The 57,671-nt window shown below is 64.8% G+C and carries 50 protein-coding genes and 1 tRNA gene (2 of these 51 cut by a window edge); 16 read left to right on the top strand and 35 right to left on the bottom strand.

All coding sequences use genetic code 11. The features are described 5' to 3' along the window. Positions 1–279, bottom strand: partial view of a YraN family protein gene (locus tag FHT02_RS07580; protein ID WP_184086116.1) — the 5' portion only. Its footprint begins 96 nt before the window's first position; 279 of the gene's 375 nt are visible here — the first part of the coding sequence; it begins with the start codon at positions 277–279; the stop codon falls past the left edge of the window. Positions 280–377: 98 nt separating this feature from the next. Here FHT02_RS07580 and FHT02_RS07575 point away from each other — a divergent pair, with 98 nt between their 5' ends. Continuing rightward, a complete protein-coding gene (locus tag FHT02_RS07575; protein WP_184086114.1) occupies positions 378–575 on the top strand; it encodes a hypothetical protein in 198 nt (65 codons plus the stop codon). Here FHT02_RS07575 and rsmI read toward each other — a convergent pair. Then, positions 572–1,405, bottom strand: a complete 834-nt coding sequence (gene rsmI, locus FHT02_RS07570) for a 16S rRNA (cytidine(1402)-2'-O)-methyltransferase (RefSeq protein ID WP_184086112.1) — start codon at positions 1,403–1,405, stop codon at positions 572–574. The two genes, FHT02_RS07575 and rsmI, sit on opposite strands and share 4 nt — an antisense overlap. Positions 1,406–1,416: 11 nt before the next feature. On the opposite strand from rsmI, the gene FHT02_RS07565 reads away from it, so the two are divergent. Then, on the top strand, positions 1,417–2,628 hold the full coding sequence (locus tag FHT02_RS07565; RefSeq protein WP_184086110.1) for a penicillin-binding protein activator: 1,212 nt from the start codon (positions 1,417–1,419) through the stop codon (positions 2,626–2,628). Positions 2,629–2,668: 40 nt separating this feature from the next. On the opposite strand, the gene hemW is transcribed toward FHT02_RS07565, so the two are convergent. The 5 genes from hemW to FHT02_RS07540 all read right to left on the bottom strand — a co-directional run bounded on the left by hemW (position 2,669) and on the right by FHT02_RS07540 (position 8,354). After that, positions 2,669–3,811, bottom strand: a complete 1,143-nt coding sequence (gene hemW / locus FHT02_RS07560) for a radical SAM family heme chaperone HemW (RefSeq protein WP_184086108.1) — start codon at positions 3,809–3,811, stop codon at positions 2,669–2,671. A gap of 30 nt (positions 3,812–3,841) precedes the next feature. Then, positions 3,842–3,915 (bottom strand) — tRNA-Gly (locus FHT02_RS07555). Between the two features lie 90 nt (positions 3,916–4,005). Next, positions 4,006–4,398 (bottom strand): YbaN family protein, encoded by a 393-nt coding sequence (locus FHT02_RS07550; RefSeq protein WP_343056860.1) that lies wholly within the window; start codon positions 4,396–4,398, stop codon positions 4,006–4,008. Positions 4,399–4,491: 93 nt separating this feature from the next. Continuing rightward, on the bottom strand, positions 4,492–7,248 hold the full coding sequence (locus FHT02_RS07545) for a TonB-dependent receptor (RefSeq protein WP_184086106.1): 2,757 nt from the start codon (positions 7,246–7,248) through the stop codon (positions 4,492–4,494). 179 nt (positions 7,249–7,427) lie between these two features. Then, entirely contained in the window at positions 7,428–8,354 is a 927-nt protein-coding gene (locus FHT02_RS07540; protein WP_184086307.1) for a Gfo/Idh/MocA family protein, read from the bottom strand. Between the two features lie 293 nt (positions 8,355–8,647). Between FHT02_RS07540 and FHT02_RS07535 the strand changes: the two genes are divergently transcribed. The 3 genes from FHT02_RS07535 to FHT02_RS07525 are packed head-to-tail and all read left to right on the top strand — an operon-like array spanning position 8,648 to position 11,912. Further along, entirely contained in the window at positions 8,648–9,808 is a 1,161-nt protein-coding gene (locus FHT02_RS07535; RefSeq protein ID WP_184086104.1) for an aldose epimerase family protein, read from the top strand. A gap of 26 nt (positions 9,809–9,834) precedes the next feature. Further along, complete coding sequence (locus FHT02_RS07530; protein WP_184086305.1) at positions 9,835–10,980, top strand: cellulase family glycosylhydrolase; 1,146 nt, start codon at positions 9,835–9,837, stop codon at positions 10,978–10,980. Beyond that, positions 10,980–11,912, top strand: coding sequence for a family 43 glycosylhydrolase (locus tag FHT02_RS07525; protein WP_184086102.1), 933 nt, complete (start codon positions 10,980–10,982; stop codon positions 11,910–11,912). Before FHT02_RS07530 ends, FHT02_RS07525 begins: the two co-directional genes overlap by 1 nt. Positions 11,913–11,933: 21 nt before the next feature. Here FHT02_RS07525 and FHT02_RS07520 read toward each other — a convergent pair whose 3' ends face one another. The 3 genes from FHT02_RS07520 to FHT02_RS07510 form a co-directional block, all read right to left on the bottom strand. Next, entirely contained in the window at positions 11,934–13,244 is a 1,311-nt protein-coding gene (locus FHT02_RS07520; protein WP_184086302.1) for a sensor histidine kinase, read from the bottom strand. 289 nt (positions 13,245–13,533) lie between these two features. Next, complete coding sequence (locus tag FHT02_RS07515; protein ID WP_184086100.1) at positions 13,534–14,205, bottom strand: response regulator transcription factor; 672 nt, start codon at positions 14,203–14,205, stop codon at positions 13,534–13,536. Between the two features lie 30 nt (positions 14,206–14,235). Further along, positions 14,236–14,580 carry a hypothetical protein gene (locus FHT02_RS07510; RefSeq protein ID WP_184086099.1) on the bottom strand — a complete coding sequence of 115 codons (345 nt, stop codon included), beginning with the start codon at positions 14,578–14,580 and terminating at the stop codon, positions 14,236–14,238. A gap of 587 nt (positions 14,581–15,167) precedes the next feature. Between FHT02_RS07510 and FHT02_RS07505 the strand changes: the two genes are divergently transcribed. After that, entirely contained in the window at positions 15,168–16,949 is a 1,782-nt protein-coding gene (locus FHT02_RS07505; RefSeq protein WP_184086098.1) for an ABC-F family ATP-binding cassette domain-containing protein, read from the top strand. A 75-nt stretch (positions 16,950–17,024) separates the two neighbouring features. Here the strand turns inward: FHT02_RS07505 and FHT02_RS07500 are convergent, their stop codons facing one another. The 6 genes from FHT02_RS07500 to FHT02_RS07475 all read right to left on the bottom strand — a co-directional run bounded on the left by FHT02_RS07500 (position 17,025) and on the right by FHT02_RS07475 (position 25,725). Next, entirely contained in the window at positions 17,025–17,978 is a 954-nt protein-coding gene (locus FHT02_RS07500) for a histidine kinase dimerization/phosphoacceptor domain -containing protein (RefSeq protein ID WP_184086097.1), read from the bottom strand. Between the two features lie 107 nt (positions 17,979–18,085). Then, positions 18,086–18,898 carry an ATP-binding protein gene (locus FHT02_RS07495; protein ID WP_184086096.1) on the bottom strand — a complete coding sequence of 271 codons (813 nt, stop codon included), beginning with the start codon at positions 18,896–18,898 and terminating at the stop codon, positions 18,086–18,088. Between the two features lie 45 nt (positions 18,899–18,943). After that, positions 18,944–20,920 (bottom strand): tetratricopeptide repeat protein, encoded by a 1,977-nt coding sequence (locus FHT02_RS07490; protein WP_184086095.1) that lies wholly within the window; start codon positions 20,918–20,920, stop codon positions 18,944–18,946. A gap of 19 nt (positions 20,921–20,939) precedes the next feature. After that, a complete protein-coding gene (prsR, locus tag FHT02_RS07485) occupies positions 20,940–22,289 on the bottom strand; it encodes a PEP-CTERM-box response regulator transcription factor (RefSeq protein ID WP_184086094.1) in 1,350 nt (449 codons plus the stop codon). Then, entirely contained in the window at positions 22,286–24,337 is a 2,052-nt protein-coding gene (gene prsK / locus FHT02_RS07480; RefSeq protein WP_184086093.1) for an XrtA/PEP-CTERM system histidine kinase PrsK, read from the bottom strand. Before prsK ends, prsR begins: the two co-directional genes overlap by 4 nt. Then, a complete protein-coding gene (locus tag FHT02_RS07475; RefSeq protein WP_184086092.1) occupies positions 24,337–25,725 on the bottom strand; it encodes a TIGR03013 family XrtA/PEP-CTERM system glycosyltransferase in 1,389 nt (462 codons plus the stop codon). The genes prsK and FHT02_RS07475 overlap by 1 nt, the downstream gene beginning before the upstream one ends. Positions 25,726–25,890: 165 nt before the next feature. Here FHT02_RS07475 and FHT02_RS07470 point away from each other — a divergent pair, with 165 nt between their 5' ends. Beyond that, positions 25,891–26,946 carry a mannose-1-phosphate guanylyltransferase/mannose-6-phosphate isomerase gene (locus tag FHT02_RS07470; RefSeq protein ID WP_184086075.1) on the top strand — a complete coding sequence of 352 codons (1,056 nt, stop codon included), beginning with the start codon at positions 25,891–25,893 and terminating at the stop codon, positions 26,944–26,946. Then, complete coding sequence (locus tag FHT02_RS07465) at positions 26,946–27,284, top strand: HNH endonuclease (RefSeq protein ID WP_246352235.1); 339 nt, start codon at positions 26,946–26,948, stop codon at positions 27,282–27,284. Before FHT02_RS07470 ends, FHT02_RS07465 begins: the two co-directional genes overlap by 1 nt. Before the next feature lie 69 nt (positions 27,285–27,353). Here the strand turns inward: FHT02_RS07465 and groL are convergent, their stop codons facing one another. Beyond that, complete coding sequence (groL, locus tag FHT02_RS07460; RefSeq protein WP_184086073.1) at positions 27,354–28,991, bottom strand: chaperonin GroEL; 1,638 nt, start codon at positions 28,989–28,991, stop codon at positions 27,354–27,356. A gap of 50 nt (positions 28,992–29,041) precedes the next feature. After that, positions 29,042–29,329: a co-chaperone GroES gene (gene groES / locus FHT02_RS07455; RefSeq protein WP_184086071.1), complete on the bottom strand. Its 288-nt coding sequence runs from the start codon at positions 29,327–29,329 to the stop codon at positions 29,042–29,044. A gap of 208 nt (positions 29,330–29,537) precedes the next feature. On the opposite strand from groES, the gene sppA reads away from it, so the two are divergent. Then, the gene (gene sppA, locus FHT02_RS07450; RefSeq protein ID WP_184086069.1) at positions 29,538–31,427 is read left to right on the top strand and encodes a signal peptide peptidase SppA; all 1,890 of its coding nucleotides are present in this window, start codon (positions 29,538–29,540) and stop codon (positions 31,425–31,427) included. Then, the gene (locus FHT02_RS07445) at positions 31,424–31,984 is read left to right on the top strand and encodes a GNAT family N-acetyltransferase (protein WP_184086067.1); all 561 of its coding nucleotides are present in this window, start codon (positions 31,424–31,426) and stop codon (positions 31,982–31,984) included. Before sppA ends, FHT02_RS07445 begins: the two co-directional genes overlap by 4 nt. A 260-nt stretch (positions 31,985–32,244) precedes the next feature. On the opposite strand, the gene FHT02_RS07440 is transcribed toward FHT02_RS07445, so the two are convergent. Further along, positions 32,245–33,246: a sigma factor-like helix-turn-helix DNA-binding protein gene (locus tag FHT02_RS07440; protein WP_184086065.1), complete on the bottom strand. Its 1,002-nt coding sequence runs from the start codon at positions 33,244–33,246 to the stop codon at positions 32,245–32,247. 157 nt (positions 33,247–33,403) lie between these two features. After that, positions 33,404–34,036, bottom strand: coding sequence for a trimeric intracellular cation channel family protein (locus tag FHT02_RS07435; RefSeq protein ID WP_184086063.1), 633 nt, complete (start codon positions 34,034–34,036; stop codon positions 33,404–33,406). Between the two features lie 107 nt (positions 34,037–34,143). On the opposite strand from FHT02_RS07435, the gene FHT02_RS07430 reads away from it, so the two are divergent. Continuing rightward, positions 34,144–34,812 carry a YoaK family protein gene (locus FHT02_RS07430; protein WP_184086061.1) on the top strand — a complete coding sequence of 223 codons (669 nt, stop codon included), beginning with the start codon at positions 34,144–34,146 and terminating at the stop codon, positions 34,810–34,812. 159 nt (positions 34,813–34,971) lie between these two features. On the opposite strand, the gene lpdA is transcribed toward FHT02_RS07430, so the two are convergent. The 9 genes from lpdA to FHT02_RS07385 all read right to left on the bottom strand — a co-directional run bounded on the left by lpdA (position 34,972) and on the right by FHT02_RS07385 (position 47,102). Further along, positions 34,972–36,366 carry a dihydrolipoyl dehydrogenase gene (lpdA, locus tag FHT02_RS07425; RefSeq protein WP_184086059.1) on the bottom strand — a complete coding sequence of 465 codons (1,395 nt, stop codon included), beginning with the start codon at positions 36,364–36,366 and terminating at the stop codon, positions 34,972–34,974. 10 nt (positions 36,367–36,376) lie between these two features. After that, positions 36,377–37,621 (bottom strand): 2-oxoglutarate dehydrogenase complex dihydrolipoyllysine-residue succinyltransferase, encoded by a 1,245-nt coding sequence (gene odhB / locus FHT02_RS07420; protein ID WP_184086057.1) that lies wholly within the window; start codon positions 37,619–37,621, stop codon positions 36,377–36,379. A gap of 23 nt (positions 37,622–37,644) precedes the next feature. After that, positions 37,645–40,578: a 2-oxoglutarate dehydrogenase E1 component gene (locus FHT02_RS07415; RefSeq protein WP_184086298.1), complete on the bottom strand. Its 2,934-nt coding sequence runs from the start codon at positions 40,576–40,578 to the stop codon at positions 37,645–37,647. A 141-nt stretch (positions 40,579–40,719) separates the two neighbouring features. Further along, positions 40,720–41,610 carry a succinate--CoA ligase subunit alpha gene (sucD, locus tag FHT02_RS07410; RefSeq protein WP_184086055.1) on the bottom strand — a complete coding sequence of 297 codons (891 nt, stop codon included), beginning with the start codon at positions 41,608–41,610 and terminating at the stop codon, positions 40,720–40,722. 48 nt (positions 41,611–41,658) lie between these two features. Then, complete coding sequence (gene mdh / locus FHT02_RS07405; protein WP_184086053.1) at positions 41,659–42,621, bottom strand: malate dehydrogenase; 963 nt, start codon at positions 42,619–42,621, stop codon at positions 41,659–41,661. 225 nt (positions 42,622–42,846) lie between these two features. Further along, the gene (locus tag FHT02_RS07400; RefSeq protein WP_184086050.1) at positions 42,847–44,766 is read right to left on the bottom strand and encodes a glycoside hydrolase family 2 protein; all 1,920 of its coding nucleotides are present in this window, start codon (positions 44,764–44,766) and stop codon (positions 42,847–42,849) included. Between the two features lie 34 nt (positions 44,767–44,800). After that, positions 44,801–45,913, bottom strand: coding sequence for a cell division protein ZapE (gene zapE, locus FHT02_RS07395; protein ID WP_184086048.1), 1,113 nt, complete (start codon positions 45,911–45,913; stop codon positions 44,801–44,803). Between the two features lie 15 nt (positions 45,914–45,928). Further along, complete coding sequence (locus tag FHT02_RS07390; RefSeq protein WP_184086046.1) at positions 45,929–46,711, bottom strand: succinate dehydrogenase iron-sulfur subunit; 783 nt, start codon at positions 46,709–46,711, stop codon at positions 45,929–45,931. A gap of 85 nt (positions 46,712–46,796) precedes the next feature. After that, complete coding sequence (locus FHT02_RS07385) at positions 46,797–47,102, bottom strand: ArsR/SmtB family transcription factor (RefSeq protein WP_184086044.1); 306 nt, start codon at positions 47,100–47,102, stop codon at positions 46,797–46,799. 128 nt (positions 47,103–47,230) lie between these two features. Here FHT02_RS07385 and FHT02_RS07380 point away from each other — a divergent pair, with 128 nt between their 5' ends. Beyond that, on the top strand, positions 47,231–47,974 hold the full coding sequence (locus FHT02_RS07380) for an SDR family NAD(P)-dependent oxidoreductase (RefSeq protein WP_184086042.1): 744 nt from the start codon (positions 47,231–47,233) through the stop codon (positions 47,972–47,974). A gap of 139 nt (positions 47,975–48,113) precedes the next feature. Here FHT02_RS07380 and FHT02_RS07375 read toward each other — a convergent pair whose 3' ends face one another. The 5 genes from FHT02_RS07375 to sdhC all read right to left on the bottom strand — a co-directional run bounded on the left by FHT02_RS07375 (position 48,114) and on the right by sdhC (position 52,547). Next, positions 48,114–48,734 (bottom strand): ATP-dependent Clp protease proteolytic subunit, encoded by a 621-nt coding sequence (locus FHT02_RS07375; protein WP_184086040.1) that lies wholly within the window; start codon positions 48,732–48,734, stop codon positions 48,114–48,116. 47 nt (positions 48,735–48,781) lie between these two features. Then, positions 48,782–49,762, bottom strand: coding sequence for a C13 family peptidase (locus FHT02_RS07370; RefSeq protein ID WP_184086038.1), 981 nt, complete (start codon positions 49,760–49,762; stop codon positions 48,782–48,784). 166 nt (positions 49,763–49,928) lie between these two features. Further along, positions 49,929–51,743: a succinate dehydrogenase flavoprotein subunit gene (gene sdhA / locus FHT02_RS07365; protein ID WP_184086036.1), complete on the bottom strand. Its 1,815-nt coding sequence runs from the start codon at positions 51,741–51,743 to the stop codon at positions 49,929–49,931. Next, the gene (gene sdhD, locus FHT02_RS07360; RefSeq protein WP_184086034.1) at positions 51,743–52,132 is read right to left on the bottom strand and encodes a succinate dehydrogenase, hydrophobic membrane anchor protein; all 390 of its coding nucleotides are present in this window, start codon (positions 52,130–52,132) and stop codon (positions 51,743–51,745) included. Before sdhD ends, sdhA begins: the two co-directional genes overlap by 1 nt. Then, complete coding sequence (sdhC, locus tag FHT02_RS07355; protein ID WP_184086032.1) at positions 52,125–52,547, bottom strand: succinate dehydrogenase, cytochrome b556 subunit; 423 nt, start codon at positions 52,545–52,547, stop codon at positions 52,125–52,127. Before sdhC ends, sdhD begins: the two co-directional genes overlap by 8 nt. Positions 52,548–52,715: 168 nt before the next feature. Between sdhC and FHT02_RS07350 the strand changes: the two genes are divergently transcribed. Genes FHT02_RS07350 through FHT02_RS07335 form a run of 4 tightly spaced genes read left to right on the top strand, consistent with a single transcriptional unit; the run spans position 52,716 to position 57,133 of the window. Next, on the top strand, positions 52,716–54,077 hold the full coding sequence (locus FHT02_RS07350) for a methyl-accepting chemotaxis protein (RefSeq protein WP_343056858.1): 1,362 nt from the start codon (positions 52,716–52,718) through the stop codon (positions 54,075–54,077). A gap of 14 nt (positions 54,078–54,091) precedes the next feature. Further along, entirely contained in the window at positions 54,092–55,447 is a 1,356-nt protein-coding gene (locus FHT02_RS07345; protein ID WP_184086030.1) for a methyl-accepting chemotaxis protein, read from the top strand. A 38-nt stretch (positions 55,448–55,485) separates the two neighbouring features. Beyond that, positions 55,486–56,184, top strand: a complete 699-nt coding sequence (locus FHT02_RS07340; RefSeq protein WP_184086028.1) for an SDR family NAD(P)-dependent oxidoreductase — start codon at positions 55,486–55,488, stop codon at positions 56,182–56,184. Beyond that, complete coding sequence (locus FHT02_RS07335; RefSeq protein ID WP_184086026.1) at positions 56,174–57,133, top strand: 50S ribosomal protein L11 methyltransferase; 960 nt, start codon at positions 56,174–56,176, stop codon at positions 57,131–57,133. Before FHT02_RS07340 ends, FHT02_RS07335 begins: the two co-directional genes overlap by 11 nt. A gap of 67 nt (positions 57,134–57,200) precedes the next feature. Here the strand turns inward: FHT02_RS07335 and phhA are convergent, their stop codons facing one another. Then, on the bottom strand, positions 57,201–57,671 hold the 3' portion of the coding sequence (phhA, locus tag FHT02_RS07330; RefSeq protein WP_184086024.1) for a phenylalanine 4-monooxygenase. 402 nt of this gene lie beyond the right edge of the window; only the last 471 of its 873 coding nucleotides appear in the window; its start codon lies off the right edge, out of view; it ends in the stop codon at positions 57,201–57,203.

Raw genomic sequence — 57,671 nt, 5'->3', positions numbered from 1 at the left:
CGGCATCAGATATTCGGCCGCCGCCGCCACCCGAGCCAGCCGCCGCTCGTCGATTGCGAAGTCCAGGTCCAACGCCGCCGCGCGGGTCTTCACCTCGACGAACGCGACCAGGCTGCCTTTCCGCACGACGAGGTCGACTTCGCCGGCCGGCGTGCGGACTCGGCGGTCTAGGATCTTCCACCCCTTGAGCCATAGCCACCACGCGGCGCGCCGTTCACCCTCGCGACCGCGATTTTCCGCCTCTTTCCGGTCCCTTGCCGCAGGTTTCGCTCGTTTCATCTGCAAGGACTCGCCAGCTGTGGATAACCTGGATTAGACATACTCGACCGCACCGAAATGAGTCGGGTCGCTTGTCGCCACCGGGGGGTGTCGAACATATGGAATCGAACGAACGCTATTATCGTCGTCGTGCCATTCAGGAGATGACGGCCGCGCGCCTTGCAGTGACTGAGGGGGCTAAGCAGCGGCGCCGGGAACTGGCCGAGGGCTATGTCCGTCGCCTGGCCGAGCTGACCGGCTCGGATGAGAGCTTCCTGCTCCATTCCGTGACGGCCCACCAGGCTCAGCTCGCCTAAGGCTTCATCGCAAGCGCGCGGGCGTACAGCGCCTTGCGGTCGAGCCCCAGCTTCTTCGCCACTTCGCTCGCAGCCTTGGCAGTGGGAAGCCGCGTCAGCGCTTCGGCCAGCGCGGCGTCGGCATCGTCTTCGCTCGGGCGCGGCGCTTCGCCCGGCGGGGCGACCACCACCACGATCTCACCCTTGGGCGGCGCTTCGGCATAGCGCGCGGCGAGTTGCGACAGCGTGCCGGTCACGCACTCCTCGAACTTCTTGGTGATCTCGCGCGCCACTGCCGCCTCGCGGTCCCCCAGACCGTCCGCAAGAGCGTTCAGCGTCGCCGCCAGCCGCGGCCCGGATTCATACAAAATCAGCGTCGCCCTGATAGTGGCCACTTCGGCGATCGCCTCCGCCTTGGCCTGCATCTTGGGTGGCAGGAAGCCGATGAACAGAAACCGGTCAGTAGGCAGCCCCGCCAGCGTCAGCGCCGCCACCGCCGCGCAGGGTCCGGGGATCGTCGTCACCGCATGCCCCGCCGCCCGCGCGTCCCGCACGAGCTTGAACCCTGGATCGGAGATGAGCGGCGTGCCGGCGTCCGATACCAGCGCCACCGCTTCGGTCGCCATCCGGGCCACCAGTCCCGGGCGAACCGCGTCGGCATTATGGTCGTGATACGGCGTCATTCGCCCTTTCGCGCCCAGGTGCCGGAACAATCCGGCTGTCACGCGCGAGTCCTCGACCGCAACGATATCGGCGCTCAGAAGTATTTCAGACGCGCGCGGCGAAAGGTCGCCGAGATTGCCGATCGGAGTGGCCACGATATAGAGGCCGGGCGCGAGAACAGAATTCATCGGGGAAGTTCATGGCAGACGCCAACGGGGTACCGCAACGGGCGGTTTGGAACATCGTGCGGTCCGCCGCACTCGCAGCGACGATGATGGTGGCGGCCTGCGTCGCGCCGCGCAATGCGCCTGAGCCTGCGCGGGTGCCGCCGCCGGTCGAGCGCCCGCGCCCTGTGGCGCCGCGCCCGATCCAGCCCGGGCTGCCGCAGGACGTCGAGCGGCACCGCATCGCCTTGCTCGTTCCGCTGTCCGGCCCGAATGCCGGCGTGGGCCGCTCGCTCCAGAACGCCACGCAACTCGCGGTCCTCGATGCGCGCAATGACGATCTGCGCATCACCACCTATGACACGGCCGGCCCGGGCGGCGCTGCGAATGCCGCTGCCCAGGCGATCGCCGAGGGCAACCGCCTGATCCTGGGGCCGCTCCTGTCAGAGGATGCGCGCGTGGTCGCGCCCATCGCCCGCCAGGCGCGCGTGCCGGTGCTCAGCTTTTCCAACGACGCGACGGCGGCGGGCAACGGGACCTACATCCTCGGCTACTCGCCTTCGCAGTCGATCGAGCGCGTGGTCGATTACGCCCGGACCAGCGGCATCACCGACTTCGTCGGGCTGATGCCGGCGGGCACCTATGGCAATCGCGCGTCGACTGCCTTCCTGCGCGCAGTGGAGAGTGCGGGGGGCAAGGTGCTGGCGCTGGAAACCTATGAAGCGCGTCCTGGTTCGATGACCAGCGCGGTCGCCAAGATCAGCCGCTCGCCCTTTCAGGCGATCCTGATCGCCGGCGCGGCTGATAGCGCAGTGGCAGCGGTCCCGCTGGTCCGCCGTTCGGCCAGCGGCAAGGCGGCGCGGGTGCTCGGCACCGAGCTTTGGAACACCGACTCCGGCGTCGGCGCCCGGACGGCCCTGAACGGCGCCTGGTTCGCCAGTGTGCCCGACAATTATTATCGCCAATATGCCGGCAAGTATCGCGCCCGCTTTGGCGCCGCGCCGTATCGCCTGTCCACGCTCGGCTATGACGCAGTGCTGCTGACGATCCGCGTCGCGCGCGACTGGCGTCCGGGCTCCGAATTCCCCGAGCGGCGCCTGCTGGACCGCGACGGATTTGCCGGACTGGACGGCGCTTTCCGCTTTGGCCGCGACGGCGTGGCGGAACGGGCGCTCGAAGTGCAGGAGATTCGTGGTGGGACGACGGCAACTGTCTCCGCCGCACCGGCCAACTTCGCGGGAAACTGATCCGCTTGCCTCCCTCGCACCAGCGGGGGAGGCGCGGATTTCAAGCCAGCACCAACTCGCGCAGGATCGCCTCGAGCACTGGCATTCCGGCGCCGGTAACCCGAAGCCGATCGCCATCAAGAGCCAACAGCCCCTGCCGCTCCATCCCTGCCAGCGCTGCTGGGTCTAGCGGTGGCTCGCCGCCTGTAAGCGCGCCGATGCGCTTCAGGTCGACGCCTTCTTCCAGCCGCAGCCCCATCAGCAACGCTTCCACGCCGCGCTCCTGCGGCACCAGCGGGTCTTCGCGCTCCACACCATGGCCGTTGCGTTCCACCGAGCCCAGCCAGTTCTCCGGCTTCTTTCGCCGCAGGCTCGCGACTCCGCAGCGTCGGCCATGGGCGCCGGGACCGACGCCGGCATAGTCGCCATAGCGCCAATAAGTCAGGTTGTGCCGGCTCTCCGCGCCGGGCCGGGCATGGTTGGAAATCTCATAGGCTGGCAGACCCGCCGCGGCGGTCATCGCCCGAGTCGCCTCGAACAGGTCGGCGGCTGAGTCTGGATCAAAGGCGGCAAGCTGGCCCTTCTCGAACAAGGTGGCGAAACGCGTGCCCGGTTCGATGGTCAGCTGATAAAGCGAGAGATGCTCGGTCCCGAAGCTGAGTGCTCTACCGAGCTCGGCTTCCCACCCGGCAAGCGTCTGCTCGGGCCGCGCGTAGATCAAGTCGAAGCTCACCCGGTCGAACACCCGCTGCGCGGTATCCAGCGCCGCCAGCCCCTCGGCGGCGCCATGCGCGCGATCCAGGAAGCGCAAAGCCGCGTCGTCCAGCGCCTGCAACCCCAGCGACACCCGGTTCACGCCGGCTCGGCCGATATCGGCGAAGCGCGATGCTTCCACCGAGGAGGGGTTGGCCTCCAGCGTAATCTCGATGTCCGATTCGAACTGCCAGTGCCCGGCCGCCGCATCGATGATCGCCGCGACGGTCTCGGGCGGCATCAGCGACGGCGTACCGCCCCCGAAAAAGATCGAGCCTAGCCGCCGCCCGGGCAGCAACGCGGCTTCATGCGCCAGGTCGGCCAGCAAAGCCGCGCGCCACGCTTCCTGGTCCACGCTCTCGCGGACATGGCTGTTGAAGTCGCAATAGGGGCATTTCGACACGCAAAACGGCCAATGGACGTAGAGTGCCAGCGGGAGGTCGGCGGTCATGGATTCAGCGCTGTCCAAAGCCGGACCGGCTGGAGCGGGTAACGGGAATCGAACCCGTGTATTCAGCTTGGAAGGCTGCTGTACTACCATTGTACTATACCCGCCCGGTGCCGAGGCTTGCCTGAGCGTGCCCAGCCGCGATGTGCAGCGGAGCGGAGAGCCGCCGAGTGCCACAAGCACCCGGGGCTGGTCAACTATTTCGCTGCAGGGGCAGGGCGGCTGAGCACATAGGTGCCGCAGGCCAGCAGCAGGACCGCGACGCCTGCGGCAAGCCAAGGGGCGGGATGCGCCTGCCACAGGAACAGGGCGTATCCGCCGGCCATGCTGATAACGGCCACTATCTTGGCGACGGTGGGAATGGCGCCCTCGGCGCGCCATGCGCGTAGGGGTGGGCCGAAAAAGCGGTGGTTTAACAACCAGTTCTCCAGCCGCGGCGACGATTTGCCGAAGCTCCATGCAGCCAGGATGATGAAGATCGTGGTGGGCATGACAGGCAGAAACGCGCCGATCACGCCCAGCGCGACGAAGAACAGCCCCAACAGCAGATAACCGGCGCGCACGACGCGTGAGGGTGCAAGCTCGGACACGCGCTTCACTTGCACCCCCGACCGGCGGCGCACAACGAAAGAAAAGGCCGGAGGAACGCGTCCCCCGGCCGTTAGAAGCTGCTCGGCCCTCGCTTAGAAGCGGAAGCGCGCACCCAGCGAATATACCCGCTCGATATAGCGGACCTGGAACGGATAGGTGCTGCCCGCCGCATTGTATTCGCGATAGGTCTTCACCGGCGTGCCCAGGATGTTGAGCATGTCGAACGCGATCGTCACATTCTCGACGGGGGTCACCGTGGCCGAAAAGTCCAGTGTGCCATACGCATCCTGCTTGGTCGGCGACACGAAATCGGACTGGAAGTTGTTGTAGTCGATCACGAAATCCGACCGCCAGTTATAGGCGAGCCGGCTGGAGAAGCCGGGCCGCTCATACATGCCGACCAGGTTGAACGCGTGCTTGGAAACGCCCGGGAAGGCCTGCTGCCCCGGGCGATTGTCGCGGAAGTCGGGCTGAAGCTCGGTTCCGGCGTCGATATAGGTGTAGTTCGCCTGGATGCCGAAGCCGCGCGCCCAGGACGGCAGGCTCTCGATATCGAGGAAGCTGGTGAACGACGCCTCGGCGCCCTGGATGCGGCCCGAGCCCGCATTGGTGGGCTGGTTGGTGATGATATCCGGTGCATTCGCGATCTCCTGGATCGTGTCGTTCCGGAAGATGAAGTTGCTGACGTCCCGGCGGAACACCGACCCGGTGAGTGAGCCGCTGCGCGAGAAATACCATTCCAGGGAAACGTCGTAGTTATCGGACTGGAGCGGGCGCAGATTGGGATTGCCGCTGGTAAAGGTGACGCGGCAATTCACGTCGTCCACGCCGAAATCGGTACACGCCGAAGGGGGCGTGCCGACGGTGGTCGATGGGTTGAGGTCGGCGAAGCTCGGGCGGGTGCGAGTCTGAGTGTAAGCCAGGCGCAGCTGGAGCTTATCGGTCAGCCGTGCGCGTAGCGACGCGTTGGGCAGCCAGTCGGTATATTCGTTCGCCTGCGAAACCGGAGTGTACGCGCCGGTGGCGATGTCAAACGAATTGCCGTTCACCATGGTCTTGGTGCGCACGCCGCGCACGCCGATCAAGCCGTCGATCGGCACGCCTGCTTCAAAGGTGTAGTGCAGCTGAGCGTAGCCAGCATATGCCTTTTCATTGGCCGTGAAGGTCTCGGTCTCATTGAAGGCGGGGTCGTCCAAATTGGTGAACTGCGAACCCGGAAGCCGCTGCGCGATCGCACGCAGGTCGCGGATATTGGCGAATACGCTGTCGAACGTCGCGCCGGGGAACTGCGTCTGGCGCTGATAATCGTCGAAGCGGAAGCCGCGCGGATATTGGCCGATTTCGACCGGCAGCGCACTGAATGGCACGTTGAGCGGTGACAATGCGTCATAGCGCGAACCGTTGCGCCGGCTCGCGTTACGGTCATTGTAGCGCACACCGATGTCGACGCGGTCGATGAAGCTGATGCCGGTCTGATAAGTCGCGTCGAGCCGCGCCTGGACGTCGTCGCCCTGTGCTTCATAGGCGCGGTCGAACAGCCCGCGCAGGCGGTAATTGGCGGGATCGGCAGGGTTGAAGTTCAGATATTCGAACACCCCGCCGCCAGGACCTTCGCCGATGTCGAAATTGACGTTGCGAACCGGTGAACTGGTGAAGGCATAGTCGATATTGGCGTTGCGCTCGGAATAGGTCGAGTCGGTATAAGCGACGTCGCCGGTCACGCGCAGGCTGTCATTCGACCAGATGAACCCGCCGGCGAGCTGGTACGTGTCCGTCTTCGCCTTGGTAAAGGCGTTATACCCGTCCGGCGCGTTGGCGCCGGTGACGGTCATGCTCTGCACCGACGTGCCATCGGGACGCAGCACGACATTGCTGTACTGCGCATTGTCACCGCCGGTGGGCGAGAATTGCCATAGGTTGCGGTCCTCCGCGCGATACCCCTGGAACAGGCCGTCGACATAGATTTCGAGGTTGGCTGCGGGTTTCCACTGGATCGTGCCGTTGACCGACGGACGCCAGCGATGACCGCTGCCATAGAAGATGCCCTGGCCGTTGGGGCGCGTCGCGGAAAGGCCGTTGGGGGTGCCGGTCTGGCCGGGCTCCGGCGTGACGAACCGGTCGACTTCGCGCGTCGAATCGAGGAAGTCGAGCGTGGTCATCGCCGCGTTCACCAGCACGCCGATCTCGCCGATGCCGGTGTCCCAACGGTTGCTGAGCAACAGGTTGCCGTTCCAGCTGAGCTTCTGGCTCTGCTCGAAATGCACGCCGTTCAGCGAGCCCGAAAGCTCGAACCCGTCGAAATCGAACGGACGGCGCGAACGTACATTGACCTGTCCGCCGACGCCGCCTTCGATCAGGTTCGCAGTGCCGGACTTGTACACCTCCAGCGCCTGGACGATGCCGGCGGGGAAATCCTGGATGGCGACGTTGCGGTTTTCGGCAGTGAAGATCTCGCGGCCGTTATAGGTGGTCGAGATATCGGGAAGGCCACGGATCTGCACGCCTGCCGCCTCGCCGGCGCCGCGGGTCACCTGCACGCCGGTCACGCGTGCCAGCGCCGCCGATGCGGTCACGTCGGGCAGCTTGCCTATATCCTCGGCGACGATCCCGTCGACGATCTGATCGGAGTTGCGCTTCAGATTTTGCGCGGACTGCAGGCTGCGGCGCAGCCCAGTGACGACGATCTCTTCGGTCTGCACCGCGTCCGTGGGAGCGGCGGTGTCGGCAGCGGGCTCGGCCGAAGCGGGGGCAGGTGCTGCAGCATCTGCCTGCTGCGCGAGGGCGGGGGTGGCAAGACCGGCAACGAGCGCGATCGAAGACGCATACAGGAACAACGGGGTGGTACGCATGAAACCTCTCGGAACTGACGACCGGGCCCTGAACGAGCCTCTCTCTGATTGTGGATCGCGCGCCTATGGTCGTACGGCACGGCGAAAGCAATAAATCATATCAATATGATGCTGGTATGTGTCTGCGCGGTTTTATTTTGTTAGCGTGACGCGATACCCGGTACCCGCACGCTCTTCTGTCAGAAGCTGAACGCCTCTCCGACCCGCCGTTCTCCCAGCAGGAACGCGTCGGCGACGATTTGAAGCGGCCGCACGTCCACATCGCTATCCCCTGCCGCAACCAGTTGCGCGAACCGGTCGTACAACCGCGCATATTCGCGGTCCGGCGCCTTTTGGGGTGCCTCGCCTGGAAGCTCCAGGACGCTGCCCCCCATGGAGAGCTTCAGCATGCCCTTGTCAGTATCGACTTCGATGTCCCAGGTTTGCGGGCCGGTCTGGAGGAAGTCGAAGTCGGCCGTCACGGCCGCGTCGCCGCTGCGCATCGCCAGTTCGGCCTTGAGCGGCGAGGCGCGTCCTTCGGGCACTTCCATCCATGCCGATTGCAGGAGCAAGGGCTCGCGCAGGATCTTCGTGACGATCGACAGCGCATTGATGCCAGGATCGAACACGCCGAACCCGCCCGGGCCCAGGATCCATTCCTGCCCGGGATGCCATCGGCGGATATCCTCGCGCCAATGAAGGCGCACCGCGTCGATCCGTTTGTCGGCCAGCCAGTCGCGGGCAGGCGCCACGCCGGCGGCCTCGCGCGAATGCCAGCTGGTGAACAGCGTCACGCCCTTCGCCCGCGCCTGTGCTTCCAACGCAGCGATCTCTGACAGCGTCGCAGCCGGCGGCTTTTCCAGCATGACGTGCAGCCCCGCGGCGATCGCGCTCGCCGCCTGCGCGTAGCGGCCGTCGGGCGGAGTGCAGAGCGAGACCGCCTGAAGTTCGGGCGCGCCGGCGATCATGGCGTCGATGTCCGGATAGGCTGCGACTTGGTCGAGCTGCGCGTTCCGGCTGGCTGTCGCACTGAGCACGAAGCGGTCATCTGCCGCCAGGGCGGGAAGGTGCTGGTCGCGGGCGATCTTGCCGATCCCGACCAATCCCAGCCGGATCGCGCCCGCCATTCCCGCCATCACCCTGCTCCCAAATTATCGGATATATATGCTTCCTATTCGCCACCGCGACCGGTATCAACCCTGTCAAAGTGCCGCACGCAACGACGAGGTGGCCTGACCGCGGCGACGCGCTGGAGAGAAGAATGCACGAGGCGCAGAAGGGTTCGATCCCCGCTCGGCCAGAGCTTGGCCTTGCGAGGCATGTGCTTCGCACTCTTGGCAAATTCGCCCACGTCTCTACCCTTTGCACATCCGAGCCGCACAGCGGCCACCGACCAGATCACCGTAACCGGGAGAGAGATATGAAGTCGTTTGGAGCCTTGCTCGGCGTTGCCGCAACGCTGGCACTCGCCAGTCCCGCCGCGCAGGCCGCCACCGCCAAGCGCGGCACCTTCGGCAAGCTGGCCGATGGCCGTCAGGTCGCCTCGGTCACGTTGTCCAACGCGCGCGGGGTGTCCGCGACGGTCATTGCCTATGGCGCCGCGCTCCAGTCGGTCGTCATGCCCGACCGCACCGGCAAGCGCGCCGACATCACGCTGGGCTATGACAATATCGGCCAATATGTCGACAAGGGGCAGTATTTCGGCGGCACGGTCGGGCGCTTCGCCAATCGGCTGGAGGCCGGCCGCTTCAAGATCGATGGTCAGACCTTTCAGACACCGGTCAATGACGGCAAGAATGCGCTGCACGGCGGCACGGTCGGGTTCGACAAGGTGCTGTGGGAAGTGGTGTCGGTGGCCAACGGTCCGACTGCGTCGGTGACGCTGCGCTATGTCAGCCCCGATGGCGACCAGGGCTATCCCGGCACCCTGACCGTCGATGCGATCTACTCGCTCGATGAAAGCAACAATCTGACGATCGAATACCGCGCGACCACCGACAAGCCGACGATCGCCAACATCACCAACCACGCTTATTGGAACCTGTCGGGCGAGGGCTCGGCCAACGGCGCGATGGGCCATCTGGTGACGATCCCGGCGAGCACCTACCTGCCGACCGATGCCGGGGCGATCCCCAGCGGTGAGTTCAAGTCCGTTGCCGGCACCGTGTTCGACTTCCGCACGCCCCGCGCGGTGGGAGACCGGGTGCGCGACGCCAGCGACCAGCAGATCGTGTTTGGCCGCGGCTATGATCATAATTGGGTGATCGGTCGCGACGTGACGCAGAGCCAGCATCTGATGGCCAAGGTCTATGATCCCGCCTCGGGCCGCGGGTTCGAACTGTGGTCGAACCAGCCGGGGCTGCAATTCTATTCGGGCAATTTCTTCGACGCGACCAGCCATGGCAAGTCGAACAAGATCTATCGGATGGGCGACGCCGTGGTGTTCGAGCCGCAGATCTTCCCGGACTCGCCCAACCAGAAGGGTTTCCCGAACGCGCGGCTGAACCCGGGCCAGACCTATCGCAACATCATGACCTACCGCCTGACCACCGGCGGCACCACGGCGCCGAAGAAGCGCTGAACCCCTCAGGAGAGCACAAAACGATGATGATCCGCCGCACTTTCCTTCTCGCCGCCAGCGCACTGACGCTCACGGCGACGATGTCGCCCGCGCAGGCGCGCGACCAGTGGACCAAGGCTCAGGCCAATGGCTGGCACGCCACGCAGCCCTGGCAGGTTGGCGCCAACTATACGCCGGCCACTGCGATCAACCAGCTCGAGATGTTCCAGGCCGAGACCTGGGATCCGCAGCGCATCGATCTGGAGCTTGGCTGGGCGCAGGCGATGGGCATGAACGTGATGCGCGTGAACCTGCACAACCTGCTGTGGGAAACCGACGCCGCCGGGCTCAAGCGCCGCATGAACGAGTTCATGACGATCGCGGCCAAGCACAACATCAAGACGCTGTGGATCTTCTTTGACAGCTGCTGGGATCCCAACCCGGTTGCCGGTCCGCAGCATCCCCCGATCCCCGGCGTCCATAATTCGGGCTCGGTCCAGTCCCCGGGCGCCGCGCGCCTCAAGGACGCGTCGCAATATGGCAAGCTCGAAGCCTATGTGAAGGACATCGTCACCACCTTCGCCAATGACTCGCGCGTCGTCGGGTGGGACATCTGGAACGAGCCGAACAATCCGGGCGGCGGCAACTACACGCCGACGCCGGACAAGAACAAATATGTCGCCACGCTGCTGCCGCGCCTGTTCGACGTGGCGCGCGCCGCCAATCCGGTGCAGCCGCTCACTTCGGGCGTGTGGATCGGCGATCACTGGGACGACCAGAAGACGCTCGACGCAGTGGAGAAGATCCAGATCCGCGAGTCCGACATCCTGAGCTTCCACGACTATAGCTGGCCGGAAAAGTTCGAGGAGCGGGCCAAGCAGATGCTCAGCTACGGCCGGCCGGTCTGGTGCACCGAATATATGGCGCGCGGCAACGGTTCGACCTTCGACAACACGCTGCCCATCGCCAAGCGGCTCAACATCGCGATGTACAATTGGGGCTTCGTCAACGGGAAGATGCAGACGCGCCTGCCCTGGGACAGCTGGAAGAAGCCCTACACCTATGAAGAGCCGACCATCTGGTTCCACGACGTGCTGCACTTCGACGGCAAGCCGTACCGCCAGGCCGAAGTCGACTTGATCAAGCGGATGGCAGCGGCGCCCAAGGGGGTGGTTCCGGCAGCCGCATATTGATGCGCCGGCCGCTTCGTGCGGCGGGCCTGCTGACTCTCGCGTTGCTGACGGTTCTTCCGTCGGCGGCGCTGGGGCAGGCGCGTTCGCTGTTCGCCGGCGCCGATCCCGACATCGAAGTCGCGGACGGGCGCTATTGGATCTATCCCACCGGCGGGGAGGGGCTCTCTCCCTGGTCCTCGACCGACATGGCGCAGTGGACGCGCGGCGACCCGCTGATCCGCCTCAAGGACATTCCCTGGGTCAGGAACGACCGCGCGCCGATCCATTTCCTGTGGGCGCCCGACATGGTCCAGGCCAAGGGCGGTTGGTTCTTCTATTACTCGGTCGGCCCGCAGAACCCGACTCCCAGCCGCATCGGCGTCGCGGTGTGCAAGGGGCCGGCAGGCCCCTGCACCGACAGCGGCAGGCCGCTGGTGAACGATGGCGGCAAGGGATTCGAGGCGATCGACCCGCAGGTCTTCGTCGATCCCAAGACGCAGACGCCCTATCTGTACGCTGGCGGCAGTGCGGGCGCGAAGCTGCGTGCCTGGACGCTCAAGCCCGACATGGTGACGATCGATCGCGAAGTGCCGGTGGAAACCCCGCCCAACTTCACCGAAGGCGCCTTCATGCATTACCGCAGCGGCGTCTATTACCTGTCGTACAGCGCGGGGCAGTGGAACCACGCCAATTATCAGGTGCACTATGCGGTCGCGCTCTCGCCGACCGGGCCGTGGCGCTATGGCGGCGCGCTGCTCCAGGCCGACAAGAAGTTCAAGGGACCCGGCCACCACAGCTTCTTCCAGGATCCCAAGGACGGAGCGTGGTACATCGTCTATCACCGCTGGGAGAATGTGCCCGGCAACGGTCCGTATGACGGCCAGCGCCGCGTCGCGATCCAGAAGATCAGCTATCGCGCGGACGGCGCCATCCTGCCGATCAAGATGAACTGAGCGCCGGCTGCCGCGCGGCGTTCACGACGCCGCCGGCAGCCGCAGCCGGACCAGCAGCCCGCCCAGGTCCTCGCTCTCCTCCAGCGCCACGGTGCCGTCGTAGATCTCGGCCACGTCGCGCACGATTGCCAGCCCCAGCCCGGTACCCGGTTTCCCCGAATCCAGCCGCACCCCGCGATCGAAGATGCGGATCCGGTCGGCCTCGGGAATGCCTGCGCCGTCATCCTCGACCATGATCTCGACGAACCCGGCCTGCGCGCTCGCGGTCACGAACACGCTGCCGCCGCCATATTTGGCGGCGTTCTCGACCAGGTTGCCGAGCAGGTCGTCCAGGTCCTGCCGCTCGATATGCGCGACCAGGTCCTTGCGCCCGTCCACATCGATCCGCACCGCCGGATAAAGCCGCGCCACCGCCCGTTCGACTGCCTCGACCGAGGGCCAGACCTCCGCCCGGCTGTGCGCGCTGCCGCGCCGCCCGACCGCGCGTGCGCGTGCCAGATGATGGTCGATCTGCCGCCGCATCGTCCGCGCCTCACGGATCACCGTCGGCGCCAGATCGTCCTGCCCCGCCGCCGCGGCGTTCATGATCACGCTCAGCGGCGTCTTGAGGGCGTGCGCCAGGTTGCCCGCATGCCGCCGCGCCTCTTCTGCCTGGCGGTCGTTATGCTCGACCAGTGCGTTCAGCTCCTCCACCATCGGCGCGACTTCGGCCGGCATCGCCCCCTGGATGCGCCGCGACTGCCCCGCGCGCAGCCGCGCGATCTCGGAACGCAGCTTGCGCAGCGGCAGCAGCCCGTACCAGGTCTGCAACGCCACCATCAGGATCAGCCCCAGCCCCAGCAGCAGGAAGCTGCGGATCAACGTCCGCCGCAGCACTGCGATCTGCGCGTTGAGCGGGTCGCGCGACTGCGCCACCTGGAACTTCCACCGCACCGGCGATCCAGGCAGCGTCAGGTCGCGCTCGGCGATCCGCAGCGTCGTCTCGGGAAACTCGTTGCTTTCGTAGATGTGCAGGTCGCGGTCGTCATGGATCTGTGCGTTGGCCTTCAGCTTGCGGTCCCAAAGCGACCGCGAAGGGAACGGGTCGAATCCCTTGCCACTAATCTGCCAATACGCACCCGAATTGGGCTCCAGGAAGCGCTGGTCGGCCAGATCGCGGTTGAACATCACCTCGCCGTTCGGCCCGATCTCGGCGGATACGATCATCGAGGTGAGCAGGAAGTCCAGCTGATCGTCGACATTCTGGGTGACGGCGCTCGTCAGGACCCGGTCCAGCGCCACGCCGCCGCCCACGAGCAACAGCATGATCCAGGCGACCGCCACCAGGATCATGCGCCGGCTCACCGATCCGGTGGTCCGCACATAGCCGCGGGACGGCTCGTCGGGGTTTTCGACCGCTTCCGTTACAACCGCGCTCCCATCTCGGCGGAAGCGGGAGAGAAGCGGATCGAGAATGCTCCGCCCGAGCGGAATAAAGGCGGCGATGAACAGCCCGCGGGCGAACCACTCGGGTCCATGGCCGCGAACGCCCGACGCAACCGCAAGCGCGATCGTGCCGACAAGGATCGTCAGTAGGTGCTGCTTGGCCGTAAGCGGCCGGATCGGAGCGCGGTCCAAGCAGTTACGCGGCTCCCGCCGGCTCCTCAAGGCTGTAGCCCAGTCCGCGGATCGTGGTGATCACGTCCGCGCCCAGCTTCTTGCGGATGCGCGTCACGAACACTTCGATCGTGTTCGAATCCCGGTCGAAATCTTGATCGTAGATATGCTCGATCAGCTCGGTGCGGCTCACCACCTTGCCCTTGTGGTGGAGCAGGTAGCTTAGCAGCTTATATTCCTGCGCGGTCAGCTTCACCGGCTCGCCATCCTTGGTGACCTTGCCGCTGCGCGTGTCCAGCCGGATGTCGCCCGCGATCAGCTCGGCCGAGGCATTGCCGGACGCGCGGCGGATCAGCGCGCGCAGCCGGGCGATCAGCTCCTCGGTCTGGAAAGGCTTGGCGACATAATCGTCGGCGCCCGCGTCGAGCCCGGCAACCTTGTCGGACCAGCTGTCGCGCGCGGTCAGCACCAGCACCGGCATGGTCCGGCCTTCCTTGCGCCAGCGGTCGAGCACGGTCAGCCCGTCGATCTCGGGCAGGCCCAGGTCGAGCAGCACGGCATCATATTGTTCGGTGGAGCCCAGGAAATGCCCTTCCTCGCCATCGGTGGCCAGGTCGACTGCATAGCCCGCGCCTTCCAGCGCGTTCTTCAGCTGCTGGCCCAAATTGGGTTCATCCTCGACGATCAGAAGTCGCATATAGTCTCCAACACCTCGTGGATTGCCGGCTCAGTTGCCCGCCGTGCGCAGGATACGGCCGCTGCGGCCGTCCGCGTCCACCCAGATCACCGACCCATTGCGCAGGAACTTGAGCGTGTAAATCTCCGTTCCGGGATCATAATCAAATCCCAGATACTGCGCCCCGGGCATGCGGGGAATGACGCGCCGCTCGATCTCGCGCGCGGGCAGGTTCTGCCCGGTCTGGCGCCGCTGGCTGGCCGCGCTCTGCCCATGATCCTGGGGCGCCCCCACGCCCGCCCACGCCGCGGCGCCGGAAAGCGCCGCAGCTGCCAGGCACGCGCACAAGACGGGAAGGACCAGCATTCGCATCGGCATCGCATAGGGGTCGGCCATTGAATAGCCCCTGAACGGCATTCGGGAGGGGGCGTAACCTGCGGGCAACACAGGGGTTCCCGGCGACGTGCCCCACAGAGCCGGCTGGACGAGGAAGTCTGCCGTCAAGACATGCGCGTCAACTTGGCGACTTGTGCCAGAGTGCTGTCGCTCTGACGCGCTTCCGCGGCGCTGATCGGTCGCGGCGCATGAGGGGTCGAGTTCGCGGCGCGTTGACCGGTAGTCACCGTATTCGCCGCCGCGATGCCCCGATGGCTGGTTCGACAAAACGATGATCGTCTATTCCGCCCCTTCACCCTGGACAGGCGCTGGCCGCCAATATCGTGGTCGCGTGCGACGCGCTCGGGTCTGCCGATCTGCTTGCAGATGCAAAGCGCTGCGAGCCGCTTGTCCAGCGGGGTCCTGCCCTGCCGTTTTCCACCACTTTTCCGCCGTTCGACGCCAACGGGCACAATCCGCACCCCATTGTCGTTCCCGCCTCGGCCCCCTAGGTGTCGCGTGCGCAACTGCCCGTACCGGATGAACCCCGCGCCCGGCGTCTTCGCCCGGGCATCGCGCCGGTTCCCCAGCATCGAACCAAGGACCCCATGGCTGCACCCGTCCTCGCCTGTGAAAATCTCGGCCTCAACCAGGGCGTCCGCTGGCTCTTCCGCGGACTGAACATGTCGGTGGGCGAGCGCGACCGGCTGGCGCTTATCGGCCGCAATGGCGCGGGCAAGACCACGCTCTTGAAACTGATCGCCGGTGAAATCGAGCCGGACGAAGGCCGCCGCACCATCCAGCCGGGCACCCATGTCGTGCTGCTGGAACAGGAGCCGCGCATGGTCGGCTGCACCACGCTGCTGGACTATGTCCTGTCCGGCGACGACGCGCCCCAGCAATATGAGGCAGAGGCGATCGCCGACCAGCTTGGCATCGATCTCACCCGCGAAGCCGCGACCGCCAGTGGCGGCGAGCGACGCCGCGCCGCCATCGCCCGTGCGCTGGCGCAGAACCCGGACGTGCTGCTGCTCGACGAACCGACCAACCATCTCGATCTCGCCGCGATCGAATGGCTCGAGGATTGGCTCAAGCGCTTCACCGGCGCCTTCATCGTCATCAGCCACGACCGCACCTTTCTCACGCGCCTGACCCGCGCGACCTTGTGGCTCGACCGGGGCATGATCCGCCGCGCCGATGTCGGCTTTGGCGGGTTCGAGGCGTGGACCGAGCAGGTCTATGCCGAAGAGGAGCGCAACGCCCAGCGCCTGGACGCCAAGCTCAAGCTGGAGGAGCATTGGCTTCAGCGCGGCGTCACCGGGCGGCGCCGCCGCAACCAGGGGCGGCTGGAGAAGCTCAAGCAGATGCGCGCCACCCGCGCGGCGATGGTCGGGCCGCAGGGCGCGGCCAAGCTGGTTACTGCCGCCGACGACAGCAACACCAAGGTGGTGATCGACGCCAAGCACGTGTCGAAGACCTATGGCGACCGCACGATCATCAAGGACTTCACGTTTCGCGTGACCAAGGGCGACCGCATCGGCCTGGTCGGGTCGAACGGCGCGGGCAAGTCGACCCTGCTCAAGCTGCTGACCGGCGAAGTCGCGCCCGACGAAGGCAATGTGCGCCTGTCCAAGACACTCGACAGCGTCATCATCGACCAGCAGCGCAGCCTGATGGCGCCCGAGAAGACGGTGCGCGACGTGCTTGCCGAGGGCGGCGACTGGATCGACGTGCTCGGCGTGCGCAAGCACGTCCATGGCTATTTGAAGGAGTTCCTGTTCGATCCCAGCATTGCCGAGGCCAAGGTCGGCACGCTGTCGGGCGGCGAGCGTTCGCGCCTGCTGCTCGCGCGCGAATTCGCCCGCCATTCCAACCTGCTGGTGCTCGACGAGCCGACCAACGATCTCGACCTGGAAACGCTCGACCTGCTTCAGGAAGTCATCTCGGACTATGAAGGCACCGTGCTGATCGTCAGCCACGACCGCGACTTCCTCGACCGTACCGTCACGGTGACACTGGGGCTCGACGGGTCTGGGTTCGTCGATGTGGTCGTTGGCGGCTATGCCGATTGGGAGGCCAAGCGCCGGCCCAGGGCCGAGGCGAAGAAGACTGCAGCCAGGCCTGTGGCGGCATCGGCGGAAGCGCCGAAAAAGGCCGCCAAGCTCAGCTACAAGGACCAGCGCGACTACGACCTGCTGCCCAAGCGGATCGAGGAGATCGAGGCGCAGATCGCCCGCGACGAGCAAGTGATTTCCGACCCTGCACTCTACACGCGCGATTTCGCCAAATTCAGTGCGCTGAGCGAAGGCATTGCCAAGCTGCGCGAGGAAAAGGACGCAGCCGAAATGCGCTGGCTCGAACTCGCCGAACAGGTTGAAGCGCTGGGCTGATCCTCAGTCAGCCTTTCCTTCCCAGGGCGGGGCGGCGCGCGCGTCCGCGCCATAGACGGCCCGGCCCGATCGACGTCAGCCCGCCAGCTCCACGGTGACCCGCGTGCCGTCTGGCCCGCTCTCGGCTCGCAAGGTGCCGCCGGCCTGGCGCGCGAAGCTTTCGGTCAGCCGCTGGCCCAATCCGCCCGCGCGTCCCTGGGTCAGCAGCTCGGGGGAGGTGCCTCGGCCATCGTCCGCGACGCTCAGCGTCCAGCCGCGCGGCGCCGTGGCGAACCGCACCGATATCCGCCCGGAGTCGCGCCCGGTAAAGGCGTGTTTGGCGGCGTTGGTCACCAGTTCGTTGACGATCAGTCCGATCGACACCGCCCGGTCGCGTGGCAGGGTGACATGGTCCGATGCGCATTCCAGCACGATCGCGCCTTGCAGGAACAGCGCGTCGGACAGTGCGGTGCATAGTTCGCTCAGATAGCTCGCCATGTCGACGTCGCCGGGTCCCGCGTTGCCGCGGTACAGATGGCGGTGGGCGCGCGCGATGCTCTGGACGCGCGCAAGCGCAGAGCCCAGCGCCGCTGCGGTCTCCTCGCTCGCGCTTCGCCGGCGCTGCAGGTCGAGCAGCGCGGCGACCAGCGCGAAGTTGTTCGTGACGCGGTGGTCGAACTCTTCGAGGAACAGGTCGCGCTCGGCGATTTCGCGGTCGCGTTCCGCTGCGGCGCGGCGGACCGCGCGGCGGAACAGGTCCGCGATCAGGATCAAGATGAGGTAGGCGAACGTCAGCACGGCCAACCGCGGCAGGTCTTCGGGCCGCTTCAGAAGCCAGCTATGGATCGGCGGCAGCATGAAGTACCAGGTATGCGCCAGCGACAGTGCCCCGCAGAGCATCCCCGCTGGCCACCGCGCGAACAAGGTGGCGACCAGCACCGCGGGGTAGCCAAGCGCGAAGGGACCCGCGCCGGCGGCGAACAGGTCGATCCCCGCGCGCAGCGATATTGCCGCCGTGGCGCACAGCAGCGCGAACGCAAGTTGCGTCACCCAGCCCGGTGCGTATTGCGCCAGCCTGTCGGGTAAATCGAGTTCGCCTATCCGCCCCATTTCTGACTTGAAACTAGGCGCTTAGCCGGGAGGTTAGTCAAGCGCCACTATAGCGACTTGCCGCATCGTCCGGCAACTTCGACGACATATTGCCACGCAACCCGCCCCGAACGGCTTCCCCGCCGGGTTGCCCACTCCACCGCCTCTCGGGGGTCAAAGGGAAGACCATGCGTCTGCGCGTAACTTTCGACAACTTCCAGATACAGCGCCTGATCCATCGCATGAAACCCCAGGCTCAAACCGAACCGGTCCGCCAACGCCAGATTATCGTCGACGGAATCCCGCGGATTGATCGCGCTCGCCTGTTCCGCCAAATCGCGCGGCACCAGATGTCTGCGGTTGGACGTGACGATCAACCGGCAGTTTGGCGGCCGCGCTTCCGCACCGCCATCCAGCAGCGAGCGAAGCACCCGCGCCTCGCCCGGCGCTTCAAAGCCCAAATCATCGAGGAAGATCGCGAATGCGCGATCGACGGGTTCCAGTCTGGCGAACAGCGCCGGCAGGGCCTCGATGCTGGTACCCGCTACTTCCACCAGCGCGAGATTGCCGCCGCTTGCCTGGATCGCGGAGATCACGCTCTTCACCAATGCCGATTTACCCGTTCCGCGGGCACCCCACAGCAGCACATCATGCGAGGCGGCGCCAGTGCTCAGCTGGTTGAGGTTGGCATGCAGAGCGTCGCGCTGCCGCTCCAATCCTCGCAACAGATCCAGCGAAAGCGGGCGAAACGCTCTGGCGGCATCCAAGGTTATTGCGCGCCAGACATAGGCGGGATGCTTGTACAGGTCGGCTTCGGCTCGCGGGGGCGGCGCAAGCCGCTCAAGTGCCTCGGCAATGCGGATCAAGGGATCGGAGGTCATCCAATGCGCTTACCGCAGCATGACGCGTGCGGGAATGCCGCCCGATCAGTGCGCCTGTTTCGGGCCAGCAGCCTTCCGCCTGTCCCCGGCTGCATTGATCTGTGCGAGTTGCCAGCGCAATTCGGGAGCGCCTGGTGCCAGGCGCAGCGCCTTTCGGGTCAGTTCCGCTGCATGCGCAAAGTCGCCCGCGCGGTACAACACCCAGCCAAACGCTTCGACAACAAGCGGGTTGGCTGGCGCCAGTGCATAGGCGGCTTCCCCGAATTCCAGCGCGTCATCGAGGGCGCCCGCTTCGGCATAGGCAAGGGCCAAGTCCGCGTTTAGCGCTGCGTCACCGTCTCCGAGCTGAGCACGCAACTGCTCAAGACTGTTGATCGCCACTTCATATCGGCCTGCCATTAGCTGCGAGTGTCCCGAAATGCGCAGCGCGCTCAAGCTCAATGGATTTTGCGAAAGGTACAGGTCCAACGCGTTCGCTGCGTCCCGGCTTCTTCCCGCACGCTCCAGTGCTTCGACCAAGCGCAACAGGGTCGGCGAGTCGAAGCGAATGTCAGCTGCACGGCCATACACTAGGGCAGCGTCCGTGGGACGATTTGCCAGCATAAGCATGTCGCCTAGCAACAACTGCGCCGCAGGGATCGCGCGGTTCCTGGACGCGACCTGTTCCGCCTTGCTCAAGGCAGTTGCGGTGTCACCGCTGCCATAAAGCCCTCGGACATAGGCGACTAGCGCAGCCGGATCATCAGGATGCTGATCTGCCTGAGCGGCAAGAGTGCCCAGGCTGTCATCCTCGCTGAAGGCGCCGCCGGCCACGCTCGCACTGGCAGCGCCACTGCGATCGATCAACGCGGCAGCGCCGTCGCGGTCACCGCGCCGTTCCAATCCGCGCGCCGCCAAAAGCAGTGCGTAGCTGTCCGTTTTGTTTCGGCCAGTCAGAGGCTGCAGCACGTTCAAAGCTTCCAAAGCCGAATCGCGCCGGAGCATTGCGGCAGCCAACAGTTTGCGAGCGGCTGTGTTCAGCGGTTGCCGGTCGATCAGCGCTTTCAATCGCGTGATCGCCTGCTCGTAGTCACCCGACTGTACGTCCAAAATGCTTTTCAGGAGCAGGGCGGCCGGAAGGGCGTCTATCGCCCCATCGGATTTAGCCAGTAATGTGCTCGCAAGCTCCCTATCGCCCGCGCGGGCCGCAATCACCGATTGGAGGTATAATGCCTGTGGGCTGTTCGGCCGCACGACAAGCACGCGGCGAGTGGCTGCGAGTGCATCAACAGTCCGGCCAGCATCGCCGAGGGTAGCGGCGTACTCCACAAGCGTGCTGTAGTCGCGGGGATCATGCTTGAGGGCTGCTTCGAACCAGGGGAGTGCGGCGACCAAACCGTATTGCGCGCGGACGAGCTCGCCACGCACAAGGAGGCCGGCGACATGGTTCGAATCCAGCTGGAGAACGCGTTGCGCAGCCGCATTCGCCCCGAGCACGTCTCCCGCCGCCAACCTGAACCGCGCGGTGTCGAGCCATAGATCGGGATCCCGTGGTGCAAGCCGAAGCGCTTGGTCGAACAAGTCACCGGCGGCGGTCCATTCTCCACGGTCCGCCAGGACTCGGGCGCTGATGCGCAGCCCATAAGGGCGACCTGTCGCAACAGCATTAGCTGCTTCGCTCAGTGCCTTGGTCCCGTCGCCCTGCAGCAAGAATGCGTGCGCGCGAAGATGCGCTAGCAGTTTTGCGTCTGCGCCCGTTTCGACAGCACGCTTAAGCTCCGCCTCGGCCCCCACGCCATCGTCAAGCGCCAGCATCGATTTGGCGAGTAGCAAATGGGTCGCCGCGCTGTTCGGTGCATCGCGTACCGCGGCCGCGGCGAGATCGCGCGCACGTGTCGCGTCATGCGCCCTGAGCGCCGCCGCGCCGCGCCGCACGACCTCTTCAGCGCTCATTGGCGCCGTATCTCGGGCGAGGTGGAACCATGCTCCTATCGCCGCTCCCAATGTGCCGAGCGCAACCAGCACGATGAGCAGGCGGCGCATGCGCTCGCGCTTTCGGCGGCTAAGGTTGGAGGTCATAAGCCTTCATCAGGTCATATAAAGTCGGCCTGCTGATGCCGAGCAGGCGCGCAGTACCCGAAATGTTGCCCTCCGCACGCGCGAGGGCGTGGCGGATCGCCTTGCGGTCTGCGCGCTCGCGTGCTGCCTTGAGGTTGACCGGCAGGCTGTCGTCCGGCGCGGCGAGATCGAGATCGCCTGCGGTAATGAGCTTACCATCGGCCATGATCACCGCCCGTTTGAGACGGTTTTCCAACTCGCGCACATTACCCGGCCAGTGCCATACATCGATTGCAGCGAGCGCATCGGGCGCGAAACCCCGGACTGAAGGGTTCATCGTTGCGGCATATTTGTTCAGAAAGTGCCGCGCCAAGAGTCCGGCGTCGCCTGACCGCTCCGCCAAGGTAGGGATAGGGATCACGATTTCTGCGAGACGGTAGTACAGGTCTTCGCGAAACCGCCCTTCGGCGGTCATGCCGTCGAGATTCTGGTGCGTGGCACAGACGATGCGGGTGTCCACTGCGATCGGCTTGCGGCCGCCAAGGCGCTCAACGACCCGCTCCTGCAGGAACCGCAGCAGCTTCACTTGAAGCGCCAGCGGAATGTCGCCGACTTCGTCCAGGAAAAGGGTGCCGCCGTCCGCAAGTTCGATCTTGCCCGGGGTGGTTTTCACCGCGCCGGTAAACGCACCTTTTTCATGGCCGAACAGCTCTGATTCCAGGAGCGTTTCAGGGATAGCGGCGCAATTGATCGCGACGAATTCGCCGTTGCGGCGGCTGGCGTCATGCAGCCCGCGTGCCAGCAACTCCTTGCCGGTTCCGCTAGCGCCTAGCAGCACCACCGACACATCGGCAGTTGCGACGCGCTCGATCGTGCGGGTCACCTTCAACATCTCTGGGGCGCTCGTCACGATGCCGCCGAGAACCGCATCGGTGCCTGCTCGCTCTGCCAAGCGACGATTTTCCTGTTCCAAGCCGTGGACGTGGAACGCACGTGCGACGATCAGCCCTAGCGAGTCGATATCGATCGGCTTCTGATAGAAGTCCCAAGCGCCCAGGGAGATCGCCCGCAGCATCGATTCCGGGGCGCCGTGGCCAGACGCGACGACAATCTTGGTGTCCGGCCGCAACTCCAAGATGGTCTCGAGGACGGCGAAGCCTTCGCTGGTCCCGTCTGGATCAGGCGGCAATCCCAGGTCCAGTGTAACGACCTGAGGCTCTTGCGACCGGATAAGTGCAATGGCTTCCTCGCGGGTCGCGGCGCAACTGATCTCGTAGCCTTCATAAGCCCATCGCAACTGCCGCTGCAGGCCAAGATCGTCCTCGATGATCAGCAGCTTTTTGATCTCATTCACGCTGCTTGCTCCTCAATCGCAGCGGGCACGTGCGCCGCTTTGAGTTCGATGCGGAACCAGGTGCCTACGCCTTCGCTGGAGGTCACGTTCAGAGTCGCCCCCATTGCAATCGCGAGCTGACGTGCCTCGAAGGCGCCGATCCCGAAGCCACCCGGCTTGGAGGAGGTGAAGGGTTTGAACAGGCGGTCTCGAACGAAGGGCGCAGACATGCCGCACCCTTTGTCGATCACGTCGACAACGGCCCGCCCGCCTTCAGTCACGATGGCGATCGATACGGGTTCTTTGGAGGGGCTGGCATCGATCGCGTTCTGGACCAAGTGGGTCAGCATCTGTTCGAGGGTCGCGGGGTCGGCGAGGGCGATCACCCCCGGGGCTCCCTGAACGATGATCGGATGTTGCGCATTGCCCCGGGCTGCCACGCGCTTGACGACGGGAACGATGTCGATGCGCTGCGGCGCTTCCACCCGACTGCGGTGGTGCTGTGACAGGCGGGCGAGGAGGCTGTTCATGCGCTCAGCGGAATCGCGCAATGTGGCGACCATATCGGCACGAAATTCAGGCTTGTCGGCGTGGCGTTCGGCGTTGCGGGCGGTCAGCGCCAATTGGCTGACCAGGTTTTTGATGTCGTGCAGGATAAAGGCGAACCGCCGATTGAACTCTTCGAAGCGCTGCGCCTCGGCCAAAGCTTCCTGGGCGCGCGCTTCGGCCAGATAGCTTGCGACCTGCCGGCCAGCGACTTTCAATAGATCGAGGTCCTCCCAGTCGATTGCCTGTGCGCCGGGGGGGCGGGCGAGGAGGATCGCGCCGGCGAGTTGGTCAAGATGGAGCAGGGGGACGATTACCCACGCATCGGCGATGTTCAGCATCCATTGCGGGACCGCGGTGGCGTCTTCCGAGTCCCGTGTGCTTGAGCGCAGAGCATCGAGATCTAGGATACGACCGGTTTTCTGAAGATGCTCAGCCAGTGCCGCGTCGCCCCCGGCGGGCAGCAAATTGCTATCCCAATGCCAACCGGCGCCCGGCGCCAGGCGCGGGCCATCAGGCACCAGCAGCAATCCCGCAGGCGAGGAGGTGAGGTCCGCAATCGCCTTCACAATTCGCTCCTCAAGGGGGGCCCCGGCAAAGGAGCCGAGTGTATCGGTGAAGCGTAGCCATTCGGTGCGATAATCGTAGCGGTGACGGAAAAAGTGCTTGGCTAGCTTGACCTTCACCCAAGCCCGAAGCCAGCTGTTCGACACCAGTGTCAGGACCGCGGCAGTCGATCCCAGCGCGAACGCGGTTTGCAGAACGCGCGCCTGGCTGCCGCCGACTGCTGCAAGCGCGCTGGTCGTCAGTGCCAGGAACATCAGGTATCCGCCGATCGCGATCAGCGAAAGCGATTGGTAGGCGATGGTCCGGGATACCTGTACGCCCCACTCACCCTTACGCTGCAAACCGGTGCCGAGGAATGTGGCGACTGCCATCATCGCGGCGCCGCGGCATAGGATCGGCTGCCCGCGCCATGTGTCGGTAAGATAGGCGGTCCCGAACAGAGCGACATCGGCGACCCAGATGCCGCTGATGGCAAGCACGATCATGCGCTTTCCGACCAAGGGCTGCAGCGATGCGTACAGGGCGTGGGTGAGCACCAGAGCGGCCACTGCCGCCAGCATTTTCAGCAGGAGGATTGTGGTTTCGACCGGGGTATTGATTGCCGGACCCATGATGTTCGCCACGATCTGGGCGGTAAGGCTGGTTAGCACGACAAGAGCTACGACGCCGTACACGGTGCCCAGCGCCATCGGCGGGCGGACATTGCCGTCGCGCCGGTGCATGATCAGCATGGTGGCGAGCCATGCCAGATTGCGTAACGCCTCAACCAGCGAGGTCACGAATTCATCGCTGCCGATGCCTGCGACTGCCAGAGCCCACAGCGCCGTCAGCGCGAAGGCCGTAGCGAACGCGCCACGCGGAAGGCCACGCTCCTGAGAGCGCAACGTCCACAGCATCAAACCGCCAAACAGCAGCGCCGTTAGGGCATGAGTCCAGACGATGATCATGGTTGTCATCAGCGCGCGCCCTCGGGGAAAAGCACCACGCGGATCGTCTGAAGGAGGATCAGAATATCAAGGAAGGGCGAATAATTTTTGGCATAGAACAGGTCGAATTCAAGCTTCTGGCGGGCATCATCGATCGAGGCACCGTAGGGATAATTGATCTGCGCCCAACCGGTTATGCCAGGTTTCACCATGTGACGCTCGGCGTAATAAGGAAGCCGCTGTTCCAGATCGTCGACGAATTGCGGCCGCTCCGGGCGAGGCCCGACAAAGCTCATCTCGCCCTTCAGCACGCTCCAGCATTGCGGGAGTTCGTCGATGCGCAGCTTGCGAATAATCCGCCCTATGCGAGTAACTCGCGGATCGTCCTTTTCGGCCCAGACTGCGACCCCGGGAAGCTCGGCGTCCTGACGCATCGAGCGTAATTTCACAACGTCGTAGCTTTGGCCATAAAGGCCTACGCGCGGTTGCCGGTAGAAGGCCGGCCCCTTGCTCTCAAGCTTGATGAGGATGGCGGTAAGCAGGATCAGCGGGAGCGCGAGCAACAGCAGCAGTAGGCTCGCACTGATGTCGAAGAACCGCTTGAACGCGCTGGACACCATCCGCCCGGATGAGAAGCCATCGGAGAAGATCAGCCAACTGGGATTCACGCTGTCTAGATCGACGCGGCCGGTCTCCCGTTCGAGGAAAGTCGAAATCTCGTTGACATGGACGCCGGTTGTCTTGACCCGAAGCAGGTCTTTGAGCGGAAGCGCGTTGCGCCGCTCCTCAAGCGCCAGCACGACCTCGCTGGCATTGAGCAGCACCACATGATCGGCCAGATTGTAGATCGCGTCACGCGCGATCGCCTCTGGGATGATGCGGTTGGCTTCGTCCATGGCGACATAGCCGACCACGGCAAATCCGGCGCCAGGTAGTTTCGAAAGCGCCTTCAAGCGACCGGCGCGTGGACCTGCACCGAGGACCACGACGCGGCGCTTGAAGACCTGCCCGCCAAGCGTTTTCCCAAGCAGTAGGCGCACGAGCAACAGCAGCACCAGCGCAGCCGCCATCGCGAACAGGAGATTGGAGCGCCAAAAGCTGAGCTGCGGCAGAACGAAATACACAGCACTCAAGCCGATCACACCCAGCGACACAGCCACGAGCAGGCGAGCCGTCGCGTAGCGGATCGATTGCAGCGCCTCTGCACCATAGACGCCAATCGCTATTATCGAGAGTTCGAGAAACGCTGCAAAGGCGATCAACTGCGGCACGCGCTCCGTCATCGATCCCGCGAGAATGCCGATCTGGTGCGCGCGAACGATCCAGCCGATCTCGCCCGCGACAAGGAGCAGGACGAGGTCCATCAAGCCGAGCAGCAGCACGGCATTGGGCACGTAATGCTTGAACAAGCGGATCATGACGCGACAGCGATAGCGGCGAAGTGTAAACAAAACCGACATGAGCCAAACGTCCGAAGTTTTGCACTCGGCCAGAGAACACATGGCAACCGTTCGCACTCGCATCGTTTTGTGGCAGCAGCGATGTCGTTCGAAACCATCGCTTAACGAGGAGCGTCCGAAGTCATGCCACGATCCAAGCCGATCATTCCCGTGATCTTGTCGGGAGGATCGGGCACGCGGCTGTGGCCGATGTCGCGGCCGGAAAAGCCCAATCAACTGCTGTCGCTAACGGCCGAGCAGACGATGTTGCAGCTGACTGCACGGCGTGCTTCGGGCGAACAGTTCGCCAAGCCCGTTGTCGTTGCCAACGCCTTTCACGCCGACCTGGTAGAGGAGCAGTTGGCCGACGTGGCATCTTCGGCGCAGGCACTGATCCTTGAGCCGATCGGGCGCAACACCGCGCCGGCGATTGCGCTAGCGGCGATTGCAGCCGGCGCAGGCAGCGAGCCGATCCTGGTGATGCCGTCGGACCACGTCATTGCCGATGTCGACAGCTTCCACGCTGCGATCGAGACGGCACTGCCGCTGGTCAACGAAGGATGGCTGGTAACGTTCGGGATCGCACCGGACGCGCCCGAAACCGGCTATGGCTGGATCAAGGTGGGGGAAAAGTTGGCCGAGGGCGTGCACCGCGTCGAACGTTTCGTGGAAAAGCCGCCTCGCGAGAAGGCGGAGGCGATGCTCGCGTCCGGCGACCACGCGTGGAACGGCGGCATCTTCTTGTTCCGAGCCGACATGTATCTGGGCGCGCTCAGCGTCTACGCGCCGGAGATGCTGGTAGCCGCCCAGCAGTCGATGGATCGCGCGCGGCGTGAGGGCACGCGGATCTGGCCCGACGCCGAGAGCTTTGCGGCCTGTCCGTCAGACTCGATCGATTACGCCGTCATGGAAAAGGCGCCGCGCGTGGCGGTGGTGCCGGTCTCCATGGGTTGGAGCGATGTTGGTAGCTGGGACGCGCTGCATGCGATCAGCGATCCCGACGAAGGTGGCAATGTGGTACGTGGCGATGTCGTGGTGATCGACGCGACCAATTGCCTGGTCCAGAGCGAACCTGGCAAACGGGTCGCGTTGGTGGGCGTGAAGGACCTGATCGTGGTCGTATCTGGAGCCGACGTGCTGGTGCTGCCGCGTGGGCGTAGTCAGGAAGTGAAGAAGATCATTGAAGCGATGAACGACTGATGCGCGGGCGAGTGCGGCGTAAAGCCGCATTCGCGGCGCTGGATCATGTCGCAGAATCGCCGGCGCAGGCGCGTTGCGCACTATGCGAGCGTCCGCTCGGCCGGCGTGTGGAGTGGCACCATGTCGTGCCAAAGAGCGAAGGTGGGCGCGTGACGGTGCCCGTTCATCCGATCTGTCACCGCACCATCCATGCGATCATATCCAATGCGGACCTCGCGCGCGTCTATCCTACCATACAGGCACTTCGTGAGCGCGAGGACATCCAACGCTTTCTGCGGTGGATCGCCAACAAGCCGCCTGACTTCCATGCGCCGACACGCAAGCCATCGGAGCGCTAGTCTAAAGTTCAAAAGCAGAAGGGCCGGAGTTTCCTCCGGCCCTTCCTTTAGTTCCCGAACGGAACGGACTTAGAAGTCCATGCCGCCCATGCCGCCGCCCGGCATTGCGGGCATTGCGGGCTTGTCGTCGGGCAGCTCGGCCACGGTCGCTTCCGTGGTGATGAGCAGGCCGGCAACCGAAGCTGCATTCTGGAGCGCGGTGCGCACGACCTTGGTCGGGTCGATCACGCCGGCGGTCACCAGGTTCTCATAGGTGTCGGTCGCCGCGTTGAAGCCGAACGACGTGTCGGTCTGGTCGAGCAGCTTGCCCGAAACGACCGCGCCGTCATGGCCGGCATTCTGCGCGATCTGGCGAACCAGCGACGTCAGCGACTTGCGAACGATGTCGATGCCACGGGTCTGGTCTTCGTTGGCGCCCTTGGTGCCTTCGAGAGCCTTGGTCGCGTACAGCAGCGCGGTACCGCCACCGGGGACGATGCCTTCTTCGACAGCTGCGCGGGTTGCGTGCAGCGCGTCGTCGACGCGATCCTTGCGCTCCTTGACTTCGACTTCCGACGCACCGCCGACCTTGATCACTGCAACGCCACCGGCGAGCTTGGCGAGGCGCTCCTGGAGCTTCTCACGGTCGTAATCGCTAGTGGTGATTTCGATCTGCTGGCGGATCGCATCGGTGCGGCCCTTGATCGCATCGGCTTCACCGGCACCATCGACGATGATGGTGTTGTCCTTGTCGATCGTGACGCGCTTGGCGGTGCCGAGCATGCCGAGGGTAACCGACTCAAGCTTGATGCCCAGGTCTTCCGAAATCACTTCGCCCTTGGTGAGGACGGCGATGTCTTCCAGCATCGCCTTGCGGCGATCGCCGAAGCCCGGTGCCTTGACCGCTGCGACCTTCAGGCCGCCGCGCAGCTTATTGACGACGAGCGTGGCCAGAGCCTCACCCTCAATGTCTTCCGCGATGATCAGCAGCGGACGGCCCGACTGCACAACCGCCTCGAGGATCGGCAGCATCGCCTGGAGCGACGACAGCTTCTTCTCGTGGATCAGGATATAGGGATCCTGAAGCTCGACCTGCATCTTTTCCGGATTGGTGATGAAGTAAGGCGAGAGGTAGCCGCGGTCGAACTGCATACCTTCGACGACGTCGAGTTCGAATTCGAGACCCTTCGCCTCTTCGACGGTGATCACGCCTTCCTTGCCCACCTTCTCCATCGCTTCCGCGATCTTCTCGCCGACTTCCTTGTCGCCGTTCGCGGAGATGATGCCGACCTGGGCGACTTCCTGCGAACCCGAAACCGGCTTCGAGCGGCTCTTGAGATCCGCAACGACATTGGCGACGGCGAGATCGATGCCGCGCTTGAGGTCCATCGGGTTCATGCCGGCTGCGACCGACTTCATGCCTTCGCGCACGATCGCCTGGGCGAGCACGGTCGCGGTGGTGGTGCCGTCACCGGCGATGTCGTTGGTCTTCGAGGCCACTTCGCGCACCATCTGGGCGCCCATGTTCTCGTACTTGTCCTTGAGCTCGATTTCCTTGGCGACCGACACACCGTCCTTGGTGATGCGAGGCGCGCCGAAGCTCTTTTCGATGACCACGTTGCGGCCCTTCGGACCCAGGGTCACCTTTACGGTGTCGGCGAGGATGTCGACGCCGCGCAGGATGCGCTCACGCGCGTCGCGGCCGAATTTTACGTCCTTGGCTGCCATTTGACTGCCCTTTCAGTTGGAAGTTTGTGAAAGTTGTGCGGAAGGGAGGTTCAGCCGACGATCCCGAGGATGTCGCTTTCCTTCATGATCAGCAGGTCTTCGCCATTGAGCTTGACCTCGGTGCCCGACCACTTGCCGAACAGGATCTTGTCGCCAGCCTTGACGTCGAGCGGCGTCACCTTGCCGGTTTCGTCCTTGGTGCCTGCGCCAGCGGCGACGACTTCACCTTCCTGCGGCTTTTCCTGGGCGGTGTCGGGGATGATAATGCCGCCGGCGGTCTTTGCCTCGGCTTCGACGCGGCGAACGAGCACGCGGTCATGCAACGGACGGAAGGTCATTGCGCTGCGATCCTCTGATATAGGTTCAAGTGGGTTTTAGCACTCAGCTGATCCGAGTGCTAACGACACGGGAGATGCTGCCGAGCGCCGAATTCGTCAAGGGGCCATCGCGCAAAAGTTTGCGCCGTGTTGGCCGATTAATACAGCCGTTTACTCGGGCTCGCTCCTCCGGTAGCACCGTTGCGATTGCAAGGTGGAGCACGGCCAAGTGAAGCTCGTTCGAGGTGCGTGGAAGATACTTGTCGGGATCAAGGACTTTCTGGTCCTGGTCGCCATGCTGCTGTTCTTCACGGCGCTGTTCGCGGCATTGTCCCACCGGCCCAACAAGGCCGGCATTCGCGACGGCGCGCTGGTGATCGCCTTTAACGGCACGCTCGCGGAGCAGCCGGAGGAAACCGATCCGCTGGCAAGCGTAACGGGCCGCCAGTCGCTCGGCCAATTGCGGCAACGCGACGTGCTGCGCGCGCTCGATGCTGCCAAGGGCGATGCGCGCGTCAAGGCAGTCGTGCTGGACCTGGACAGCTTCGCGGGCGGCTATCCCGCCGCGGTTGCCGAAGTGGGCGAGGCGGTTCGCGGCGTGCGCGCCAGCGGCAAACCGGTCCTTGCCTATGCCACCGCTTATACCGATGCGGGCTATCTGATCGCCGCAAACGCCAGCGAAGTGTGGGTCAACCCGATGGGCGGCACGCTGTTCGCGGGTCCAGGCGGACGCCAGCTTTATTACAAGGGGCTGCTCGACAAGCTGGGCGTCAACGCCCACGTCTACAAAGTTGGCAAGTTCAAGTCGGCAGTGGAGCCTTATATCCGCGCCGACATGTCGCCCGAGGCGCGCGAGGCGAACCAGGCGCTGTACGGCGGCATCCTGGCGCAATGGCAGCAGAATATCGCGACCGCGCGCCCCAAGGCGCGAATCGCCGAGTATCTCACCAAGCCCGATCAGGCGGTGGCGAGCACGGGTGGTGACATCGCGCGCGCAAACCTGAATTATGGGCTGGTCGACAAGCTGGGCGACCGGCTGGCGTTCGGCAAGCGCGTGGCGGAGATCGCGGGCAGGCCGGCGGGCAAGCCGGCCGGCAACTTTAACGGGATCAAGCTGAGTAACTGGCTGGCGGCGCACCCGCTGCCGACCAGCGGCGACGCCATCGGCGTGATCACCGTCGCGGGCGAGATCGTCGATGGCGAGGCCGCACCCGGCACCGCGGGCGGCGATACCGTGAGCGCGCTGCTGCTCAAGGGGCTTGCCGAGAAGAAGCTGAAGGCACTGGTGGTGCGCGTCGATTCGCCCGGCGGGTCGGCGCTGGCATCCGAACAGATCCGCCAGGCGGTGCTGCAGGCAAAGATGCAGGGCTTGCCGGTCGTGGTGTCGATGGGCAGCCTCGCGGCCAGCGGCGGCTATTGGGTGTCGACGGCGGGCGATGTGATCTTCGCCGAGCCCAATACGATCACCGGGTCGATTGGCATCTTCGGGATCATTCCGACTTTCGAGAACACGCTGGCCAAGATCGGCGTGACGACCGATGGCGTGCAGACCACGCCGCTGACCGGCCAGCCCGATATTACCGGCGGCACCAACGAAGTGACCGACCGCGTCTTGCAGGGCGCCATCAGCAATGGCTATGCCCGCTTCATCCAGCGCGTTTCGGAAGCGCGTAAGCTGCCGCCGCAGCGCGTCGACGAAATCGGCCAGGGGCGCGTGTGGATCGGCGGCGTGGCGCATCAATTGAAGCTGGTCGACCGGTTCGGCGGTCTTCAGGCGGCGATCGATGAAGCGGCCAAGCGCGCGAAGCTGGATCCGGCCAAGGTGCACGCAGTGTATCTAGAAAAGGAGCCGAGCAGCTGGATGCAGGCTTTGAATGCCTTCACCGGAGACGATACGGACGATGACTGGGCCGACCAGCCCGCAGGCGCCGACCTGTTCGCGCGTGCGGCGCTGGAGCGGCAGGGGCTGACGGCAAAGGCGTTGGGCGATGTGCGGCGGCTGGCGCTGGGCGGGTCGATCCAGGCGCGCTGCCTGGAATGCGGCGGCTTCGGCCCCGCGCGCGGCCGGCCGGGCGATCAGCGCCTGTTCGATCTGGTGATGGCGCGGTTCGGCCTGTGATCGCGATCCGCGCTGCCCAGCCGCAGGATGCCGCTTCCATCGCGGCAATCTATGCGCCGCACGTGCTGACCGGCACTGTGTCCTTCGAGATCGAGCCGCCCGATACGCGCGCGATGCGGACGCGTATGGCGGCGGGCGACGGACTCTATCCATGGCTGGTGGCGACTAACGGGGAGCCTGAAGGTGGCGTGATCGGCTATGCCTATGCCACGCGGTTCCGGGACCGGCCGGCATATCAATATGTGGTCGAGACTTCGATCTACATGACCGACGCTTCGCGCGGACTGGGGGCGGGGCGGCTGTTGTATGAAGCGCTGATCGATACGCTGCGCGCCCAGGGGTTCGTCCAGGCGATCGGCGCGATCGCGCTGCCTAACGACCATTCGATTCGACTGCACGAAGCGGTCGGCTTCCGCCGTGCGGGCGTGTACCGCGAAGTGGGGTACAAGCACGGGCGCTGGATCGATGTGGGTTTCTGGCAATGTGGGCTCAACGAACCCCGTGTGCCGCCCGTCGATCCGAAGCGGTTCGCCGATGTCGGCGTGGTGCGGGGGTGAACCTGATGTTCTTCCTGAGCAGGGAGAGATTGAGGAGCCGGGCTTGCGATAACCCCTCGGAGGGCGCCAGCGTAAGCTGGTAGCGCGAGGCGTGCCACCCTCTCGATGGCGCGATACCCCGTCACGCTGCGCGTGCCGCCTCCCCTGTATGGGGCGGATGTTTTATGGCGTGTGACGAGGCACGCGGCGTTTCCGGGGCTGTGTCACTCGTGGAGAACCCCTGCATGGTCCCTCTCCCCGCGCCGGGGAGGTTTAGGGGATTAGTTCAGGGCAAGGCTCGACTGAGCGACGATGCCGTGATGGCGGGCGGCCTGGGCCGCTTCCACGGCGCGGACAGTGGCGAGACGGTTGTGGGGCAGGTTCGCGTTGGGCAACAGCGTTGCGGCGGGTGCAGCAGCCGGGCGGCGCGACGAGGCCGGGCAATCGTGTTCGGCCATGACGGCGAAGCGGGGGTCGGCGGCGGCGATCTCGGCGATGGTCTGGGCGGCGCGCTTGGTGATCTGGCGGACGCGCTCCTTGGTCACCCCGGTTTCGAGCGACAGATCATCGAGGGTGGAAGCCTGGAACACGCGGCGGGCGACGATTTCACGGTCGCGCTCGAGCTTGGCTTCGAGCTTCTCCAGCTCGGCGGGATCGATGCCGTGTGTGGCGGTCTTGAGGCGCGGGCCTTCGCGGCGCAGCGCTGCTTCCTGACGCTTCGGGCGGGGGCGGCGAGCAAGCGCCTCAATGCCGACCTTGCGCAAGTGATCGACATAGGCGTCGATCAGCGAGGAGATGGCGCCATCGGCGAGATAATCGGAGGCTGCCGATTCGGTGCGCTCCAGTGCGTCCTCGTCGACGATCATCGCTTCAGGCGAGATTTCCTCGCCATCGGGACCGGTGGCGAGCGCGGAGAGCGACACCGTGGTGGCTTCCACCTTCTTGGCCGAGGGGCGCTGATCGGTCATCAGGCGGAAGCGCAGGCTCTGCAGCTCGCCGCGGATCTGCCAGTTCACGAAGGTGGTGAACTGCGCCTTGGCGGGGTCATATGCTTCGATGGCGCGGTGCACGGCGATGGCGCAGCACTGCTCGGCATCGTCGAAGTGCGCGACCAGGCCATATTGGCGGACGAAGTGGCGGATGCGCGGGGCGATCAGCTTGAGGATCTGGGCGAAGGCACGGTCGACATAAACGCGCTGACGGTTGGTCTGCGGCACGTCCTTGGGCGTGTTCTCGATAACAACGGCAACGGCGGCTTCGAGCGCGATCGTGGTCTTCGACATGATTGTGTTCCCCTGCAATCCGTGCGGCCGAGCCGCCCTGATGAGAGGCATATGAAGGGGACAGGCGAGCCGGCCTATTCGCGCAAAATCCTTACGGGGACTCTCCCTACGGGTAGTTCCCGGGGTAGAACGCGAAACGGAGCGTTAACCTCTCAGGTCAGCGCCGCCCGCGATAGGCGGGCAGGCCGAGCTTCCAGACGATGGCGGCAGCACGAAGCGCGAACCCCGCCGCCGCCGCGACCAGTCCCGCCGCCAAGGGCGGCAGGCCGGCAAGGCTCATAGCTATATATAGAGCGGATGTGAGCGCAGCGGCGGTAACGTATAATTCGGGGCGCATGAGAATCGAGGGCTCCCCGACCAGCACATCGCGGATGATCCCGCCGACGCATGCCGTTACCACCCCCATAAAGGCCGCGGGCACCGGCGGGATGCCGTGGCCCAATGCCTTGGCAGCGCCGAACGCGGCATAGGCGGCGAGCCCGAAAGCGTCGAGCCAGGCGAAGGTGCGGTCGCTCCACCAATGCTGGGGGGTAAGCCATACGAGCACCGCCACGCCGAGGCAGATCGTCGCCACGCTGGCATCGTGCACCCAAAAGACCGGCGCCCCGATCAGCAGGTCGCGCACAGTGCCGCCGCCCACGCCCGTGATCAGCGCGAAAAAGGCGGCGGTGACGAACGTCTGGGCGCGGCGCGTGGCGGAGAGCGCGCCGGTGGCGGCGAACACGGCGATGCCGAACAGGTCGAGCCAGGGAAGAATGGGGCCGATCTGTTCGGTGACGGGTACCTGCATGGCACCGCTTTTCCCGCGTGCATGCGGGCACGTCAAACCAGCACTGGCTTGGACCCGAACGGCTTGGCTATTGGGAGCTATCCAGTACCGAGGTGTGTTTTCCACTTATGCAACGTACCGAACCTCCGTTGATCGTCGTCGCGATGTTCCTGGCCGCACTCGCCGGCTTTGTGGACGCGCTTGCCTTTACCAGCATGGGCGGATTTTTCGCCTCGTTCATGAGCGGCAATTCGACTCGGCTTGGCGTCGGGTTGGGAAGCGGGGACGCCTATGCCGCCAAGATGGCGGGCGGGCTGATCCTGAGCTTCGTAAGCGGCGTGATCGCGTCGAGCGTGATCGCGCGGGCAGCGGGGGTCCGCGCGCGCGGCGCGGTGATGGGCGCAGTGACGGTGCTGCTGTTCGCGGCGGCGATCGTCGCGGCGGTTGCGCCGGGTCCGGTGGTGCTGTTGCTGCTTGCCTGCGCGATGGGCGCGGAAAATGGCGTGTTCACGCGCGACGGCGAGGTCTCGATTGGGCTGACCTATATGACCGGATCGCTGGTGCGGATGGGACAGAAGCTGGGCGGCGCGCTGATGGGCGATGCCGATCGCTGGGGCTGGGTGCCGTATCTGACCTTGTGGATCGGATTCGTCGCAGGCGCAGTGTCGGGCGCGGCGAGCCAATGGCGCTGGGGCTGGGATGCGTTGTGGCTGGCGGGAATGCTGGCGGCGGCGGTCACGGTGGTGCTGGTGCGGCTGGGCGGCAGAGGTGCCGGCGATGATGCCGTGAAGGCTTAGATCGGGAAGAGCCGGCGGGGGTGCCCTGGGCTCCAGCCCTGCTCCCTCGCCTGCGGGAGACGGAGCCATCTGAGTATCCGACCCAGAGGCTGCATTGCGCTGAACCCTCACCCAACCCTCTCCCGCAGGCGGGAGAGGGCTTCGATCTTTCTGTGGCGATCAGACGTGGATCGGCTTGCCTAGCACCGCCATCGCGGCTTCCTTAAGCGCTTCCGAATGCGTCGGGTGAGCGTGGCAGGTATAAGCGATGTCTTCGGACGTGGCGCCGAATTCCATCGCCTGCGCGGCCTGGGCGATCATGGTGCCGGCGACGGCGTTGATCATCCACACGCCGAGTACGCGGTCGGTCTTGGCGTCGGCGACGACCTTGACCCAGCCATCGGCCTCGCGGTTGGTCTTGGCGCGGCTGTTGCCGGCCATCGGGAACTTGCCGACCTTGACCTCGCCCTTTTCGCGCGCCTGCTCTTCGGTCAGCCCGACGCCGGCGATCTCGGGCATGGTGTAGACCACGCTCGGGATCACATCGTGATTCACGATACCGGTCTGGCCGGCGATGTTCTCGGCGACGGCAATGCCTTCATCCTCGGCCTTGTGCGCGAGCATCGGGCCGGGGATCACGTCGCCGATCGCCCAGACGCCGTCGACCGCGGTGCGGAAATCGTGGTCGGTCTCGATCTGGTGGCGCTGGTTGAGCTGGAGGCCGATCTTGTCGAGGCCGAGGCCCTCGGTGTTGGGACGGCGGCCGATCGACACCAGCACATGGCTCGCCTCGATCGTCTCGGGCGCGCCGCCGGCGGCGGGTTCGACCGTCAGGGTCACGCCGCTGCCGGTCGCCTGCGCGCCCGTCACCTTGGTGCCGAGCTTGAACTCGAAGCCCTGCTTCTTGAAGATGCGCTGCGCGTCCTTGCGGATCTCGCCGTCCATGCCGGGGAAGATCTGTTCGAGATATTCCACGACAGTGACCTTGGCGCCGAGGCGCTTCCACACCGATCCGAGCTCCAGGCCAATCACGCCGCCGCCGATGACGACGAGGTGGCTGGGAACTTCGTTCAGCTCGAGCGCGCCAGTCGAGTCGACCACGCGCTGCTGATCGACGGTGACACCGGGGAGCGGAGTGACCGACGAGCCGGTGGCGATGATCACGTTTTTGGCGGTAACGGTGCGATCGCCGACCGCGACGGTATGCGCGTCCTGGAAGGTGGCGCGGCCCTTCAGCCACTCGACCTTGTTCTTCTTGAACAGGAACTCGATGCCGCCGGTCAGACCCTTGATCGCTTCCTGGCGGCCGGCGTGCATCGCGCCCAGGTCGAGCTCGACGCCCTGGGTCTTGACGCCCCATTTGGCGAGCGTGCCGTCATGCGCTTCCTCGAACAGTTCGGACGCGTGGAGCAGCGCCTTGGACGGGATGCAGCCGACGTTGAGGCAGGTGCCGCCCAGCGTTTCGCGCGATTCGGCGCAGGCGGTCTTGAGCCCCAGCTGTGCCGCGCGGATCGCAGCGACATAGCCGCCGGGGCCGGCACCGATCACAAGGACGTCGAAGTCGTATTCAGCCATGGTTCTGTCCTCAGAGGTCGATCAGCAGGCGAGTCGGGTCTTCGATCGCGTTCTTGAGCGCGACGAGGAAGGTGACTGCCTCGCGGCCATCGACCAAGCGGTGATCGTAGGAGAGCGCGAGGTACATCATCGGGCGGACGACCACCTGGCCGTCGCGCACGACCGGGCGCTCTTCGATGCGGTGCAGGCCCAGGACCGCCGACTGGGGCGGGTTGATGATCGGCGTCGACATCAGCGAGCCGAACACACCACCGTTGGAGATGGTGAAGGTGCCGCCGCGCATCTCGTCCATCTTGAGCGTGCCATCCTTGGCGCGCTTGCCGAAATCGCCGATCGTCTTCTCGATGCCGGCGACACTCAGCGTCTCGGCGTCGCGGATCACCGGAACGACCAGGCCGTTCGGGGCCGACACCGCGACCGAGATGTCGCAATAATCGTGGTAGACGATCTCATCGCCTTCGATCGAGCCGTTGACGCCGGGAATGTCCTTGAGCGCCATGCAGGCGGCCTTCACGAAGAAGCCCATGAAGCCGAGGCGGACGCCATGCTTCTTCTCGAACAGGTCCTTGTACTTGGCGCGGGCCTCGATCACCGCGGTCATGTCCACGTCATTGAACGTGGTGAGCATCGCGGCGGTGTTCTGCGCTTCCTTGAGGCGCTTGGCGACGGTCTGGCGCAGGCGCGTCATCTTGACGCGCTCTTCCTTGCGGCCGCCGGTCGCGGGTGCCGCAGCGGCGGGCGCGGCAGCAGCTGGCGCGGCCGCAGGCTTGTTCTGCGCGGCCGTCATCACGTCTTCCTTGGTCAGGCGGCCGTCACGGCCGGTGCCCTGAAGGTTCGACGGATCGACGCCGGTCTCCAGCACGGCGCGGCGGACCGAAGGCGACAGCGCGGCAGCCCCGTCCGAGCCGGGTGCCTGGCCCTGCGCCGGCGAGGAAGATCCGTAGGAGGCGACCGCGGCAGGCGCGGTCGGCGCGGGGGCTGCGCTTGCGGCAGGAGGGGCCGCCGGCGAAGCGGCTGCGCCGCCTTCGGCGATCGTCGCGATCACCGCGCCAACCTCGACCGTGTCGCCGACCTTGACGAGCTGCTCGCCCATGACGCCCGCCACGGTCGAAGGCACTTCGACCGAAACCTTGTCGGTCTCGAGGCTGGCGATCGGCTCGTCGACCTTCACCGGATCGCCGGGGTTCTTCAGCCACTCACCGACGGTTGCTTCAGTGATCGATTCACCGAGCACTGGGACCTTAACATCTGCCATCTGTTTCTTCCTCGTTCCCAGTCTTAGTTCTTGCGCGTCCGGCGAATCTCTTCGCGGACGTTGTGGCCAAGCGCGTCGGCGACGAGCGCGGCCTGTTCGGTCTGGTGGCGCTTCATCAGGCCCGTAGCGGGCGAAGCCGCGGCGGCGCGGCCCGCATAGCGCGGACGCTGCGGCGCGATGCCGGCTTCGACCATGCACGCTCCGATGAACGGCTCGACAAAGGTCCAATAGCCGTTGTTCTTCGGCTCTTCCTGCGCCCAAACCACCTCTTCGAGGTTGGTCATGCGCTTGAGGCGTTCGACCAGCGGCTCGCCCGGGAAGGGATAAAGCTGCTCGACACGGACGATCGCGGTGTTCTGGTCACCCGCGGCGTCGCGTGCTTCCAGCAGGTCGTAGGCAACCTTGCCGGTGCAGAGCACCAGGCGGCGCACCTCGCCGTCCATCGGCGCCTTGGGATCCGAGAGCAGCCGGTGGAAGTGGCTGTTGCCCAGGAAATCCTCTGTCTTCGACACCGCGAGCTTGTGGCGGAGCAGCGACTTGGGCGTCATCAGCACCAGCGGCTTGCGGAAGTTGCGATGCATCTGACGGCGCAACAGGTGGAAATAGTTGGCCGGCGTGGTGACGTTGGCGACCTGCATGTTGTCGCCGGCGCACAGCTGGAGGAAGCGCTCCGGACGCGCCGAGCTGTGCTCGGGGCCCTGGCCTTCGTAGCCGTGCGGCAGCAGCATCACCAAGCCATTGGCGCGCAGCCACTTGGACTCGCCCGACGCAATGAACTGGTCGATCATGATCTGCGCGCCGTTGACGAAGTCGCCGAACTGCGCCTCCCAAAGCACGAGTGCCTTCGGGTCCGCGAGCGCATAGCCGTACTCGAAGCCGAGCACGCCATATTCGCTGAGCGGCGAGTCGAGCACTTCGAACGATCCGTGGGGGATCGTCGTCAGCGGCACATATTTGGCCTCGGTCTTCTGATCGACCCAGACGGCGTGGCGCTGCGAGAAGGTGCCGCGGCCCGAATCCTGACCCGACAAACGGACGCCGAAGCCTTCGGACAGCAGCGAGCCGAACGCCAGCGCTTCGCCGGTTGCCCAGTCGAAGTTCGCGCCGGAGCGGAACATCTCACGCTTGGCTTCGATCACGCGGCCGAGCGTTTTGTGGATCTCGTGCCCCTCCGGGACGGTGGTCAACGTGCGGCCCAGGCCGTCGAACAGCTTCTGCTCGATACCAGTATCGACGCTGCGGCGTGCGCTCTCGGGATCGGCAGGTGCCGACAGGCCCGACCAGCGGCCGGCGAACCAGTCCGCCTTGTTGGGCGAGTAGGACTTGCCGGCTTCGAACTCGCCTTCGAGCAGCGTGTTGTACTGGTTGGTCTTTTCGTCGACGAAAGCCTGGTCGATCACGCCTTCAGCGATCAGGCGCTTGCCGTAGATTTCGGACACCCCGGGGTGTCCCTTGATCTTGGCGTACATCAGCGGCTGGGTGAAGCTCGGCTCGTCGCCTTCATTGTGACCGAAGCGGCGATAGCACCACATGTCGATCACGACATCGCGCTTGAACTTCTGGCGGAACTCGATCGCCACCTTTGTCGCGAAGGTCACCGCCTCGGGATCGTCGCCATTGACGTGCAGGATCGGCGCCTGGACGCCCTTGGCCACGTCGGACGGGTAGGGCGAGGAGCGCGCGAACTGCGGGCTCGTGGTGAAGCCGACCTGGTTGTTGATGACGAAGTGGACACAGCCGCCGGTATTGTAGCCGCGGATGCCCGAGAAGCCGAGGCATTCCCAGACAATGCCCTGACCCGCGAACGCCGCGTCGCCATGGATCAGCACCGGCAGGACCTGCTCATGCTCTTCCAGGTCGCTGCGCAGCGTCTGGAGCGCGCGCGACTTGCCGAGCACGACCGGGTTCACCGCCTCGAGGTGCGAGGGGTTGGCCACCAGCGACATGTGCACCTTGATGCCGTCGAACTCGCGGTCGGTGGAGGTGCCGAGATGGTACTTCACGTCACCCGAACCGCCGACATCCTCCGGGTTGGCCGAGCCGCCGGCGAACTCATGGAACAGCACGCGATACGGCTTTTCCATGACGTTGGTGAGCATGTTCAGGCGGCCGCGATGGGCCATGCCATAGACGATCTCACGGACGCCGAGCTGGCCACCGTATTTGATGATCGACTCCATCGCCGGGATCATCGATTCGCCGCCGTCGAGGCCGAACCGCTTGGTGCCGACATATTTCTTGCCGAGGAATTTTTCCCACTGCTCGGCTTCGATAACCTTGGTCAGGATCGCCTTCTTGCCATCAGGCGTGAAGGTGATTTCCTTGTCCTTGCCCTCCATCCGCTCCTGAAGGAAGCGGCGCTCCGCAACATCGGCGATGTGCATATATTCAAGGCCGACCTTGCCGCAGTAATTTGCGCGCAGGATGTCCACGATCTCGCGCACGGTGGCCCATTGCAGGCCCAGTACGCCGCCGAGATAAACCGGGCGATCGATCTCGGTATCGGCAAAGCCGTGATATTCGGTGCGCAGGTCCTCGGGCAGGTTCTGGCGGGCAAGGCCGAGCGGATCGAGGTCGGCGGCGAGATGCCCGCGCACGCGGTAGGTGCGGATCAGCAGCATCGCACGGATCGAGTCGCCAGCGGCCTTGGCGATGTCCGCCTCGGACGATGGGGCAGGGACGGGGGCCGGCTTGGCCGCGCCACCCTTGGCGGGCTTGGGCGCGGGCTCCATCTGTGTGGGGTCCAGGCCGGCAGTGAGCGCGTCGGTGTCGCTCAGCGGCCAGCGCGGATTGGCCCAGCTGGGGCCCGAGGCGCTGTTCTCGAGGCCTTCGAAGAACTGCTGCCACTGCGGCTCGATGCCCGTAGGATCGGCCTTGTAGCGGCGGTACAGCGTTTCGATGAAAGCGGGGCTCACCCCGCCGGCGATCTGCTCGAAATCCAGGCCTTCGTAGCCCATTGTCTTCATCCTCACTTCTCCTCTCCCCTGATGGGAGAGGGAGGCCCAAGCCGAAGCCTGGGACGATGCGGGCAAGATCGTGGCTTGCGCCGTCTGGCCCGCATTCAGCCTCCTCCCATCAAGGGAGGAGCGTCATCCATTTCAACCCTTGAGCACGTCCACCAGCGTCGAGCCGAGCTCGGAGGGCGAGGCAGCGACGCGGATGCCGGCGGCTTCCATCGCCGCGATCTTGCTCTCAGCATCGCCCTTGCCGCCCGACACAATCGCACCGGCATGGCCCATGCGGCGGCCCGGAGGCGCCGTGCGGCCCGCGATGAAGCCGGCCATCGGCTTCTTGCGGCCACGCTTGGCTTCGTCGATCAGGAACTGCGCGGCCTGCTCCTCGGCGTCGCCGCCGATTTCGCCGATCATGATGATCGACTGAGTTGCGTCGTCGGCCAGGAACAGCTCGAGCACGTCGATGAAGTTGGTGCCGTTGACCGGATCGCCGCCGATGCCGACTGCCGTCGTCTGGCCGAGACCAGCATTGGTGGTCTGGAACACCGCCTCGTAAGTAAGCGTGCCCGAGCGCGACACGACGCCGACCGAACCCTTGGAGAAGATGCTGCCGGGCATGATGCCGATCTTGCACTCGCCCGGCGTCAGCACGCCGGGGCAGTTCGGGCCGATCAGGCGCGACTTCGAGCCGGACAGCGCGCGCTTGACGCGGACCATGTCGAGCACCGGGATACCCTCGGTGATCGCGACGATCAGCGGCACTTCAGCGTCGATTGCTTCCAGGATCGAATCGGCCGCGAAGGGGGGCGGAACGTAGATCACGGACGCAGTGGCACCGGTCTTTTCGACGGCTTCGGCCACGGTGTCGAAGTTGGGCAGGCCCAGCTCCTCATGCGTCGTGCCGCCCTTGCCGGGAGTCACGCCGCCGACCATCTGCGTGCCGTAATCGAGCGCCGCCTTGGTGTGGAAGGTGCCGGTCTTGCCGGTCATCCCCTGAGTGATGACCTTGGTATTCTTGTCGACGAGGATGCTCATGCGGGCACCTGCTCCTGTGAGATGAGCGCGCCCTGAAGGCGCGCGGGATTAGTTCAGCGAGGAATCGATGCCCTTGCAGGCAACCAGCAGTTCCTTGACCGCCTCGACCGACACGGTGAGGTTGGCCTTGGCTTCGTCGGTCAGGTTGATCTCGATGACCTTCTCGACGCCGTCCTTGCCGATGATGATCGGCACGCCGACATAGAGATTGTCGATACCGTACTGGCCGGTGAGGTGCGCCGCGGCAGGAAGCACGCGCTTCTTGTCGTAGATATAGCTTTCAGCCATCGTGATCGCTGAAGTGGCAGGCGCGTAAAAGGCCGAGCCGGTCTTGAGCAGGCCCACGATCTCGCCGCCGCCCGAGCGGGTGCGCTGGACGATAGCGTCGATACGCTCCTGGGTGGAGAAGCCCATCGCGATCAGGTCGCTGACCGGGATGCCGCTGACGGTGGAATATTCGAGCACCGGAACCATGGTGTCGCCGTGGCCGCCCAGCACGAAGCTGTTCACGTCCTTGACCGAGACCTTGAACTCCTCGGCAAGGAAGTGGCTGAAGCGTGCCGAGTCGAGCACGCCGGCCATGCCGACGACCTTGTGGTGCGGGAGCCCCGAGAACTCGCGCAGCGCCCAGACCATCGCGTCGAGCGGGTTGGTGATGCAGATCACGAACGCCTCGGGCGCGTTGGCGGCAATGCCCTCGCCCACGGCCTTCATGACTTTCAGATTGATGCCGAGCAGGTCGTCACGGCTCATGCCGGGCTTGCGGGCGACACCGGCGGTGACAATGATCACGTCCGCGCCTGCGATGTCGGCATAATCGTTGGTGCCGATGATCTTCGCGTCGAAGCCCTCGACAGGCCCGCACTGGCTCAGATCGAGCGCTTTACCCTGGGGAACGCCCTCGACCACGTCGAACAGGACAATGTCGCCCAGATTCTTCAGTGCTGCGAGGTGGGCGAGCGTGCCGCCGATGTTGCCGGCGCCGATAAGCGCGATCTTCTTGCGGGCCAATGAACTCTCCTGCTTCCGTAAAGCAACCGCACGGACGCGCATGGGCGTCCATGAACAGCGGCGGCTTAGGCCCATTATAGAGCCTCGGCAACCCGGGATTCGCTTTGCGCGCGATTATATTTGCAAATCATTCGCAAGAGCGGTAAGTGCCATTCCGCGCATGGCGGCGCCATGGCAGTCCTGTATTGTGGGGACAACGCGCGGCGAGGAGGCTGGGTCCGACGATCAGAACGCAGGCGTTTTGCGGCTGTCCTCCGCCTTGTCGCCGCGCTGCGCCGTCAGCTTGGCACTCGCTTCGGCACGCCGGCGATAGTCCTCCGACAAAACATCGAACGCGGCCTTGTGGGCGCCCGTCTCCGAGATCAGGCCCTTGCGGTTCCATCCCTGCTGATAAACGGGATGCTGACGCCGTGGCGAACGGAAGTCCTTGATAATCCACGGGCTCATGCCGCGCAGGAACGGCACCTTTGCGGCCATTTCCAACGTGCGGCGGTAATATTCGGCCTGAAACTCCTCGCTGAACTTATGCGGATCTGCGCCGACATCGTGATAGCCGGCGAGCGCAGCGGCGCCGAATTCGGAGAAAATCAGCGGCTTCGTCGCAGGGGAGCGCCAGCTGATGTTCGGCAGCTTTGCCAAGCGGTCATCCGAATACCAGCCATTATAGGTGTTGATCGCCAGCACATCGAGGTCGGGGATCAAGGGATCGTCGATAGTAGAGACATCGCCTTCGCGCCGGCTGAGCAGCGCGGCGGTCACCAGGCGGCTGTCGTCCAGCGCGCGGACGTCGCCGATGAGCGTGCGCAGGAACTTGTTGCGTGCCTCACCTATGGGTGTCTCGTTGGCGACGCTCCACAGGATGATCGAGGCGCGGTTTCGGTCGCGGACGATGTTTTCGGTCATCATCGCGCGGGCGGCGGCGAGCGCTTCCGGGTTGTCCCAAGCGACGCGCCAGTAGACCGGGATCTCGCTCCAGACGAGCAGCCCCATTTCGTCGGCGAGGCGGGTGACTACTTCGCTGTGCGGATAGTGCGCCAAGCGGACGAAGTTGCCGTTGAGCCCCTGCTTGATCTCGGTGAGGAGCGCGCGAGCGGCGGTGTGCGTCATCGCGCGTACCGGGTTCTTGCCGAGTTCTTCCTCGTGCATCGAGATGCCGCGCAGGAAAATCGAGTGGCCGTTGAGCAGGATCTCGTCGCCGCGAACCTCGATCGTGCGGAAGCCGATCTTGTCGGTCAGTGTGTCTGGACCAGCTTCGACAAGGGTGTCGTAGAGCGTCGGCGCTTCGGGCGACCAGCGCTTCAACATCTTCGGCGCAGGGGCGCTACCGTTCCAGATACCGCGGGCATCGGTGGTGCCTTCGAACTGAAGATCGAGAGCGGGAACGCGGACGCGGACGGTGCGCCCGGCCTGGTTGAGGCCGTCGAGGCGGATGGTGGCGGCGACGCGCCCGTCGTTTGTCAGGCGTATCCAGGCATCGTCGACATAGGTTTCGGGTACGGTGACCAAACTGACGGAGCGGGTGATGCCGCCATAGGTCTCCCAGTCAGTGACGGGCGGCGGGACATCCGCATCAGTACGCGCGGAATCGACCGCGACGGTGATCTGGTTGGTGCCCGCCTTTAGTGCTTTCGTCACGTCGAAGGCGAAGGGTGTGAAGCCACCCGAATGCCGCCCGATCTCCTTGCCGTTCAGATAGACACGCGTGGAATAATCGGCGGCACCGAAGCGCAGCATGGTGCGCTGGCCAGGTTTCGGTGAGGCCGCCTCGAAGCTGCGCTGGTACCAGACCAGCCCCTGATAGAGCCGCATTTCGGGAGCGTGGCCGATCCAGGAGCCGGGAAGCTGCGCGACGGGTGAGCGCTGCAGGTCGAACTCGAACAACGCGCGGGGGTCGCTGCGTTCGACGTCCGCGATTGTGCGATCCTGCCAGCGGCGAGTGCTGGGTCCCGGCTCCCCGCCATGGAAGCCGGCAAAGCCGTCGCGATAGGGATCGATCGACCAGCGCCAGGGGCCGTCCAGGCTTTGATGCGGGCGCAGGTCGGCGGCCACCAGCGCGGGACGTTGAGGTTTGGACTGGGCTGCGGCGGCACCGCCGGCCGTTACTGCGACCACCCCGAGGATCAGCCGGAAAATACGCTGCAACATGCGACCTCCTGTTCGTTGTGCGCGGAGCCGAGGCTCAGTGCGCGCCGTGCCCTTCGGCCAGGTAGCTGTCCGATCCCATTTCATGCAGGCGCGAGGCGGTCCGCTCGAATTCGAACGCGCCATCGCCCGCCGTATAGAGCTGGTCAGGCTCGGCGTCGGCCGCGGCGAGTAGTTTCACGCGATTCTCGTACAGCGCGTCCACCAACGTTACAAAACGCGCGGCCTGGTCGCGGTTCTCTGGGCCGAGCTTGGGAATGCCGACCAGGATCACGGTGTGGAAGCGCCGGGCGATGGCCAGATAGTCAGAGGCACCGCGCGGTTCTCCGCAGAGCCGCTTGAACGAAAACACCGCCACTCCTTTGAGGGTTTTGGGCACGTGCAGCGTGCGCCCACCGGAAACCGGGATGTCCATCGAGGGGACGTGAGCGCGGTCTTCCGGAGGATAATCGGTCAGACGGAAAAAGGCGGCGGACAGCTCGTCGGTCGCCTCTGGACCGTTAGGCACAAGCCACGTGCGCACTTTCCCAAGACGGTTGAGGCGATAGTCGACCGGGCCGTTCAGCGTCAGCACGTCCATGCGCGCTTCGATCAAGTCGATGAACGGCAGGAACAACTCGCGGTTGAGCCCGTCCTTGTAGAGGTCGCGCGGTGGCCGATTGGAAGTGGCGACCACGGTCAGGCCGTGGCGCATCATCTCGGTGAACAAGCGCGACAGGATCATCGCGTCCGGCGGATTGTTCACGACCATCTCGTCGAACGCGAGTAGGCGGACATCCTCGGCCAGCGCATCGGCGACCGCAACGATCGGGTCTACCGTGTCCTTTTGCCGCTCCACGTTCAGGCGTGCATGCACCTCGAGCATGAATTCGTGGAAATGGACCCGGCGCTTGCGCCGGATGTCCAGGCAATCGGTGAACAGGTCCATCAGCATCGATTTGCCACGACCGACACCACCCCACATGTAAAGGCCGCGCGGCGCTTCGGGCTTGCGGCCCATGAGCTTCCACAGCACGCTCCCCTTGCGCGGTCCGGCTTCGAGCTCCTGTGCCAACCGGTCGAGCCGCTCGGCAGCCGATTGCTGTTCTGGATCGGCGCGGAGCTCGCCGGCGGCGACGAGCTCCCGATAGCGGGCGAGGACCTTGCTCAAGGAATCAGGCGGCGCTTAGAGCGCTCGCTCGGCTTCCATCTTCTTGATCTCGGCGATCGCCTTGGCCGGATTCAGGCCTTTGGGGCAGACGTTCGCGCAGTTCATGATCGTGTGGCAGCGATACAGGCGGAAGGGATCCTCGAGCTGGTCGAGGCGCTCGCCCGTCATTTCATCGCGCGAGTCGGCGAGCCAGCGATAGGCCTGGAGCAGGATCGCGGGACCCAGGAATTTGTCGCTGTTCCACCAATAGCTCGGGCACGAGGTCGAGCAGCAGGCACACATGATGCACTCATACAGCCCATCCAGCTGGTCGCGCTGCTCCGGAGTCTGGAGCCGCTCCTTGCCCGAGGGGGTGGTGGTGACGGTTTGCAGCCAGGGCTTGATCGAATTGTACTGCGCGTAGAAGTGGGTGAAATCGGGAACCAGGTCCTTGATCACGTCCATATGCGGCAGCGGCGTGATCTGAATCTCGCCCTTGATATCCTCGATCGCGGTGGTGCAGGCGAGGCCGTTGCGTCCGTCCATGTTCATCGAACACGAACCGCAAATGCCTTCGCGGCACGAGCGGCGGAAAGTGAGCGAGCTGTCCTGTTCGCCCTTGATCTTGATCAGCGCGTCGAGGACCATCGGGCCGCAATCGTCGAGATCGACCTCGAACGTATCGTAGCGCGGGTTCTCGCCGGAGTCGGGATCGTAGCGGTAGATCTTGAACTTCTTAACGCGCGCAGCGGTGGCGTCCGCCTTGTGCACCTTGCCCTTGGTGATGCGGCTGTTCTTGGGCAGGCGAAACTCGGCCATTCCGTTGAATCCTTGGACAAACGATGTTTGAGGGGCGGGCTATGCCTTTCGCATTCGCAGCGCAACCCCATAGGTCACGCGAAGCTCAGGCTTTGTTGGCAAGTACCGTGGCAAGCAGACCTGGAAACCGCGCGTCGAAATCAACGCAGCGCAAGCGATTGATGCGCTCGCGGCCCTCGATGCGGGTCTCGACCAAGCCGGCGGCGCGAAGGACGTTCAAGTGATTGGAAATCGTGCTCTTGGGCGTGCCGTCGGTGCAGGCGGTGCTGGCGTTCAGGCATGGGCAGGCGACCAGGCGGGAGACGATCTCCAGCCGCACCGGATCAGCGAGCGCGTGCAGCGCCGCGGCTAAGCTCACATCCTTCAGGTCTGGGTGCACGAGGCGGTCCATACATCGCATATAGGATTGCTACACAAATTCCATAGTTCGGGAATATTGAACTATACGTGGCGCTTCCCAGATTAGCGTCCGTCCTGGCAGCCGGCGTCTCGATCGGCTGGGGACTGGAGACGCGGAACATGTCCAAGAAACTCGCAGGCAAGCGCGCGCTGGTTACCGGCGGATCGCGCGGGATCGGCGCGGCGATCGCCAAGCGCCTCGCGGCCGACGGCGCGGACGTCGTCATCACCTATGCCGGGAACCATGACGGCGCGCAGGCCAGCGTCGCTGCAATCGAAGCCGAGGGCGTGAGGGGCAAGGCAATTCAGGCGGACGCCGCCGACAAGGCCGCCGTCAAGCGATCCGTCGACGAGGCCGCGGCCATTTTGGGCGGGATTGACATCCTGGTCCACAATGCCGGCGTTGCGACCTTCGCACCAGTCGGGCCCGAGGCGCTCGACTTGTTTGACCGCATCTTTAGTGTGAATGTCGAAGGCGTGCTGGCCGGCACAGCCGCGGCACTGCCGCACTTGAGCGACGGCAGCCGTGTCATTCTGGTGAGCTCGGTTTCGGCTGATACGGCCGGCTTTGCCGGGAATAGCGTCTATGCGGCGAGCAAAGCGGCTGTTTCCATGTTCGCCCGGACCTGGGCGCACGATCTGGGCCCGCGCGGCATTCTGGTGAACGCGATCCAGCCTGGACCTGTCGACACCGACATGAATCCGGCCGACACCGAGTTTGCCGAGAGCGTACGGAACATGGTCGTGCTCAAGCGCTACGGCCGGCCAGAAGAAATCGCTGGGGTCGCGTCATTCCTGGCAAGCGACGATGCGTCGTACATCACCGGCGCAACCATCGATGTGAGCGGCGGCGCGTTCGTTTGAACACCAATCCTCCCCAGCCAAGGTGAGGTGTCGCCAAGGGCGACGGCGGGCGAGGCGGGCATGCTGCGATTAGCGGTCGTGTTTGCTCCCCTCCGGCAGGTTCCGCATGCCACCTTCTCCCTGGTGGGGGAGGATCAAGTCAGATGACGTCGAGCACCAGCCCAAGATCGCGCGCTTCCTCAGCTTCAATATACCAGTTGGCAGGCGCGCGCTCTTGCACCTCTTCGAACGGGATCTTGGATCCGGCGACCAGGTCGCGGAATCCTTCCTCTTCGATGCGGATCGAATGCTCGATCTCGTGGAGATTGGCTTTGAGGCCCGCGATGACGGTTTTCAGGGGACCCTGAATCGTGACCGTTTTGCTGATGATCCGTTCATGGATCATGACGCGGGTGCCGCGAGTCAGGAAGCGCTTGTCGACCGGGAAACTCGACATGAAGGTAGCGCCTGCCGAATAGACTGCGACCTTGCCGAGGAACAGCGTCTCCCGCCCGCTATATTCGCGCAGGAGCCGCAACTCGTCACCCATCAATCGCGCGACTTCGGGGTCGCCCCCCAGCGTGGAAACGGAAACCACCAGCGCGCCATCGGCAGGCGCGTTGATCACCTGCTGCCGGAAGTTGGTGTACATGTCGTGGTCGACGGGGCCGTGGAGCACGACCTGCGGCAGCGCGAGTAGCGGATAACGCGTGGCCCGGCTGGCAGCCTCGGCCTCCTGCGGTTCGGTTGAAAGCGTGGCGGGCTGCTGGGCATCGGTCATGGCAGCGCAAACCGCCCCCGCAGCCAGTAGTTCCGCCAAGAGCTCAATCAGTTACCATCCTTGAGCGACTCGACGGCTGGTCGCCCGGTCGGCGTGCTCGTGCTAGCGGGCATGCGTGCTTCCAGCGGCTCCAGCCAGCGTGCCACGCGGCTGCCGATTACCATTTGGGGGTCCGACGGCTTGAGGCGACCGGCGGTTTCCCACCCGCTGATCATGTCCTGCGCCTCGCGACCTGCGGCTTCCAACGACTGCGGCTTGCGTAACGCGTGGTTGATCAGCGCGTCGCCAAAGAACGTCCAATCGTTCTCCGCACGGCAGCCGAACGAGGTGCGTGCGGAGGAGGCGGCAGTGAGCAGAGCCGTATCGGCATCAGCCAGCCGAGGCACGAAGATGCCCGCATAGCAGGCGGACAGGATCAGCACTCGATTGCGTATGCCGAGTTCGTCCAGAATGGCGCCGAAACGGGCAGGCGACAAGATGCCATAGCCCTGATCGCCGTCGTGATAAGCCAGCCCCACCTCGGCGCCATGGCTGGTGGTATAGAGCACCAGTACATCCTGCTCCCTATCCATCAGTTCGGCAACGCGGGCGAGGGCGACATTCAGCGAGTTCAGGTTGCCATGCGGCAGATCGGCATCGGCAGCGCCGAAGCTTCCCGCAAGCACCAGCGTCCGGCCGTCCGCGTCGAAGCGGCGGGACAGGACTTTGCCCGCTTCCCGCGCTTCGCGGGCGAATACCGCGTCGCTGTCCAGCGCCACGGATACGACATACGCATCGACTCGCTCCTGGTGTTGCGGCGCGAGGGCCTGGAGAGCGGCGTCGAGCTTGCGATGTTCGGCGAGGAGCCACCTGGCGGAACGGCCACGTTCGAGTTGTGGACCCTGCGTCAGCGATCCGCTGATCTCGGCCGGGGTCGTGCCGAGCATCGGCGGCCAATCTTTGCTGTGGGTCGTCTGTGTAGCGGCCGGTGCCGCCATTGCCACGAGCGTAGACGCGGCGGCAAGCCGCACAAGGTGAGGCACGCGCATAAGACCGCTCCCGCTCGTCGAACGAAGGCAGTCTGACCGCGTGGAAAGATGAGTCAAGTGGAGCGGGGGGGCAATCCTCCCCGAAGTGGAAGCGCTTATTGTAAAGGCCCGCGTCCTGATCGGACGCGGGCCTTTAAACTTCAACGACGGAGGGCTGTCCCTCCGATCAGTACACCCGCTTCTTCGGTTTGATGTACTCGATGTCGTCGGTCAGCGTATATTCGTGTACCGGGCGGTAATCGATCCGGCTCTCGCCACCCTTGCCGCCCCAGCCGTCGAACCAGTAAACGGTGTGCTTCATCCACTCGTCATCGTGACGATCGGGGAAGTCCTCGTGCATGTGCGCGCCGCGGCTTTCCTTCCGGTTCACTGCCGAGCGGATCGTCACCTGTGCCTGGCCGAGCAGATTGTCCAGCTCGAGCGTCTCGATCAGGTCGGTGTTCCAGATCAGCGAACGATCAACCACGCCGACGTCCTGCATCGAGGCATAGACCTGGTCCATATGCTCGATGCCTTCGCGCATCAGCTCCTCGGTGCGGAACACGGCACAGTGGCGCTGCATCGTCTTCTGCATATCGCGGCGGATCGCCGAGGTCTGCGTGCCGCCGGCGGCGTAGCGGAAGTGATCCAGTCGACCGAGCGCCAGTTCTTCCGAACCCTGGGGCAGCGGGTTATGTGAGGTGTTCGGCTTAACGATCTCCGCGATGCGCTTGCCCGTTGCGCGGCCGAACACCACCAGATCGATCAGCGAGTTGGAGCCCAGGCGGTTGGCACCGTGCACCGAAACGCAGGCCGCTTCGCCCACGGCGAACAGGCCTGGCACGATCGTATCGGGGCCATCGGCACCTAGCGTCACGACCTCGCCGTGATAATTGGTCGGGATGCCGCCCATATTATAATGGACGGTCGGGACCACCGGAAGCGGCTGGCGAGTCAGGTCGACGCCCGCGAAGATCTTGCCAGTCTCGGTGATGCCAGGCAGGCGCTCGTGAAGGATCTTGGGGTCGATATGGTTGAGGTGAAGGTAGATATGATCCTTCTCCTTGCCCACGCCGCGACCTTCGCGGATTTCCATCGCCATCGAGCGCGAGACGACGTCACGGCTGGCGAGGTCCTTAGCCGAGGGCGCATAGCGCTCCATGAAGCGCTCCCCTTCGGAGTTGGTCAGGTAGCCGCCTTCGCCGCGCGCGCCCTCGGTGATCAGCACGCCCGCGCCGTAGATGCCGGTCGGGTGGAACTGGACGAACTCCATGTCCTGGAGCGGCAGGCCGGCGCGCAGCACCATCGCATTGCCGTCGCCGGTGCAGGTGTGCGCCGAGGTTGCCGACTGATAGACGCGGCCGTAGCCGCCGGTCGCGAGCACGACGGCGTGGCTGCGGAAGCGGTGGATCGAACCGTCTTCCATGCACAAAGCGATCACGCCGCGGCAAACCTTACCGTTCGGGCCATCCTCCATGATCAGGTCGAGCGCGAAATACTCGACAAAGAAGTCGGCGTCGTACTTCAGGCTCTGCTGGTAGAGCGTGTGGAGCATGGCATGGCCGGTGCGGTCGGCTGCGGCGCAGGTGCGCTGCGCGGGCGGGCCTTCGCCCATGTTCTGCATCATGCCGCCGAACGGACGCTGGTAGATCTTACCTTCCTGCGTGCGGCTGAAGGGCATGCCGGCATGTTCGAGCTCGTAGACCGCGGCAGGTGCCTCGCGCGTCAGATACTCGATCGCGTCCTGGTCGCCGAGCCAATCAGAGCCCTTGACGGTGTCGTACATGTGCCAGGTCCAGTGGTCCGGACCCATGTTGCCAAGGCTTGCGGCAATGCCGCCCTGTGCCGCGACCGTATGGCTGCGAGTCGGGAACACCTTGGTGATGCAGGCGGTCTTCAACCCGCTCTCCGCGATGCCCATGGTGGCGCGCAGGCCGGCGCCGCCGGCACCCACGACGACCGCGTCATAGGTGTGATCGATGATCTTGTATGCGCTGGGCATTACAGGGCCGCTCCGGCCGTGAAGGCCACCTTGAGGATCGAGAAGATCGCGAGGGATGCCGTCGCGATGGTGAAGTACTTCAGGAGGGCGAGCAGCACGAAGCGGGTATGGTCGTGCTGATAATCCTCGATCACGACGGTGAGGCCGTGATGGAAATGGTAGAAGACGCTGACCACCAGCAGGATCAGCGGCACCGCGACCAGCGGTTCGGCGATCCAGCCGGTAAGGGTCGCATAGTCATAGGCCGGCAGCAGCGCGACCGAGATCAAGAACCACAGGACCAGGATCAGGTTCGACCCGGCACTAAGCTTGTGGTGCCACCAGCCTTCGGCACCCTGATGCGCGGAGCCCAGGCCGCGGACGCGGCCGAGTTCAGTGCCGTTACCCAAGGTTCTTCTCCACGATGACGGCCCAGAAGGCGGCGGTGAGGACGAGCGACACGACGAAAGTGGCCAGCGCCGAACGCTTGTTGACGCCCAGCTCGAACGCGGCGCCGGCGTCCAGGAACAAGTGGCGCACACCCGATGCCATATGCTGGAAGAAGGACCAGCTAAGGCCGATGCCGAAGATATAACCGGCGACGTTCAGCTTGCCCGAGTCCAGCGTGAAAAGATCGACGAACGCCGCGTAGGCCGCAGGGCCCGATGCCAGCGCGCTCAGCCACCATACGAACAGGATGGTGCCGAGCGTCGCCATGCCGCTGCCGGTGGCGCGGTGGACGATCGAAACCGCCATGTGCGGTCCCCATTTCCAGATCGAGAGGTGCGGCGATAATGGGCGCGCCGTATTGCGGACGTTGGCCAAGGGTATTCCTTTCGGGTCGACCGCGCTTCCTTAATCCGGCGGGCAGGGGATGCAAGCACGCATGCGCGACGCTTGGGCCTGACTAACCGCCCCTTAACCACTTCAACTGCATAGCGAAGGCCGAGCGGCCTGTTTCGGCAAAGGCTGCGCAAGGGGACTGCGCGTACCGTGTCATCGATTCAAGACCTTCCGGCGCCCGGCACCATCAGTGCGAGGATCGATCTGCAGGCGCATCTGCGCGCCTTCGACTCCGAAGGCACGCTGGCACAAGCCGCCAAGGCCTTGTGGGAACTGCTCTCACCCGAAATTCGGACGATGTCCGACGCCTATTGGCAGCAGTGGCGGCGTTGTGCGGCCGACAATATCCGCTGGTCTTCCGGTGATGCCGAAGACCGTATCGATGCAGAGGTGGCTTTCCAGCGCGACCGGCTGTCGGACGTGAGCTCTGCCCGCTGGGTCCAAGGTGCTGCCGACCATATCGCCAAAGCCTATGCCGCCGGTGTTCAGCCGATGGTGTTGTTGTCGATGCTCAGCGCCAGCGACCGCTCTGCGGTGCAGATCCTGTTGCGGCGGCTGGATCCTCAGGACTCGCGTGCGGCGGAGATGGTGGACACGCTGATGCGCTTGTCCGCGCTGCAGGCTGCCGTCACGGTCGAGATCTACGATCTTTACCGCGATCACGCCGTTCAATCGCAACGCGAGCAGCTTGCCGCAGAGCTGCGCGATTCGATCGGTGCGACGGTGGAGCAGGCATCGCGTGAGGGCGAGCAGCTTCGCGTCCAGGCAGTGCAGACCTCGGCGTCCGCGCGCGGCATGCTGGGCAAGGCGTCTGAAGTCGCTGCCGCTGCCGAGCAGTCGGCCGTCGCGATGCGCGAGGCTGCGCAGACGGCCGCTGGGTTGATCCGGGCGATCGAGGATGCGCGGACCGAAGTCGAAGCAGCAGCCGACATCGCAACCAGGGCCTCTAGCCAGGCTGGAGCGGCTGTCGGCATGTCCGAGGCGCTGAGCGATCATGCCAAGTCGATCGAATCGATCCTTGGGCTGATCCGTGACATTGCCGGCCAGACCAACCTGCTCGCGCTCAACGCCACCATCGAAGCGGCACGCGCCGGTGACGCCGGACGAGGCTTCGCGGTCGTCGCGCAGGAAGTGAAAAGCCTCGCCAACCAGACCGCACGCGCCACCGACGACATCGCCGCCAAGATCGCGGCGATCCAGTCGGCGACGCGATCGACGGTCGATACAAACGCCTCGATCCGGACCACGGTCGCTGAGGTGCAGGAAAGCGCCAACCGTATCCGCAGCGCGATGGAAGTCCAGGCGCAGACGGTGACTGCGATCACCGCCGCAGTGGATGAGACCGCGTTGGCTGCCGACTCGATGTCGGTGACCATCGGCGCCATTCGGGAGGATACCGTTTCAGTGGCGTCCGAGATCGACCGGGTCGGGCAGGGCTTCGCGTCGCTGGACGCGCAACTGGGTACATTGAAGGGCAGCGCCGGCGACATCATCGCCAAGGTCGCGGCCTGACAGGGAGAGAACGCGTGTTCGACAATCAAGCTGGGCTGGAAAATGCGCGCCGGAGCATCGGTACCGCTGCCGATTACGACTGGGACGGTGCGGTCACCAAGGGCTGCCCTGAGATCACCCGGCTCCTCGATGGCGAGCATGAGCGGATCGCGGAAGCGTTTTGGGCGCACTTTCTGGAACTTCCCTTCTTTCACAATCTTCGTGCGAACTTCGACGAGCAGCGCCTAAGCGCACTGCGAAACGTAAGCGCGCGCTATAGCCGGATCCGCTACGAACAGCCGTTCGGGGACGAATGGATTCAGATGGCGGTCTACCATGCGGAATATGCCTACCGCATGCGCGTGCCGGCTTCGGCGATGCTGGCAGGGTTTGCCAACACCCACAGCATCACCATGGCGATCTTGGGCGAGAAGCTCGACAACGACCCTGAGCAACTTCGGAGACTCTGCGATACCGTGAATCGCATCGGCTTGGTCGAGACCAATTTGATGGCGATGCATGTCGGCGCGCTAGTGGCCGAACGGAACATTACCAAACGGCGCGAGCGTTCGACCGAATTCCGCGACATGATCGGTGAGTCAATCCTGAGCGCCACTGAGGCAGGCAACCGCATACGCGTGCAGGCGCAGGGCGCATCGAGTTCCGCGCGCGGCATGTTGGGCAAGGCTTCCGAAGTTGCCGCCGCGGCCGAGCAGTCGGCAGTAGCGATGCGCGAAGCCGCGCAGACCGCCGCGGGCTTGATCCGCGCTATTGAGGATGCGCGCACCGAAGTGGAGGCTGCCGCTGACATCGCCACCCGTGCGTCCAGCCAAGCAGGCACTGCTGTCGGCATGTCCGAGACCCTGAGCGATCACGCCAAGTCGATCGAGTCGATCCTCGGGCTGATCCGCGACATCGCGGGCCAGACCAATTTGTTGGCGCTCAATGCCACGATCGAGGCGGCGCGCGCAGGCGATGCGGGTCGGGGCTTCGCGGTAGTGGCGCAGGAAGTGAAGAGCCTTGCCAATCAGACCGCGCGAGCAACCGACGACATCGCCGCCAAGATCGCGGCGATCCAGTCGGCGACTCGCTCCACCGTGGACACTAATGCCTCCATCCGCTCAACGGTGGCAGAAGTGCAGGAAAGCGCGAATCGGATTCGCACCGCTATGGAAGTGCAAGCGCAGACCGTAACCGCGATCACCGCCGCCGTGGACGAGACCGCGCTGGCCGCCGATTCGATGTCGGCGACGATCGGTGCGATCCGGGAAGATACCAAGACCGTCACTACCGAGATCGACACGCTCCAGCGCGACGTGGCGGAGGTCGACGACCGGCTGGTTCAGCTACGCGACGCCGCCGACAGTTTTTCCAGCTCCGTCTCTGCCTGACGCTTCCGCCCGCCCCGCCTTGCGGCTAGGGCGGGGGGATGACGAATATCCTGCTGACCGGCAGCAGCCGCGGTATCGGCGCGGCCATCGCACAGAGCCTGACCGGCGATGGCCTGCGGCTGATCGGCCATGGCACCGCAAGTGGCATTCCGGCTGACTTCGCCGATCCGTCGGCGCCTCAGGCGCTTTGGGATCGGGCATTGGCCGCGCTCGACGGGCGCATTGACGTGCTGGTCAACAATGCCGGCGTGTTCGAAAGCAATCCGCTGGATCTTGACCATGAAGATTGGGTTGCGGGGTGGGAGCGCACCATGCGCATCAACCTGACCGCCTCGGCCGAGTTGTGCCGGCTTGCCGTCCGCCACTGGCAGAGCGAAGGCCGCCCCGGCCGCATCGTCAACATTGCCAGCCGCGCGGCCTATCGCGGCGACAGTCCGGCGCATTGGCATTACGCCGCGTCCAAGGCAGGCATGGTCGCGATGACCAAGTCGATCGCGCGCGGCTATGCCGCACAGGGCATCCTTGCCTTTGCGATCTGCCCAGGGTTCACCATGACTGGCATGGCCGAGGAATATCTGGCGAGCCGCGGTGGCGACAAGCTGCTCGCCGACATTCCGCTTGGCCGCGTCGCGGCGCCGGAGGAGATCGCGGTGCTCGCCCGCTTCTGTGCGCTGGAAGCGCCCCCTTCGATGACGGGCGCGGTACTCGACGCGAATGGAGCTAGCTATGTCCGTTGAGGACCCGCGAACGGCGCAGCCGGATAGCTGGCGCACCACCTTTCCCTGCACCCGTGCTGAAGCAGAGGCGATTGACGCAGGCGAAGTGCCGCTCGACGCGGTGCTCATGACCACCGAAGAAGTGGAGGACGATCGGGAGCGCTGGCGGCTCGACGCCTATACGGATGCTGAGCCCGATGCGGCGACGCTGGCCGCGTTACGGGCGCTGGTGCCGAGCGCGGGCGATATCGCGCCGGAGATCGTGGCGCTTACTCCCGAAGATTGGGTAGCGCTCAGCCAGCAGGGGCTTGAGCCGATCCGGGAGGGCCGCTTTGTCGTGCATACCAGTGCACATCCGGTGGAGCCGCCAGCGGGCGGGCGTGCGTTCTTGATCGATGCAGGGCGTGCGTTCGGCACCGGCCACCACGCCACGACTTCCGGCTGCCTGGCGATGCTTGACCGCATGGCTGATCGGCAATTCGCGAAGGTGATCGACATCGGCACCGGTACCGGATTGCTCGCCTTTGCCGCGGCCGAGCTGTGGCCCCAGGCTGAGATCGTAGCGACCGACATCGATCCACATGCCGTCGACGTCACGCGCGAGAATGGCGCGTGTAACGGGATCAAGCCGATCGAACTGATCGTCGCCGACGGGGCCTTGAGCGATGCCATCACCGCCCACGCGCCATACGACCTTCTGATCGCCAACATCCTGGCCGGGCCGTTGGTGTCAATGGCGCCTGAGGTCGCGGCAATCGCCAACGCCAGCGCGACCATCGTCCTGGCCGGTCTGCTGGAAACCCAGCGCGAACAGGTCGTGGCTGCATTCCAGGCTTGTGGCTGCACATTAGAGGAAGTGGATCGCCGCGGCGATTGGACGATCCTGCGGCTCACCGCCGGCGCCACCCGCTATGTGCCGACCACCCCGCCAAATCCCAAGGGACGCGACGGTTGGGCACTCGACCTCTGATTGGTTGAAGTGGTGCCAGTTTGTCCTGCTCCCCGGCTTCTGCTGAGGAACAGGACAACCGAACGGGTCAGTCGTGCGCCTTGCTCAGCGCATATTGCTGAGTGCCGCGCGTGATCACGTCGTCCTCGGGCTGGATCGCCGCAACGGAAATGTCCGGCATCTGCAACAGCTCATGATAAAGCGGCGCGAAGTCGGTCTCGACCGTCAGCCGCAGCAACTCGTCGAAGTTGGGAATAACGAAGTAATTCTGCTGGAAGTCGTCGATCCGGTATTCGGTGCGCATCACGCGCTTCAGATTGAAACGGATGCGATTGGGGCTGTCGCTTTCTAGCGCGAAGCGGCTCTCTGCCGAACTCGAGACAATGCCCGATCCGTAGATGCGCAGGCCCTCATCCTCCTGCACCAGGCCAAATTCAACCGTGTACCAGTACAGCCGGCCGAGCTGCTTCAGCGCGCCGAGTTCCAACGCGCGGTTACCGCCGCGGCCATAGGCCTCGAGGTAATCGGCGAATACGGGATCGGCCAGCATCGGTACGTG

This window comes from Sphingomonas xinjiangensis (assembly GCF_014199255.1).
Lineage (GTDB): Bacteria > Pseudomonadota > Alphaproteobacteria > Sphingomonadales > Sphingomonadaceae > Sphingomonas > Sphingomonas xinjiangensis.
Note: the sequence above shows the minus strand (reverse complement) of the source record. Positions and strands in the feature narration are given on the sequence as shown.

Bases quoted from the DNA above. Each gene is read 5' to 3' on its own strand.
- FHT02_RS07575 (WP_184086114.1), top strand. From the start codon at position 378: ATGGAATCGAACGAACGCTATTATCGTCGTCGTGCCATTCAGGAGATG.
- rsmI (WP_184086112.1), bottom strand. From the start codon at position 1,405: ATGAATTCTGTTCTCGCGCCCGGCCTCTATATCGTGGCCACTCCGATC.
- FHT02_RS07565 (WP_184086110.1), top strand. From the start codon at position 1,417: ATGGCAGACGCCAACGGGGTACCGCAACGGGCGGTTTGGAACATCGTG.
- hemW (WP_184086108.1), bottom strand. From the start codon at position 3,811: ATGACCGCCGACCTCCCGCTGGCACTCTACGTCCATTGGCCGTTTTGC.
- FHT02_RS07545 (WP_184086106.1), bottom strand. From the start codon at position 7,248: ATGCGTACCACCCCGTTGTTCCTGTATGCGTCTTCGATCGCGCTCGTT.
- FHT02_RS07540 (WP_184086307.1), bottom strand. From the start codon at position 8,354: ATGGCGGGCGCGATCCGGCTGGGATTGGTCGGGATCGGCAAGATCGCC.
- FHT02_RS07535 (WP_184086104.1), top strand. From the start codon at position 8,648: ATGAAGTCGTTTGGAGCCTTGCTCGGCGTTGCCGCAACGCTGGCACTC.
- FHT02_RS07530 (WP_184086305.1), top strand. From the start codon at position 9,835: ATGATCCGCCGCACTTTCCTTCTCGCCGCCAGCGCACTGACGCTCACG.
- FHT02_RS07525 (WP_184086102.1), top strand. From the start codon at position 10,980: ATGCGCCGGCCGCTTCGTGCGGCGGGCCTGCTGACTCTCGCGTTGCTG.
- FHT02_RS07520 (WP_184086302.1), bottom strand. From the start codon at position 13,244: ATGATCCTGGTGGCGGTCGCCTGGATCATGCTGTTGCTCGTGGGCGGC.
- FHT02_RS07515 (WP_184086100.1), bottom strand. From the start codon at position 14,205: ATGCGACTTCTGATCGTCGAGGATGAACCCAATTTGGGCCAGCAGCTG.
- FHT02_RS07510 (WP_184086099.1), bottom strand. From the start codon at position 14,580: ATGGCCGACCCCTATGCGATGCCGATGCGAATGCTGGTCCTTCCCGTC.
- FHT02_RS07505 (WP_184086098.1), top strand. From the start codon at position 15,168: ATGGCTGCACCCGTCCTCGCCTGTGAAAATCTCGGCCTCAACCAGGGC.
- FHT02_RS07495 (WP_184086096.1), bottom strand. From the start codon at position 18,898: ATGACCTCCGATCCCTTGATCCGCATTGCCGAGGCACTTGAGCGGCTT.
- FHT02_RS07490 (WP_184086095.1), bottom strand. From the start codon at position 20,920: ATGCGCCGCCTGCTCATCGTGCTGGTTGCGCTCGGCACATTGGGAGCG.
- prsK (WP_184086093.1), bottom strand. From the start codon at position 24,337: ATGACAACCATGATCATCGTCTGGACTCATGCCCTAACGGCGCTGCTG.
- FHT02_RS07475 (WP_184086092.1), bottom strand. From the start codon at position 25,725: ATGATCCGCTTGTTCAAGCATTACGTGCCCAATGCCGTGCTGCTGCTC.
- FHT02_RS07470 (WP_184086075.1), top strand. From the start codon at position 25,891: ATGCCACGATCCAAGCCGATCATTCCCGTGATCTTGTCGGGAGGATCG.
- FHT02_RS07465 (WP_246352235.1), top strand. From the start codon at position 26,946: ATGCGCGGGCGAGTGCGGCGTAAAGCCGCATTCGCGGCGCTGGATCAT.
- groL (WP_184086073.1), bottom strand. From the start codon at position 28,991: ATGGCAGCCAAGGACGTAAAATTCGGCCGCGACGCGCGTGAGCGCATC.
- groES (WP_184086071.1), bottom strand. From the start codon at position 29,329: ATGACCTTCCGTCCGTTGCATGACCGCGTGCTCGTTCGCCGCGTCGAA.
- FHT02_RS07440 (WP_184086065.1), bottom strand. From the start codon at position 33,246: ATGTCGAAGACCACGATCGCGCTCGAAGCCGCCGTTGCCGTTGTTATC.
- FHT02_RS07435 (WP_184086063.1), bottom strand. From the start codon at position 34,036: ATGCAGGTACCCGTCACCGAACAGATCGGCCCCATTCTTCCCTGGCTC.
- FHT02_RS07430 (WP_184086061.1), top strand. From the start codon at position 34,144: ATGCAACGTACCGAACCTCCGTTGATCGTCGTCGCGATGTTCCTGGCC.
- lpdA (WP_184086059.1), bottom strand. From the start codon at position 36,366: ATGGCTGAATACGACTTCGACGTCCTTGTGATCGGTGCCGGCCCCGGC.
- odhB (WP_184086057.1), bottom strand. From the start codon at position 37,621: ATGGCAGATGTTAAGGTCCCAGTGCTCGGTGAATCGATCACTGAAGCA.
- FHT02_RS07415 (WP_184086298.1), bottom strand. From the start codon at position 40,578: ATGGGCTACGAAGGCCTGGATTTCGAGCAGATCGCCGGCGGGGTGAGC.
- sucD (WP_184086055.1), bottom strand. From the start codon at position 41,610: ATGAGCATCCTCGTCGACAAGAATACCAAGGTCATCACTCAGGGGATG.
- FHT02_RS07400 (WP_184086050.1), bottom strand. From the start codon at position 44,766: ATGTTGCAGCGTATTTTCCGGCTGATCCTCGGGGTGGTCGCAGTAACG.
- FHT02_RS07390 (WP_184086046.1), bottom strand. From the start codon at position 46,711: ATGGCCGAGTTTCGCCTGCCCAAGAACAGCCGCATCACCAAGGGCAAG.
- FHT02_RS07385 (WP_184086044.1), bottom strand. From the start codon at position 47,102: ATGGACCGCCTCGTGCACCCAGACCTGAAGGATGTGAGCTTAGCCGCG.
- FHT02_RS07380 (WP_184086042.1), top strand. From the start codon at position 47,231: ATGTCCAAGAAACTCGCAGGCAAGCGCGCGCTGGTTACCGGCGGATCG.
- FHT02_RS07375 (WP_184086040.1), bottom strand. From the start codon at position 48,734: ATGACCGATGCCCAGCAGCCCGCCACGCTTTCAACCGAACCGCAGGAG.
- FHT02_RS07370 (WP_184086038.1), bottom strand. From the start codon at position 49,762: ATGCGCGTGCCTCACCTTGTGCGGCTTGCCGCCGCGTCTACGCTCGTG.
- sdhA (WP_184086036.1), bottom strand. From the start codon at position 51,743: ATGCCCAGCGCATACAAGATCATCGATCACACCTATGACGCGGTCGTC.
- FHT02_RS07340 (WP_184086028.1), top strand. From the start codon at position 55,486: ATGACGAATATCCTGCTGACCGGCAGCAGCCGCGGTATCGGCGCGGCC.
- FHT02_RS07335 (WP_184086026.1), top strand. From the start codon at position 56,174: ATGTCCGTTGAGGACCCGCGAACGGCGCAGCCGGATAGCTGGCGCACC.